General features: G+C 41.9%; 45 protein-coding genes, 2 tRNA genes and 2 pseudogenes (2 of these 49 cut by a window edge). 45 read left to right on the forward strand and 4 right to left on the reverse strand.

All coding sequences use genetic code 11. The features are described from left to right. From L0B17_RS06535 to secF, 16 genes and pseudogenes are all read left to right on the forward strand, one after another. On the forward strand, positions 1 to 279 hold the 3' portion of the coding sequence (locus L0B17_RS06535; RefSeq protein ID WP_235088529.1) for a BolA family protein. It extends 21 nt beyond the left edge of the window; the window shows 279 of its 300 coding nt (coding positions 22–300); its start codon lies beyond the left edge, outside the window; it ends in the stop codon at positions 277 to 279. A 149-nt stretch (positions 280 to 428) separates the two neighbouring features. Beyond that, complete coding sequence (locus L0B17_RS06540; RefSeq protein WP_235088530.1) at positions 429 to 569, forward strand: hypothetical protein; 141 nt, start codon at positions 429 to 431, stop codon at positions 567 to 569. After that, positions 553 to 1,062, forward strand: coding sequence for an S-ribosylhomocysteine lyase (luxS, locus tag L0B17_RS06545; RefSeq protein ID WP_235088532.1), 510 nt, complete (start codon positions 553 to 555; stop codon positions 1,060 to 1,062). The genes L0B17_RS06540 and luxS overlap by 17 nt, the downstream gene beginning before the upstream one ends. A gap of 164 nt (positions 1,063 to 1,226) precedes the next feature. Continuing rightward, entirely contained in the window at positions 1,227 to 3,299 is a 2,073-nt protein-coding gene (locus tag L0B17_RS06550) for a TonB-dependent receptor (RefSeq protein ID WP_235088534.1), read from the forward strand. A 663-nt stretch (positions 3,300 to 3,962) separates the two neighbouring features. Continuing rightward, on the forward strand, positions 3,963 to 5,297 hold the full coding sequence (locus tag L0B17_RS06555) for a Na(+)-translocating NADH-quinone reductase subunit A (RefSeq protein ID WP_235088536.1): 1,335 nt from the start codon (positions 3,963 to 3,965) through the stop codon (positions 5,295 to 5,297). Next, entirely contained in the window at positions 5,297 to 6,496 is a 1,200-nt protein-coding gene (locus L0B17_RS06560; protein WP_235088537.1) for an NADH:ubiquinone reductase (Na(+)-transporting) subunit B, read from the forward strand. Before L0B17_RS06555 ends, L0B17_RS06560 begins: the two co-directional genes overlap by 1 nt. After that, entirely contained in the window at positions 6,489 to 7,274 is a 786-nt protein-coding gene (locus tag L0B17_RS06565) for a Na(+)-translocating NADH-quinone reductase subunit C (protein ID WP_235088539.1), read from the forward strand. The genes L0B17_RS06560 and L0B17_RS06565 overlap by 8 nt, the downstream gene beginning before the upstream one ends. After that, complete coding sequence (locus tag L0B17_RS06570) at positions 7,274 to 7,906, forward strand: NADH:ubiquinone reductase (Na(+)-transporting) subunit D (protein WP_226413890.1); 633 nt, start codon at positions 7,274 to 7,276, stop codon at positions 7,904 to 7,906. The genes L0B17_RS06565 and L0B17_RS06570 overlap by 1 nt, the downstream gene beginning before the upstream one ends. Positions 7,907 to 7,911: 5 nt before the next feature. Beyond that, on the forward strand, positions 7,912 to 8,520 hold the full coding sequence (gene nqrE, locus L0B17_RS06575) for an NADH:ubiquinone reductase (Na(+)-transporting) subunit E (RefSeq protein WP_226413892.1): 609 nt from the start codon (positions 7,912 to 7,914) through the stop codon (positions 8,518 to 8,520). Positions 8,521 to 8,567: 47 nt separating this feature from the next. Next, a complete protein-coding gene (gene nqrF / locus L0B17_RS06580) occupies positions 8,568 to 9,815 on the forward strand; it encodes an NADH:ubiquinone reductase (Na(+)-transporting) subunit F (protein ID WP_235088546.1) in 1,248 nt (415 codons plus the stop codon). 96 nt (positions 9,816 to 9,911) lie between these two features. Continuing rightward, the gene (locus tag L0B17_RS06585) at positions 9,912 to 10,925 is read left to right on the forward strand and encodes an FAD:protein FMN transferase (protein WP_443019942.1); all 1,014 of its coding nucleotides are present in this window, start codon (positions 9,912 to 9,914) and stop codon (positions 10,923 to 10,925) included. 21 nt (positions 10,926 to 10,946) lie between these two features. Beyond that, complete coding sequence (gene nqrM, locus L0B17_RS06590; RefSeq protein ID WP_235088550.1) at positions 10,947 to 11,168, forward strand: (Na+)-NQR maturation NqrM; 222 nt, start codon at positions 10,947 to 10,949, stop codon at positions 11,166 to 11,168. A gap of 273 nt (positions 11,169 to 11,441) precedes the next feature. Then, positions 11,442 to 11,918 (forward strand): transcription elongation factor GreA, encoded by a 477-nt coding sequence (gene greA, locus L0B17_RS06595; RefSeq protein ID WP_235088551.1) that lies wholly within the window; start codon positions 11,442 to 11,444, stop codon positions 11,916 to 11,918. Positions 11,919 to 12,150: 232 nt separating this feature from the next. Then, complete coding sequence (locus L0B17_RS06600) at positions 12,151 to 12,738, forward strand: hypothetical protein (RefSeq protein ID WP_235088552.1); 588 nt, start codon at positions 12,151 to 12,153, stop codon at positions 12,736 to 12,738. Between the two features lie 144 nt (positions 12,739 to 12,882). Continuing rightward, a pseudogene (gene secD / locus L0B17_RS06605) lies at positions 12,883 to 14,693 on the forward strand (protein translocase subunit SecD). 4 nt (positions 14,694 to 14,697) lie between these two features. Further along, positions 14,698 to 15,621: a protein translocase subunit SecF gene (gene secF, locus L0B17_RS06610; protein ID WP_235088554.1), complete on the forward strand. Its 924-nt coding sequence runs from the start codon at positions 14,698 to 14,700 to the stop codon at positions 15,619 to 15,621. A 67-nt stretch (positions 15,622 to 15,688) separates the two neighbouring features. Here the strand turns inward: secF and yhbY are convergent, their stop codons facing one another. Then, positions 15,689 to 15,988 carry a ribosome assembly RNA-binding protein YhbY gene (gene yhbY / locus L0B17_RS06615; RefSeq protein WP_226413900.1) on the reverse strand — a complete coding sequence of 100 codons (300 nt, stop codon included), beginning with the start codon at positions 15,986 to 15,988 and terminating at the stop codon, positions 15,689 to 15,691. Positions 15,989 to 16,078: 90 nt separating this feature from the next. Between yhbY and rlmE the strand changes: the two genes are divergently transcribed. From rlmE to rpsO, 14 genes are all read left to right on the forward strand, one after another. Continuing rightward, complete coding sequence (gene rlmE / locus L0B17_RS06620) at positions 16,079 to 16,708, forward strand: 23S rRNA (uridine(2552)-2'-O)-methyltransferase RlmE (protein ID WP_235088555.1); 630 nt, start codon at positions 16,079 to 16,081, stop codon at positions 16,706 to 16,708. A 46-nt stretch (positions 16,709 to 16,754) separates the two neighbouring features. Beyond that, positions 16,755 to 18,722, forward strand: coding sequence for an ATP-dependent zinc metalloprotease FtsH (gene ftsH / locus L0B17_RS06625; protein ID WP_235088559.1), 1,968 nt, complete (start codon positions 16,755 to 16,757; stop codon positions 18,720 to 18,722). Positions 18,723 to 18,810: 88 nt separating this feature from the next. After that, positions 18,811 to 19,644 carry a dihydropteroate synthase gene (gene folP, locus L0B17_RS06630; RefSeq protein ID WP_235088561.1) on the forward strand — a complete coding sequence of 278 codons (834 nt, stop codon included), beginning with the start codon at positions 18,811 to 18,813 and terminating at the stop codon, positions 19,642 to 19,644. 61 nt (positions 19,645 to 19,705) lie between these two features. Then, positions 19,706 to 21,043, forward strand: coding sequence for a phosphoglucosamine mutase (gene glmM / locus L0B17_RS06635; protein WP_235088562.1), 1,338 nt, complete (start codon positions 19,706 to 19,708; stop codon positions 21,041 to 21,043). A gap of 147 nt (positions 21,044 to 21,190) precedes the next feature. Beyond that, complete coding sequence (gene tpiA, locus L0B17_RS06640) at positions 21,191 to 21,973, forward strand: triose-phosphate isomerase (protein ID WP_235088564.1); 783 nt, start codon at positions 21,191 to 21,193, stop codon at positions 21,971 to 21,973. Positions 21,974 to 21,977: 4 nt separating this feature from the next. Continuing rightward, on the forward strand, positions 21,978 to 22,313 hold the full coding sequence (gene secG / locus L0B17_RS06645; RefSeq protein ID WP_235088566.1) for a preprotein translocase subunit SecG: 336 nt from the start codon (positions 21,978 to 21,980) through the stop codon (positions 22,311 to 22,313). A gap of 12 nt (positions 22,314 to 22,325) precedes the next feature. Next, positions 22,326 to 22,412, forward strand: a tRNA-Leu gene (locus L0B17_RS06650). Positions 22,413 to 22,495: 83 nt separating this feature from the next. Then, positions 22,496 to 22,572 (forward strand) — tRNA-Met (locus L0B17_RS06655). Between the two features lie 159 nt (positions 22,573 to 22,731). After that, positions 22,732 to 23,187, forward strand: coding sequence for a ribosome maturation factor RimP (rimP, locus tag L0B17_RS06660; protein ID WP_235088567.1), 456 nt, complete (start codon positions 22,732 to 22,734; stop codon positions 23,185 to 23,187). A gap of 31 nt (positions 23,188 to 23,218) precedes the next feature. Next, entirely contained in the window at positions 23,219 to 24,718 is a 1,500-nt protein-coding gene (gene nusA, locus L0B17_RS06665; RefSeq protein WP_235088571.1) for a transcription termination factor NusA, read from the forward strand. Between the two features lie 25 nt (positions 24,719 to 24,743). Continuing rightward, positions 24,744 to 27,392, forward strand: coding sequence for a translation initiation factor IF-2 (gene infB, locus L0B17_RS06670; RefSeq protein ID WP_235088574.1), 2,649 nt, complete (start codon positions 24,744 to 24,746; stop codon positions 27,390 to 27,392). Between the two features lie 61 nt (positions 27,393 to 27,453). Next, positions 27,454 to 27,876, forward strand: coding sequence for a 30S ribosome-binding factor RbfA (gene rbfA / locus L0B17_RS06675; protein WP_235088582.1), 423 nt, complete (start codon positions 27,454 to 27,456; stop codon positions 27,874 to 27,876). Then, the gene (truB, locus tag L0B17_RS06680) at positions 27,876 to 28,838 is read left to right on the forward strand and encodes a tRNA pseudouridine(55) synthase TruB (protein ID WP_235088584.1); all 963 of its coding nucleotides are present in this window, start codon (positions 27,876 to 27,878) and stop codon (positions 28,836 to 28,838) included. The genes rbfA and truB overlap by 1 nt, the downstream gene beginning before the upstream one ends. Before the next feature lie 139 nt (positions 28,839 to 28,977). Further along, positions 28,978 to 29,247, forward strand: coding sequence for a 30S ribosomal protein S15 (rpsO, locus tag L0B17_RS06685; protein WP_235088586.1), 270 nt, complete (start codon positions 28,978 to 28,980; stop codon positions 29,245 to 29,247). An 83-nt stretch (positions 29,248 to 29,330) separates the two neighbouring features. Here the strand turns inward: rpsO and L0B17_RS06690 are convergent, their stop codons facing one another. Further along, positions 29,331 to 31,367: a putative bifunctional diguanylate cyclase/phosphodiesterase gene (locus L0B17_RS06690; RefSeq protein ID WP_235088590.1), complete on the reverse strand. Its 2,037-nt coding sequence runs from the start codon at positions 31,365 to 31,367 to the stop codon at positions 29,331 to 29,333. A 412-nt stretch (positions 31,368 to 31,779) separates the two neighbouring features. Between L0B17_RS06690 and pnp the strand changes: the two genes are divergently transcribed. The 10 genes from pnp (at position 31,780) to deoD (ending at position 44,778) form a co-directional block, all read left to right on the forward strand. After that, complete coding sequence (gene pnp, locus L0B17_RS06695; RefSeq protein WP_235088599.1) at positions 31,780 to 33,876, forward strand: polyribonucleotide nucleotidyltransferase; 2,097 nt, start codon at positions 31,780 to 31,782, stop codon at positions 33,874 to 33,876. Positions 33,877 to 34,036: 160 nt separating this feature from the next. Beyond that, positions 34,037 to 34,939, forward strand: coding sequence for a lipoprotein NlpI (nlpI, locus tag L0B17_RS06700; RefSeq protein WP_235088601.1), 903 nt, complete (start codon positions 34,037 to 34,039; stop codon positions 34,937 to 34,939). 77 nt (positions 34,940 to 35,016) lie between these two features. Next, entirely contained in the window at positions 35,017 to 36,600 is a 1,584-nt protein-coding gene (gene prfC, locus L0B17_RS06705) for a peptide chain release factor 3 (protein WP_235088602.1), read from the forward strand. A 92-nt stretch (positions 36,601 to 36,692) separates the two neighbouring features. Further along, a complete protein-coding gene (locus tag L0B17_RS06710) occupies positions 36,693 to 37,454 on the forward strand; it encodes a TatD family hydrolase (RefSeq protein ID WP_235089643.1) in 762 nt (253 codons plus the stop codon). A 183-nt stretch (positions 37,455 to 37,637) separates the two neighbouring features. Beyond that, positions 37,638 to 38,912, forward strand: coding sequence for a NupC/NupG family nucleoside CNT transporter (locus L0B17_RS06715; protein WP_235088603.1), 1,275 nt, complete (start codon positions 37,638 to 37,640; stop codon positions 38,910 to 38,912). 364 nt (positions 38,913 to 39,276) lie between these two features. After that, positions 39,277 to 40,107 (forward strand): nucleoside-specific channel-forming Tsx family protein, encoded by an 831-nt coding sequence (locus L0B17_RS06720; RefSeq protein WP_235088605.1) that lies wholly within the window; start codon positions 39,277 to 39,279, stop codon positions 40,105 to 40,107. Positions 40,108 to 40,511: 404 nt separating this feature from the next. Continuing rightward, positions 40,512 to 41,285 (forward strand): deoxyribose-phosphate aldolase, encoded by a 774-nt coding sequence (gene deoC / locus L0B17_RS06725; RefSeq protein ID WP_235088606.1) that lies wholly within the window; start codon positions 40,512 to 40,514, stop codon positions 41,283 to 41,285. Positions 41,286 to 41,404: 119 nt separating this feature from the next. Further along, on the forward strand, positions 41,405 to 42,736 hold the full coding sequence (gene deoA, locus L0B17_RS06730) for a thymidine phosphorylase (RefSeq protein WP_235088608.1): 1,332 nt from the start codon (positions 41,405 to 41,407) through the stop codon (positions 42,734 to 42,736). Positions 42,737 to 42,747: 11 nt separating this feature from the next. Next, positions 42,748 to 43,965: a phosphopentomutase gene (locus tag L0B17_RS06735; RefSeq protein WP_235088610.1), complete on the forward strand. Its 1,218-nt coding sequence runs from the start codon at positions 42,748 to 42,750 to the stop codon at positions 43,963 to 43,965. Between the two features lie 102 nt (positions 43,966 to 44,067). Next, positions 44,068 to 44,778, forward strand: a complete 711-nt coding sequence (gene deoD / locus L0B17_RS06740) for a purine-nucleoside phosphorylase (RefSeq protein ID WP_235088612.1) — start codon at positions 44,068 to 44,070, stop codon at positions 44,776 to 44,778. A 109-nt stretch (positions 44,779 to 44,887) separates the two neighbouring features. On the opposite strand, the gene yrfG is transcribed toward deoD, so the two are convergent. Beyond that, the gene (gene yrfG / locus L0B17_RS06745; protein ID WP_235088613.1) at positions 44,888 to 45,556 is read right to left on the reverse strand and encodes a GMP/IMP nucleotidase; all 669 of its coding nucleotides are present in this window, start codon (positions 45,554 to 45,556) and stop codon (positions 44,888 to 44,890) included. Positions 45,557 to 46,060: 504 nt separating this feature from the next. Between yrfG and L0B17_RS06750 the strand changes: the two genes are divergently transcribed. From L0B17_RS06750 to L0B17_RS06765, 3 genes and pseudogenes are all read left to right on the forward strand, one after another. Beyond that, positions 46,061 to 46,288, forward strand: a complete 228-nt coding sequence (locus L0B17_RS06750; RefSeq protein WP_235088614.1) for a hypothetical protein — start codon at positions 46,061 to 46,063, stop codon at positions 46,286 to 46,288. Positions 46,289 to 46,930: 642 nt separating this feature from the next. Further along, complete coding sequence (locus tag L0B17_RS06755; RefSeq protein WP_235088615.1) at positions 46,931 to 47,230, forward strand: hypothetical protein; 300 nt, start codon at positions 46,931 to 46,933, stop codon at positions 47,228 to 47,230. A 257-nt stretch (positions 47,231 to 47,487) separates the two neighbouring features. After that, a pseudogene (locus L0B17_RS06765) lies at positions 47,488 to 54,647 on the forward strand (Ig-like domain-containing protein). A gap of 373 nt (positions 54,648 to 55,020) precedes the next feature. On the opposite strand, the gene L0B17_RS06770 reads toward L0B17_RS06765, so the two are convergent. Beyond that, positions 55,021 to 55,674: a YtjB family periplasmic protein gene (locus tag L0B17_RS06770; RefSeq protein WP_235088618.1), complete on the reverse strand. Its 654-nt coding sequence runs from the start codon at positions 55,672 to 55,674 to the stop codon at positions 55,021 to 55,023. A 139-nt stretch (positions 55,675 to 55,813) separates the two neighbouring features. On the opposite strand from L0B17_RS06770, the gene serB reads away from it, so the two are divergent. Together serB and L0B17_RS06780 are read left to right on the forward strand one after the other, a co-directional pair. Beyond that, a complete protein-coding gene (gene serB / locus L0B17_RS06775; RefSeq protein ID WP_235088619.1) occupies positions 55,814 to 56,863 on the forward strand; it encodes a phosphoserine phosphatase SerB in 1,050 nt (349 codons plus the stop codon). A 144-nt stretch (positions 56,864 to 57,007) separates the two neighbouring features. After that, positions 57,008 to 57,671: the 5' portion of an alpha/beta fold hydrolase gene (locus tag L0B17_RS06780; protein ID WP_443019943.1), read on the forward strand. It continues 293 nt past the right edge of the window; 664 of the gene's 957 nt are visible here — the first part of the coding sequence; the start codon lies at positions 57,008 to 57,010; its stop codon lies off the right edge, out of view.

Below are 57,671 nucleotides of genomic sequence, written 5' to 3' on the forward strand. Positions count from 1 at the left end.
ACTGATAAACTGAATCAGTCGTTTACACCATCACATCTTGAAGTGATTAACGAAAGTAACCGCCATCATGTTCCACCTAATTCAGAAACTCATTTTAAAGTGGTCATCGTCAGCGACCTATTTGATGGGCAACGTCCATTGTCGCGTCATCGCAGCGTTAATGGTGTGTTAGCTGATGAGTTAGCGAACGGCGTACATGCATTATCAATTAATACTTATACTCAAGCAGAATGGCAAAGTCTTGTTGAGGTTCCCAGAACCCCAAATTGTAAAGGCTAACTAACCCAAGTAAACCTCACTATACCGTGAGGTTTTTTTATTGGATAAGTGTCCTCTTAACGCGATTTTTGAGCTGATTCTACCCTATATGAATGCATGTATTTGATGTTCGGTTTAAGTTGTCATAAAGCTTAGCGAATGATGTTTAAGTGAGTTTAATTCATGCTGGTGGAGAGTTGTGCATTGATGGTGGTATGATGCATTTATTATCATTAAACGTGTTGACCATTTTGAGTTTTCTCAAGTTAGCGCGCCCTTATTTTGGAGAGCACAATGCCGTTATTAGATAGTTTTACAGTAGATCACACTCGTATGAATGCTCCTGCGGTTCGAGTTGCTAAGCATATGAGTACCCCTAAGGGTGATACTATTACAGTCTTTGATTTACGTTTTTGTGCACCCAATAAAGATATTTTAAGCGAACGCGGGATTCATACTCTTGAACATTTGTTTGCCGGATTTATGCGTGATCATCTCAATGGTGATAATGTTGAAATTATCGATATCTCTCCAATGGGATGCCGTACCGGTTTTTATATGAGCCTTATTGGTCAGCCAACAGAAAAGAATGTTGCCGATGCCTGGCTTGGTGCAATGGAAGATGTGTTAAAAGTGACTGAGCAGAAAGATATTCCAGAGTTAAATGAATATCAGTGTGGTACTTATGAAATGCATTCATTAGAACAAGCACAAGATATTGCCAGAAATATTATAGCTGCAGGTGTTAGCGTAAATAAAAATGATGATTTAGCATTAAGTGGTGAGATTTTAGGCTCGCTCTAACCTCATTCATTATGAGTAAAAGCAGCTTAAGCTGCTTTTTTTGTATCTAAAATTAACTAATTTATAACAGCATGTGGTTGATGCTGTTTTTATGTGGATTAAACCGTTATTGTATATGGCATAACAGTGCATTTAATAAGACAAGACAGAATACGGAGATTAATATGTCTGATCGCTCTTTTAGCGTTTCAATGGTGGCCTCAGCAGTATTATTAATGCTTGGCAGTTTTCCAAGTGTAGCAAGTACAGTGACGGAGTCTATCGAAGATAAAAACTCCCGTATTGATTTACAACAAGATGAAGTGTCAGTATTTCATTATCGCCAATCGGTTAATGTATTGGCCAAAGCTGGTGTGACGGTCCATCCCAATGTTGAACATGCGCCGAATGCGCTTTCTATTCGTGGTGCAACCAATGGCGTGGCAATATTACAAGATAATATTTTTTATTTAGCGGCACCTTATTCAGGTCAAAACCTGGTATCTCAACCTAATTTGTTTTTTCAATCGGCAATCTCCACCAATAAGCACTCCAATGTCAATTCAGGTGGGCAAGGTGCTTTTGGTCAGCTTAATTATGTGACTGCCAAAATCAGTGAGCGTGAAACGGATGCAATTTTTAATATTGAAGCCGATCAAGATGGATCGCCAGCTGGTGGCTTAATTGTCAGTGGCACAACCAAGCAATATGGCATGTTATTGGGCGTTGATTATCAAAAAAATGACACGGAAGCAGGGCTTAATTCTAGTATTGATAATAAGCATCAAACAACAGACATCTTGTTTAAAATTAATGCAGATAGCCTAGTCGGCGCTAGAAACCCACAAAAAACAGAGTTCAGTTATCACTTTACTGATACTACACTTGATAATAGTGATATTGGGTTAACCTTGGCAGATTTTGCTGCATCGGCTCATAGTCGCTATGCCGTGACAACGCTGGATTTTGATCAAGGTAAACGCCAACGATATGCACTTGCTCATCAAGTTAATTTATCTGGCCAGTCGATTATGTCGACCGACTTTTACTACCAAAGTTTTGCTCAACGTGGCCATAACACGTTAACAATCAATGACGAAGTCATTAACCGCCAGTTGTTACAGGTATTATCTGATTTTGAAAGTAATCCAACTTCACAGGGCTTAGCAACAAGTGCGGCTGTTGCTAATAACGATTTTGATGGGTTTGGTATGCAAACAAAAGGCGTCAGCCTTTACGGCGCCCATGAAGTAACCTACCAAGCACGTTATCATAGCGATAAAGCTGAAATGAAAGTGGCTAAAATAGATTATTTGTTAAATGAAGATTTAGGCCTTAACACACTTGATGCGCAATATGGTGTTGGTGATTATACCGATGATGCCGATGCATTTACTACATCGGTCAATACTAAGCTGAACTATGATGCTTGGTCAGTAAATGTCGGCTTAGGCTATGAGAATGTTAGCGTGACCCGTGAGTTAGGTGACTATGCTGATTTATTAACAGCGGCTGATTTTTCTGATGATGGCTGGCTGCCTTCTCTTGAACTGGCTTATAAAAAGGATGCATGGTTATTAGCATTAAGTGCTAAACAAGCCTGGACGGCAGCGGGTGCAGGTAATGCTGAGCAACTCGCGCAAGAGGCATTACAGTATCAATTGGCATTACAATATCAGCAGGGGAGTTTGAATGTTGGCTTGACGACTTACATTCATGATTTTGATAATCAACATATGACTTGTAAATGGGGCGTTCACTGCATTCCTGTGCAAGAGGCTGTACAGGTCAATTTAAAAGATGTATCTGTATCAGGAACAGATCTAACGATTGATTACAAGCTGGATTTTAATCGTTTTTCCATTCCGATGGGATTAGATTATTCATATACCCAATCTGAGTTTGGCCAATCTAGTTGCGATATTATTGTAGGTTGCTATGCCGCTGGACAATCATTGCCTTGGGTTCCTGAGCAACAAATTAGTGCTAACATTGGTTTAGTTATCGGTCAGTTTAGTATTTTTGCAAATGGATTATATCAATCAGAAACAGGCAGTACATTTGTGCCAGGGAATTACGGCATTGATTCACAGCTGAAAATTGATCTCGCGGCACAGTATCAGATGACTCAGGCACATAAAGTTTATGTTCGCATTGAAAATGTTTTAGATGAAGCGCTTATTGCCAAAAATTACCAAATGGGAATGCTGTCCCAAGCTGAAATGACAACCTATATTGGTTATCAAGGTCAGTTTTAAGCTATCAAGATAAATTCTGGCTAATTTTAACGTCGTCAACTAGGTTGCTTATTTTGAGTCTAGTTGACAACTTTTTAGCTTGATAATGTGCTAGTTAATCTCAGCTCTGGATAATAAACAATTACCAAATAGCCCTGCTATTGGCGTGTTAATTCGCCTTGTTTTCAAAACAAATAATAAGTCTGCTATAAAATAACTAAATCTGTTGAATTTAGCTTATTGAGTCCATCTATTAACCTGGGTTGAGGTTAGCTCATAAATAAGCATTTCATGTTTAAAAATTGTGTACAGCCCAAAGCGAACTGAGTATAGGCTTTAATCACAAGTCCGCCATATTTGAAAATACCAATCAAAAATATTTCTTTTAAAATTAATGCTATAGTTTTGTTCGCATGGAAAAAAATATCCGTTTTAGACCTAATAAATAATCGCCAGCCGCTTTGCACCATATTAGCGGACTAAATTGGTGCATTGGTTTGAAAACACCTATAATTTTCGTGGCGATAGTCTCATATATGGGGTAAAATGCGCGCGACCAGCGTGATTATGATCGCATTTCCGTGTTAAACCTGCGCTAGCTCAGGAATGAAGTGTTTGTTAACACATTGTTTTTGTAGCGGAACGTGGCGCATTGTCTTTCCTTCAAACGTAGTGCTTGTGGATATGATTACAATTAAGAAAGGATTGGAACTACCTATAACAGGTAGACCAGAGCAAGTTATCCATAATGGCCCAGCCATTAGACACGTAGCTACTTTGGGTGAAGAGTATATTGGCTTACGTCCAACGATGAAGATTAAAGTGGGCGATAAAGTACAAAAAGGCCAGGTTCTTTTTGAAGATAAGAAGAATTTAGGCGTTAAATATACGGCTTTAGCCAGTGGTACTATTTCCGAAATTAACCGAGGTGCTAAACGTGTACTTCAGTCTGTTGTCATTGATGTTGAAGGTAACGATTGTGTTGCGTTCAATAAATATGATGCTGGCGCATTAGACACGTTAGACTCGCAAGTTGTTCGTGACAATCTGATTGAATCAGGTCTGTGGACGGCATTGCGTGTGCGCCCATTTAGCAAAGTGCCTGCAGTTGATGCTGCTACACAGGGCATATTTGTTACTGCTATTGATACACAGCCTCTTGCTGCCGATCCTGTGGTAGTCATTGCCGAACATAAAGATGATTTTGCTAATGGTTTAAAAGTGCTTGCACGTTTAACTGAAGGTAAAGTGTATTTATGTAAAGCGCCTGGTGCGGATATTCCCTCAGCAAATGCCCAAGTGGCTGAATTTGGCGGAAAACACCCTGCAGGGCTTGTCGGTACACATATTCATAATATTCTTCCAGCTTCAGCTACGCGCAGTGTGTGGCATGTGGGCTATCAGGATGTTATCGCCATTGGCCAATTATTCACTCAGGGTGTGTTAAATACTGAGCGCGTAATTGCTATTGCCGGCCCTAAAGCAAAACAACCTCGTTTAGTTCGTACTCAAGTTGGCGCAAGCATTACTGAGTTAACGGTAAATGAAGTTCATGAAGGCAAAGTTCGTGTTATTTCTGGCTCAGTATTAAATGGTCGCTCAGCAATGGGCCCCCATGCGTACTTAGGTCGTTACCACGCGCAAATTAGCTTGCTTGAAGAAGGTTATGAGAAAGAGTTATTCGGCTGGGCTATGCCTGGTTCTGATAAGTTCTCAATCACTCGTGCATTCTTAGGTCACTTAAGTCCTTCTCGCTTATTCCCAATGACAACTAGCACTGGTGGTTCTGACCGCGCTATGGTGCCGATTGGAAACTATGAACGAGTAATGCCACTTGATATTCTTCCTACCATGCTATTACGTGACTTAGTGTCAGGTGATTATGATGGCGCCGTGAGACTGGGTGCTCTTGAGCTAGATGAAGAAGATTTGGCGTTATGTACTTTCGTATGTCCAGGTAAATATGACTATGCTTCATATCTACGTGACTGCTTAGATACGATCGAGAGGGAAGGCTAATGAGCTTGAAAGATTTTATCGAGCGTATTGAACCGCAATTTGAAAAAGGCGGTAAATACGAGAAGTGGTATGCGCTTTATGAAGCTGCTGCTACGGTATTTTATACTCCAGGTAAAGTGAACAAGGGGATAACCCATGTTCGTGACAACATTGACCTAAAACGTATGATGATTACGGTTTGGGCGTGTACATTTCCAGCAATGTTTTTTGGTATGTACAACGTGGGTCTACAAGCGCAAGTGGCATTAGCTGCTGACTTTGGTACCCCAGATGTTTGGCAAGTTGGATTGTTTGAATTATTTGGTGCTCAGTTAACTGCTGACTCAGGTATCGCATCACTGATGTGGTATGGCGCGTGTTTCTTCTTACCTATCTACGCAGTGACTTTCGCTGTGGGTGGTTTCTGGGAAGTTTTATTCGCCTCAGTCCGCGGTCATGAAGTCAACGAAGGTTTCTTCGTCACTTCAGTACTATTCGCATTAACTTTACCCGCAACGATTCCTTTATGGATGGTGGCGTTAGGGATTACATTCGGTGTTGTGGTTGCTAAAGAAATCTTTGGTGGTACAGGCCGTAACTTCCTTAACCCTGCGTTAGCAGGTCGTGCATTCTTGTTCTTTGCTTACCCATTAAGTATGTCTGGTGACACTACTTGGGTTGTTGCCGATGGTTATTCTGGCGCAACTGCACTAAGCCAAGCTGCACAAGGCACATTTGATTATGCTAATAATGCAAACTGGATTGATGCTTTTATGGGCTTTATTCCTGGTTCAGTAGGTGAAGTCTCTACCTTTGCTATTTTGCTAGGTGGTTTAGTCATTATTTATACTCGCATCGCTTCGTGGAGAATCGTGGGTGGTGTGATGATAGGCATGGCAGCTATTGCAACATTATTAAACGTAATTGGTAGCGATACTAACCCTATGTTTGCAATGCCTTGGCATTGGCATTTAGTGTTAGGTGGTTTTGCTTTCGGTATGATGTTTATGGCGACTGATCCTGTATCAGCTTCATTTACAAATTCTGCAAAGTGGGCCTACGGTCTGTTAATCGGTGCGATGGTGGTGTTTATCCGTGTGATTAACCCTGCATTTCCTGAAGGTATGATGTTAGCTATTTTGTTTGCTAACTTATTTGCCCCATTATTTGACCACTTCGTCGTTCAAGCAAATATCAAACGGAGGATCGCACGTGGCTAGTAATAAAGATTCGTTCGGTAGAACGCTATTTGTTGTTGTCGGCTTATGTCTTATCTGCTCAGTGCTTGTTTCTACTGCTGCTGTGGTATTAAAACCTATTCAGCAAGAGAACAAGTTACTTGATAAACAAAAGTATATTCTTGAAGCGGCAAGTCTGATTAATACTAAAGAAGGCAAGGTCACTAAAGCAGATATTCTTAGCAAATATGATCAATATGTTGAAGCACGTTTAGTCGACCTAAAAACCGGTGAGTTTGTCGAGGGTGACGCTAATACTTATGATCAACGTAAAGCATCGCGGGATGTCAGTACCTCGTCAATTCCTGAGAATGACATTGCCTCAATCAAACGCGTTGCTGATAAAGCGGTAGTGTATTTGGTTCGTGATGATGATGGTAAATTAACCAGCGTAATTTTACCTGTCCACGGTTACGGCTTATGGTCGACCATGTATGCATTTTTAGCATTAGAAGCGGACTTAAACACAGTGCAAGGCTTAGTTTACTATGATCAAGCTGAAACACCGGGTCTAGGTGGTGAAGTTGAAAATCCAAAGTGGAAAGCATTGTGGAACGGCAAGCAGTTATTTGATGAGCAAGGTAACTTTGCTATCAGCGTAACTAAAAACCCTGCAGTGGCGAGCACTGTTTACGGTGTTGATGCACTTTCTGGTGCAACATTGACCAGTAACGGCGTAGAACATTCATTGCAGTTTTGGTTAGGTAAAGAAGGCTTTGCAAGCTTTATCGCTAAAGCACGCAACGGAGGGTTAAGCTAATGGCTGACGTTAAAGAACTTAAACAGGTTCTGACTGGACCGATTATCAATAACAACCCAATTGCATTGCAAATATTGGGTGTTTGTAGTGCCCTGGCTGTTACCACTAAGCTTGAGACTGCATTGGTAATGACGATTGCTTTAACTGCGGTAACAGCGTTTTCTAACCTGTTTATCTCGCTTATTCGTAATCATATTCCAAGCAGTGTGCGTATTATTGTACAGATGACCATTATTGCCTCACTGGTAATCGTGGTTGACCAAGTACTACAAGCTTATGCTTATGCTATTTCTAAACAGTTATCAGTATTCGTAGGTTTGATTATTACTAACTGTATTGTAATGGGACGAGCTGAAGCTTATGCAATGAAAACGCCTCCAATGATGAGCTTTATGGATGGTATCGGTAACGGTTTAGGTTACGGTGTTATTTTATTGTCTGTAGGTTTTTTCCGTGAATTATTTGGTAATGGTTCATTATTCGGCGTAGAAATCCTCAGCAAAATCTCTGACGGTGGCTGGTACCAACCTAACGGTTTGTTACTGCTTCCACCAAGTGCGTTCTTCTTGATCGGTGGTTTTATCTGGCTGATCCGTACGTATAAGCCAGAGCAAGTTGAAGCAAAAGGGTAAACGCAATGGAACATTATATTAGTTTATTAATTCGCTCCGTTTTCATTGAAAATATGGCGCTAGCCTTCTTCTTAGGTATGTGTACTTTCTTAGCTGTGTCTAAAAAAGTGACTACTGCGATGGGCCTAGGTGTTGCAGTTATCGTGGTATTGGCTATCTCGGTTCCTGCTAACCAAATTATTTATCAAGGTTTACTTGCGCCAGGTGCTTTAGCTTGGGCAGGTATTCCGGAAGCTGATTTAAGCTTCTTGAAGTTCATTACCTTCATCGGTGTGATTGCAGCGCTTGTACAAATTTTGGAAATGGCATTAGATAAATACTTTCCACCTTTATACAATGCATTGGGTATTTTCTTACCATTGATTACTGTTAACTGTGCAATTTTCGGTGCAGTATCATTTATGGTAGAGCGTGACTATAACCTAGGCGAAAGCGTAGTGTTTGGTATCGGCTCTGGTATCGGTTGGGCGTTAGCAATTGTATTGTTAGCGGGTATCCGTGAGAAAATGAAGTATTCTGATGTGCCAAATGGCTTACGTGGCTTAGGTATTACCTTTGTTACCGCTGGTCTTATGGCTTTGGGTTTCATGTCGTTCTCTGGTGTTTCTTTGTAAGAAGTGCTGAGACGAAGTATTAATTTGAACCTTTAAGGAATAAGTGAATGGGTATTCTTGAATCTACTCCAATAGATGTTTATCTAGGTGTGAGTATGTTTACCGTTATCGTACTGGTTTTGGTATTAGTGATTTTATTCGCTAAGTCTAAGCTAGTTGCTAGCGGTGATATCACCATTAGTATCAATGGTGATGCAGACAAAGCAATTAAAACAGGTGCCGGTGGTAAGTTACTGGGTGCCTTAGCCAACAATGGTATTTTCGTATCAAGTGCATGTGGTGGCGGTGGCTCATGTGGTCAATGCCGTGTGATGATTAAATCTGGTGGTGGTGATATTTTACCAACAGAACTAGATCACATCAGTAAAGGCGAAGCCCGCCAAGGTTGTCGTTTGTCATGTCAGGTCAACGTAAAAAGTGACATGGACATTGAATTAGACGAAGAAATTTTCGGCATCAAAAAGTGGGAATGTGCGGTTATCTCTAACGATAACAAAGCCACTTTCATTAAAGAGCTTAAGCTGCAAATTCCTGATGGCGAAACAGTGCCATTCCGTGCCGGCGGTTATATTCAAATTGAAGCACCAGCTCATCATGTCAAATATGCTGAGTTTGAAGTACCTGAACAGTATCGTGGCGACTGGGAACATTTTGGTTTCTTCAAGCTAGAGTCAAAAGTCGACGAAGAAACCATTCGTGCATACTCAATGGCTAACTATCCAGAAGAGTTTGGTATTATTATGTTGAACGTGCGTATTGCTACGCCACCACCACGTAATTTGACCTTACCTTGTGGTAAAATGTCTTCGTACATTTGGAGTCTGAAAGCGGGTGATAAAGTCACTATTTCTGGTCCTTTTGGTGAGTTCTTCGCTAAAGATACAGATGCAGAGATGGTCTTTATTGGTGGTGGAGCAGGTATGGCGCCAATGCGCTCTCATATCTTCGACCAACTTAAACGCTTAAACTCTAAACGTAAGATCAGTTTTTGGTACGGTGCACGCTCTAAGCGTGAAATGTTCTATGTAGAAGATTTCGACGGCCTTGCTGCTGAAAACGATAACTTTAAATGGCATGTAGCTTTGTCTGATCCTCAAGCTGAAGATAACTGGACGGGTTACACAGGTTTTATTCATAACGTATTGTATGAAAACTATCTACGTGACCATGATGCGCCAGAAGATTGTGAGTTCTACATGTGTGGACCTCCAATGATGAACGCAGCAGTTATTGGTATGTTAAAAGATTTAGGCGTTGAAGATGAGAACATCTTATTAGATGACTTCGGCGGTTAATATCAATTAAATTAAGGTGCTAAATATAGCACCTTAATTTTTTATAGATTGCAGTATGCATTAGCTACTGCAATTTTTTGTTTTATGGGATAGTTCATTATGGCTACATCAATTAAATTATTCTTGCTTATCCTTATTGCTTGCACAGTTACTGCCTGTACTCAGCCTGAGACAACCATTAAATTGGAAGGGCGAACAATGGGTACCACTTATCATATTACTTTGGTTACTAACGAGCATTTACCACCAGCCCAAATGTTACAAACAGAAATTGATATGGCTCTTGAAATGGTCAATAACCAAATGTCTACCTACCGACCAAATTCTGAACTATCTCGCTTTAATCAGTTACAAATTAGACAAGGTGTTGATGTCTCGACCGATACTCTTTTAGTGGTAAAAGAAGGGATCCGTCTTTATGAGATAACCGATGGGGCTTTAGATATAACGTTAGGGCCGTTGGTTAACTTGTGGGGTTTTGGGCCTGATAAACGCCCAACGACTATTCCGACAGCCAAAGCAATAAGTGATGCCAAAGCAAAAACCGGCATAAATGAGTTAACAATTGAAGGTAACAAGTTGGTTAAACATAATGCCGATTTATATGTTGATCTATCTTCAATAGCCAAAGGCTTTGGTGTTGATAAAGTGGCATCTTTATTAGATAAGTATCAAATAGAAGGCTATTTAGTTGAGATTGGTGGTGAAATTAGCACCAAAGGCACTAAGTTTGATGGCTCGCCTTGGCGGATCGCAATAGAAAAACCAGCTGAAGACGGCCAGGAAGTGCAGCAAGTTATAGAACTTGGTACAATAGCGCTAGCGACATCGGGTGACTATCGTATTTATTATGAAGAAAACGGCGAGCGTTTTACCCATTTAATTGATCCTCGTACTGGTTATCCTATTAAGCACAAATTAGCTTCAGCAACCGTACTACATAAAAGCTCAATGACAGCAGATGGTTATGCTACTGCAATGATGGTATTGGGGACAGAGGCATCATTAGCACTTGCCAAAGAGCAAAATTTAGCAATAATGCTGATTGAAAAGCAGGAACAAGGTTATCAAGTTTTTTATAGTGAGGCCTTTAAGCCTTATCTTGATTGATCCATTAAACTGGAGTCCGAAATGAGCACATTTATTGCTGCGTTTGTGGTGTTATTAGTTTTTTTCTTATTAATGTCTATTGGCTATATTATTAAGAAAAAAGCAGTGGAAGGAAGCTGTGGAGGCCTAGGTGTACTGGGTATCGAAAAAGCCTGTGACTGCGATGACCCCTGCGATAAACGTAAACGTCGAATGGCAGAAGAAGAGCGCCGTGACAAGTTAGCGCAAAATAGAATTATCTAACTTATTTTATTAGAGTTAATACAGTTTATCATATAACAGCACACAACAAAGTGGGCTGTTTTTATATGATAACATTGAAATTTACTGTCTTTGGCAGCATTTTTACTTATCTTACTAGCAAGTCAGTAAAAGCTTAGGTAAGCTGTTGCTCATTATCTATTTATATCCCTGTCGTTTTACTTGTAGGTTTTAAAGTAAATCATTTCAAACGATTATTATTGTGTTGATATTTTATCGACACGGGATGCTTTTGTTTTATGGAGATCATTTAACATGAATAAAGTTCCAATGACTGTTGTTGGTGCTGATCAATTACGCAAAGAATTAGACATCTTAAAGTTTGATCGTCGCCCTAAAATTACAGAAGCAATCGCTTCGGCGCGTGAGCTTGGTGATTTAAAAGAAAATGCAGAATATCATGCAGCGCGTGAAGACCAAGGAATATGCGAAGCTCGTATTCGTGATATTGAAGGTAAACTGTCTAATGTGCAGATTATTGATGTCACTAAAATAGAGAATACTGGCCGAGTTATCTTTGGTACTACTGTTAGTATTCTCAATATCAATACTGATGCTGAAGTTACCTACCGAATTGTTGGTGATGATGAAGCTGATATCAAACAGAATTTAATTTCTGTTAACTCACCTATCGCCCGTGGACTTATTGGCAAGAACGAAGGTGATGAAGTCGGTATAGCAACTCCTGGTGGCATCACTGATTATGAAATATTATCGGTTAAATATATCTAACTGTTAATAATATTTGAGATTACTGCGTAAGCCTATGAAGCACTTAATTTAAATTATTAAGTGCTTTTTGTTATATGCAGAATAATTAATTTGCTGAATATGACAAGTACAGTTAGTATCTGAATAATATAAGTGCAACATATTTAGCACAGCATTGCTTGTAAATTATATTAGTGATTTATGATCCACGGCAATAATGAGCAGCAACACAAATTAATGGGTTAAGGTCGATATGACGTTTTCTTGGGCAAAAGTATTATTGATCTTGATTGCAGTGGGGCTGAGCACTAGCTTCCTTGCCATTAATCATGTCGTTATTTCAGCTCAATTAAATTCGTCTGTAACACCTATCTGCACGAGTACCCCTGCTAATATTAATGTCATTGATAATTGTGATCTTACTTACCATCAATTAAATCAGTCTGAGGGAAATTATCCAGGGGCTATCGACTTAGCGATAAGTAGCGATAATGCGTCCAATAATATACTAATAATTAATGATACTTCATTACTCGATGCAATCGGTATCGTCAGTGTTAACACTAAATCGACTCCACTCCCTAGCTCTAATGACATTCATTATGTTCCTACCTATTCTGCTCGCTATATTAACTTGGCCCAACATCATTTAGATGAAATTAAACCAAGCTATCTTTTAGCATACGAATTTACGTCCCCTCCAATACCAAGCCTGGTAATTGGTTACCAAGTTGATTTTAGTCCTCAACTCGACTGGACTTTATCAACAGTATCATCTCCTTCAAGACTTTCCGGTTGGAAAGAGTCAAATTTACTCTTCGTTCATACTCATATTTGTTAAACACATAACACTGCATTAAAAATTGTCATTAGCTGTTGCTAATGAATTTTTCCGTGAGCGGTAGCATGGCAATAAGTGCCGTTAGGGCTCCGGTGTGTTGTTAGCGTGGATTTATTTATCCGCGATGTTGTGAGATAAACTGTTATGAAATTTAAACCCAAAAAGAATTTATTAAACCATTACTCCCAATGGAAATATTGGCTGCTTATAACTACCTTAGTTATATTGTTTTTAAGTGCGCTTCCGTCTTGGTATGGTGAAGATGCGGCAGTACAACTGTCAATAAAATCATCAAACACCATACTTTCTGAAGATGTTTATCAGGTATTAAATCAAGCAGGTATTAGTAGTAAACGCATTGAGCAAAAGCAACAGGACATATTGGTCGTGTTGCAAGATCCCGAGCAACAAACGCTTGCTAAAAACACCTTAGCTACTGAATTTGAACAACAGGCTCAAGTGACACTGTCCTTGTCGCCTGCGGCGCCAAGTTGGCTATTAAATATGGGATTTGAACCGATCAAATTAGGCCTCGATTTACGTGGTGGTGTGCAGTTTTTATTGGATGTTGACTTAGACTTAATATTTAACCAACAAAGTATTATGGTCAGTGACTCGCTAAAGCAATTTGTCAGAAAACAACATTTAGTGGGTGTCAATATTCGCCCTGGTGACAATGCTGAAGTGACGGTCAACATTAGCTCTGCTGAAGGCCGAGGGCAAATAAGACAATTTCTCGCAGAGCAATATCCATTATGGCAAGTTACAGGGCAGCAGAACACATTACATGTGGCTTTAGCAGATAATGAGAAAGTGAAGATCACTCATTTAACTGTTCAACAGAACTTACAAATTATGCGCAGCCGGATTGAAGAGTTGGGCATCACTGAGGCTCTGGTACAGCGTCAAGGTGAAAACCGTATCCGTATTGAGCTGCCTGGTGTACAGGATCCCGCTAGCGCTAAAAATGTCATTGGTGCCACTGCCAGTTTAGCTTTTTATCCTGTGATGGGTATCGGTTCAGTTAACTCTATCATGTTAAAGGATGAAGCTGACAATCCTATTTTTGTAGCGAGGAAGCCTGTATTAGGTGGCGATCATATTATTGATGCACGCGCCGCTACAGGGGATTTTGGTATGGCGAAAGTGAACATCAGCCTTGACTCGGCTGGAGGGAAACTGATGTCTGACTTTTCTCGCGATAATATTGGTAAACCCATGGCTACTTCTTATAGTGAGTACAGTCGTAATACTCAGGGTAAATCACAGCAGACGACTAAAATAATCAGTGTGGCAACGATTCAAAGCCAGTTAGGTAATAATTTCGAAATAACCGGTGTGGGTAACCATCAAGAAGCACAGCAATTGGCGTTGTTATTACGGGCTGGTTCTATGACTGCCCGGTGACAATTATAGAGGAGCGTACAATCGGCCCAAGTTTAGGCGCTGAAAATATTGTCAATGGTTTTGCTGCATTAGCATTAGGAATGGCATTAACATTGTTGTTTATGGCCTGTTGGTACCGGCGTTTAGGCTGGGTCGCTAATATTGCGCTAATTGCCAATATGGTGATGTTATTTGGTTTATTAGCATTAATTCCAGGTGCAGTATTAACGTTACCAGGTATCGCTGGGTTAGTGCTTACTGTCGGTATGGCCGTAGATACTAACGTGCTTATTTTTGAGCGTATAAAAGATAAGCTAGCAGAAGGTCGAAGTTTTGCTAGTGCTATCGATGTAGGCTTTAATAGTGCTTTCTCAACAATATTTGATGCCAACTTCACCACTATGATCACCGCCGTAGTACTATTTTCTATCGGAAATGGTCCCATTCAAGGTTTTGCGTTAACGCTAGGGTTAGGCTTACTAACCAGCATGTTTACCGGCATTTTTGCATCTCGTGCCATCATCAATTTAGTATACGGCCGCGATACTCGTCGTGCGATAAAGGTGTAATACAATGAACTCATCTCACATGAATAACACGATAGATAAACTTACGTTTTTGACCACGTGGCGCCATGCATCAAGCATACTTTCTATTGTGTTGATGTTGCTATCGCTCAGTGTGATAGGCGTCAAAGGATTTAATTGGGGCTTAGATTTTACCGGTGGAGTTGTCACTGAAATTCAATTAGATAAACGCATTACCGCCAGTGAAATCCAACCATTAATGGTCGCAGCTTACCATCAGGACGTGAGTGTTATTTCTGCCAGTGAGCCAGGGCGATGGGTACTGCGTTATGCCAATATCCCAGATGAAAATCAACGTCCCGAATTACTCACAGTATTGGCACCACTGCAAAGTGAAATTTCTATATTAAACAGCAGTATTGTTGGTCCTCAAGTTGGCCAGGAGTTAGTTGAACAAGGTGGTTTAGCTTTACTAGTGGCGATGTTATCTATTATGGGATACCTAAGTTATCGTTTTGAATGGCGTTTAGCATCCGGTGCCTTATTAGCTTTAGTGCATGATGTCATATTTGTATTAGCATTTTTTGCTTTAAGCCAAATGGAATTCAATTTAACCGTATTAGCGGCAATATTGGCCATTTTGGGTTATTCACTTAACGATTCTATTATTATTGCAGACAGGATACGTGAGCAATTAGTGATTAAGCCTCAGTGGAAAATAGCTGATATTAACAATTTGGCGATTAAATCGACATTTTCGCGTACTATGGTGACATCTGGAACAACATTATTAACAGTTGTGGCACTGTGGATTATGGGCGGGGCACCGCTAGAAGGTTTTTCAATTGCGATGTTTATCGGGATTCTAACGGGGACATGGTCATCAATTTCTATTGGGGCGACATTTCCTGAGTTACTGGGTTTAAAGGCTGAGCATTACTTAGTTGTACCGCTACCCGATACGCCATAATAGTTGTGTTTTTTTAGCAATATAAAGCCGCTGAATTCAGCGGCTTTATATTAACTAAAATAGCAGACTATTTTGCTTTTGGAATGGCAATCTTCATTTCTGCTGATTGACGGAAGATAACTAAAATATGACCGATAGTTTGCACTTTCGTAGACTGAGTTTCACGTACAATGGCGTCAACGATGGCATTTTTAAGTTCTCTATCAGAAGAGGCAACTTTTACTTTGATCAATTCATGATAACTAAGAGCGCTATCAATTTCAGCCAGAACACCTTCAGTCAAACCATTGGCACCAAGCATCACAACTGGCTTTAAATTGTGCGCTAAGCCTTTTAGATGCTGTTTTTGTTTGGTTGTTAAATTCATTTATACCAACTTTTACTGAGTTACTGTTGAAAAGCGGCTATTCTACCCTTATATAGTCTTTATGTAACTCTCAATCGTTGCGGAATGTTAATGTCAGCTAAAAAACGTACAGCTAGCTCAAATCGCTGGATGCTAGAACACTTTGATGATCATTATGTTAAATTGGCTCAAAAACGAGGAATGCGTTCACGTGCAGCCTTTAAACTAGAAGAAATTCAGCAAAAAGATCACTTGATTAAGTCAGGTATGACTGTAGTAGACTTAGGTGCGGCGCCTGGAGGTTGGTCTCAGGTTGCGGTTAAGTTAGCTGGAGAAAAGGGTAAAGTTATCGCCTGTGACATTTTACCCATGGATCCCATTGTCGGAGTTGATTTCTTGCAAGGGGATTTTAGAGAAGAAAAAGTACTCGAAGCTTTGCTTGACCGTGTAGGTGAAGCTAAAGTGGATGTGGTATTATCAGATATGGCACCCAATATGAGCGGTGCTGATGTCGTTGATCAACCACGAGCTATGTATTTAGTTGAGTTGGCATTAGACATGTGTAGGCAAGTATTGGCTCCAAACGGCTGCTTTGCCGTCAAAGTCTTTCAGGGGGAGGGGTTTGACGACTATATGAAGTCGGTTAAACAAGTTTTCAAAGTAGTAAAAACCCGTAAACCAGACTCATCTAGGGCGCGCTCTAGAGAAGTCTATTTAGTGGCGACTGGTTACAAGTTGTAGTAGTCTAATATCCATTATCGCAAGACTGTAATAGAGGTCTAATAATTTGAGTGACATGGCAAAAAATTTAATACTCTGGGTCGTCATCGCTGTTGTGTTGATGTCAGTATTTCAGGGTTATTCCCCTACTTCTTCGAATTCGCAGAAGATGGACTATTCCGCTTTTCTTGATAATGTCCGTGATGGGCAGATTAAGACCGTTGAGATTAAAAGCGATCAGCGAACTATTGAGGGAACAAGATCTTCAGGAGATAAGTTCACTACGATTATGCCAATGTATGACCAAGATTTAATTAATGATCTTGATCGCAGAGGTATCTCGATGAAAGGTCAAGAAGCAGAAGAGTCTGGCTTCTTAACCCAAATATTTATTTCATGGTTCCCAATGCTATTGCTTATCGGTGTGTGGATTTTCTTCATGCGTCAAATGCAAGGTGGTGGCGGTAAGGGCGCAATGTCGTTTGGTAAAAGTAAAGCCAAACTGATGAGCGAAGACCAAATTAAAACTACTTTTGCCGATGTTGCTGGTTGTGATGAAGCAAAAGAAGAAGTTAAAGAACTGGTTGATTATTTACGTGACCCAACTAAGTTTCAAAAGCTAGGTGGCCGTATTCCAACTGGCGTGTTAATGGTTGGTCAACCTGGTACAGGTAAAACCTTATTAGCTAAGGCTATTGCCGGTGAATCTAAAGTGCCATTCTTTACTATATCAGGATCTGATTTTGTAGAGATGTTTGTTGGTGTTGGTGCATCTCGTGTGCGTGACATGTTTGAGCAGGCTAAAAAGTCTTCACCTTGTATCATTTTTATCGATGAAATCGATGCTGTAGGTCGCCAGCGCGGCGCAGGTGTAGGTGGTGGTCATGATGAACGTGAGCAAACCTTAAACCAAATGCTGGTTGAGATGGATGGTTTTGAAGGGAATGAAGGCGTTATCGTTATTGCGGCAACTAACCGCCCTGACGTATTAGACTCTGCATTACTTCGTCCAGGTCGTTTTGACAGACAAGTTGTGGTTGGGCTACCTGACGTTCGTGGCCGTGAACAAATTTTAAAAGTACACATGCGCAAAGTGCCATTGTCTGAAGATGTTAAAGCCAGCGTAATTGCCCGTGGTACACCTGGTTTTTCAGGGGCTGATTTAGCTAACCTAGTCAACGAAGCTGCTTTATTTGCTGCACGCGGTAATCGCCGCATGGTTAGCATGGAAGAGTTTGAACGTGCTAAAGACAAGATCATGATGGGAGCCGAGCGCCGTTCTATGGTGATGTCAGAATCTGAAAAAGAAATGACAGCATATCATGAAGCGGGCCACGCTATTGTCGGTTGTTTAGTGCCTGAGCATGATCCTGTGCACAAAGTGACTATTATCCCTCGTGGACGTGCATTAGGGGTGACCTTCTTCTTACCATTAGCGGACGCAGTGAGCCAAAGCCGCCTCAAACTAGAGTCACAGATTTCTGTGGCTTATGGTGGTCGATTAGCTGAAGAGTTAATTTACGGTAGTGATAAAGTGTCTACTGGTGCATCGCAAGACATTAAGTATGCAACTTCTATTGCGCGCAATATGGTGACTCAGTGGGGATTTTCAGACAAATTAGGCCCATTACTTTATGCTGAAGAAGACAACGAAGTGTTCTTAGGGAGAAGCATGGGCAAGTCAAAAGCTATGTCGGCTGATACCGCTTCGCTGATTGATTCTGAAATTAAAGCATTTATTGATAAAAACTATCAACGAGCGCAAACCATGCTGACGGAAAACATGGATATTTTACATGCCATGAAAGATGCGTTGATGAAGTATGAAACCATTGATTCATTGCAAATTGATGACTTGATGAATCGTCGTGAAGTACGTCAACCAGCCGATTGGCAAGTTGATGACTCTTCTGATGATAAAGGTGATGGTAAGCCTGAAGCAAAAACAGAAGAGGAGGTTGAAAATGCAACAACCGAGTCAGAAGATAATGCTAAAAAAGATGATTTAAAGCCTGATGAGTCGCCCGTGAAGTAATTCTGCGGTGTAAATCAAAAAAAGCCCCGTAAGGGGCTTTTTTGTTTTAGCTTATGGGTAATTGATCAATAATTATAGGTAACCGATAATGTTTAAATTATCACATGGTAGTAAGCAGTTAGATTTAGCCCAACCTGTTGTTATGGGGATTGTTAACGTAACACCTGATTCCTTCTCCGATGGCGGAGAGTTCAGTTTATTCGAGCGAGCCTGTAAACATGTTGATTATATAATTGACCAAGGCGCTAGCATTATTGATGTTGGTGGTGAATCCACTCGTCCAGGTGCGGCTGAAATCACAGTTGAGCAAGAACTTGCCAGAGTATTACCTTTAATCAAATATATTGCAGCTAAGCATGATGTTTGGATCTCAATTGACACCAGCAAACCAGAGGTTATGCAGCAAGCTGTAGCTGCGGGTGCTAGTTTAATTAATGATGTGAGAGCGCTGCAGCTCCCAGGTGCAATTGAGATGGCCGCAGCTTTAAATGTGCCAGTTTGCTTGATGCATATGCAAGGTCAGCCTCAAACAATGCAAAATTCTCCAGAGTATCAAGATGTTATTGTTGAGGTGAGTGCTTTTTTTGAACAGCGAATTTTCGCCTGTGAGGCAGCAGGCATAGCAAGAAGCCAGATAATATTAGATCCAGGCTTTGGCTTTGGTAAAACTTTAGCGCATAATTACCGCCTATTAGCCACATTGTCACAGCTACGCCAATTTAACTTACCCATATTAATTGGTTTGTCTCGAAAAAGTATGATTGGTGATTTATTAGCAAGGTCAACGTCAGAGCGTTTAGCTGGCAGTCTTGCTGGTGCGTTAATTGCTGCGCAGCAAGGGGCTCAAATTATACGTGTACATGACGTTCCCGAAACCGTCGATGTATTGAAAGTCATGTCGGCTACTATGGCGAGTATTTAACTTTGCCGCTGATGATAAATTAATTACAACAAACTGAGTGAATTCACTTAAGTGGGGATATGTGAAACAAAGACAATTTTTTGGAACTGATGGTATTCGTGGCAAGGTCGGTTCAGGCAAAATGACACCTGAGTTAGCATTAAAATTGGGGTGGGCCGCAGGTCGAGTATTATCACGTAGTGGTACTAAAAAAGTGATTATTGGTAAAGATACCCGTATTTCAGGTTACTTATTTGAATCAGCATTAGAAGCGGGCTTATCTGCCGCAGGTTTAAATGTGTTATTACTTGGCCCTATGCCAACGCCTGCCGTGGCTTATTTAACCCGCACATTTAGAGCTGAGGCTGGCGTTGTTATCAGCGCATCACACAATCCTTATTATGATAATGGTATTAAGTTTTTTTCAACTGATGGCAGTAAGCTAGATGATGCGATTGAACTTGAAATTGAAGCAGAGCTTGAAAAACCATTAGTATGTGTTGAATCACATTTGCTAGGTAAAGCACGCCGTATCGATGATGCAGCAGGTCGCTACATTGAATATTGCAAAGGTAATTTCCCTGCAGAGCACACTTTAACAGGGCTGAAAATTGTTGTAGATTGTGCCCATGGTGCCACTTACCACATAGCACCAAGTGTGTTTAGAGAGCTAGGTGCTGAAGTCATTGCTATTGGTGATAAACCTGATGGGTTAAATATCAATGACAAAGTTGGCGCAACTGCAATGGCCAAGATTTGCGAAACAGTATTAGCAGAAAATGCAGATTTAGGTATTGCGTTAGATGGTGATGGCGATCGAATTATGATGGTTAATCGTCATGGCGAGGTGATTGATGGCGACCAAATTTTATACATATTAGCAGTCGATGCACAAAAGCGTGGCATATTAAAAGGTGGCGTAGTCGGCACTTTAATGTCAAATCTAGGGCTTGATTTGGCGTTGCAAGATTTGAATATTCCATTTGTTCGCTCTAATGTTGGCGACCGTTATGTTATGGAACTGCTGAAAAAGCATGAATGGCGTATTGGCGGTGAGAATTCAGGTCATATTCTTAACTTAGACCATGGTACTACTGGCGATGGTATTATAGCGGGTATTTTAGTGTTAGCTGCGATGCGTAGGCAGAATGCTTCACTTGAGTCGCTAACCGAAGCGATGAAGATGCTACCGCAAGTATTAGTTAATGTCAGGTTTGAAGGCAGTGATAACCCGCTTGATTCTGATGCGGTTAAATCGGCACAAGCTTATGTTGAGCAACAACTTGGCGCTAGAGGCCGAGTATTACTAAGAAAGTCGGGTACAGAACCGCTTATTCGCGTGATGGTTGAAGGCGATGAGCATGATCAAGTGCTGGCGTTTGCAAATAAAATTGCCGAAGCGGTAAAAATGTCCTGCTAGTCAGAAATAAATCATAAATATTTAATTATGCTGTTGCTGGGGTGAAAAGTAACCACTTCGACAGCTTATTGTAAATATTCATCTATTACCTATTGTAACTTGATAAGTGGTTCGCTATTATTCACGCCGCTTTCAAAGGAGACAGTGATGGCACTCAGACGTCCTATGGTAGCTGGCAACTGGAAAATGAATGGCAATTCGGCATTAGCTGAAGAGTTATTTAAGAAGTTTGCAGCAAAGCTCCAAAATGATTCCGCTGAAGTGGTTTTATGCCCGCCTTCAATTTATCTTGAAAGTGTTAGGCAACTGCTTGAGTCAAACAAGCAAACCCTAGATGGGGCCCTTGTTAGAATGGGCGCGCAAAATCTTAGTCAACATGACTTTGGCGCGTATACCGGTGAAATTTCCGGGCAGATGCTAAAAGATTCAGGATGTCGATATGTTATTATCGGTCACTCCGAACGTCGCCGTATGTACGGCGAAACGAGTAATATAGTGGCAGAGAAATTTGCCGCAGCTCAAAAACATGGTTTGACCCCTATATTATGTGTAGGTGAGTCAGGTCCAGCACGAGAAGCAAGACGAACTTTTGAAGTTATTGCCGAAGAGTTGGATATTGTCATTGAGAAAAATGGCACTATGGCTTTTGACAATGCAATTATCGCCTACGAACCCTTATGGGCAGTAGGGACAGGTAAAAGCGCAACACCAGAGCAGGCACAAGAAGTTCATGCGTTTATTCGCAGTCGCCTCTCTGAAGTGTCTCCATTTATTGGAGAAAATATCAGAATTTTATACGGTGGAAGTGTCACACCAAGTAATGCGGCAGATATTTTTGCCCAACCTGATGTTGATGGTGGATTGATTGGCGGAGCTAGCTTAAATTCGTCCGAATTCCTAAGTTTATGTTCCATAGCAATGAGCGCATAATAATATGTACGAAGTACTTATAGTTGTTTACATGGTGGTAGCAATTGGCCTAGTAGGTTTAATTCTTATTCAGCAAGGTAAAGGCGCCGATATGGGCGCATCATTCGGAGCCGGAGCGTCTGGTACGTTATTTGGTTCTAGCGGTTCAGGTAACTTTCTGACTCGTAGCACAGCAGTTTTAGCTATCGCATTTTTCGCTTTAAGCTTAGTGATTGGTAATCTTAGTGCCAATCACAATAAAGCTGAAGATACGTGGAGCGATATAGGTCCAGCAACTGAGCAAATCATTGATGAAGCACCAGTAGTTGAACAACAATCAGAAGATAAAATCCCTGATTAAAGTACCAAATTAGCCGAGGTGGTGGAATTGGTAGACGCGCAGCCTTGAGGTGGCTGTGTCCTAACGGACGTGCGGGTTCAAGTCCCGCTCTCGGCACCAGTTAAAAATTGTTCAGTTAGCTTAGTATTTCTGAATAGTTATTGCAAGATTAGACGTAAGTCAATATACTTGCATGCAGTTGACGCGGGATGGAGCAGTTTGGTAGCTCGTCGGGCTCATAACCCGAAGGTCGTCGGTTCAAATCCGGCTCCCGCAACCAGCTCCCTGTTATTGGATATTTCGATAACAGATACAGGTTCTATAGCAAAATAGCCTCGTATTTACGGGGTTTTTTGTTATATGGACTTTTGATTTTCCGTGATTTTAAGGCGGATTAGACAGGGGCTTTAGCCCTTTTTTTGTTTTTTGGGGGTCATTTTTGGCAACATTAGAATCAAGACTGGTAGATATGTTAACTGTACCAGTTGAAGCTCTTGGTTTTAAGCTTTGGGGTATTGAATATGTCCAGGCTGGTAAACACTCAATAGTACGCATATTTATTGATCATGAAAATGGCATCCATATTGAAAACTGCGCAGAAGTGAGTCGACAAGTGGGTGCAGTACTTGATGTTGAAGACCCTATTTCTACAGAGTTTACCCTTGAAGTATCTTCTCCAGGTGTAGATAGACCTTTATTTACTGCTCAGCAATATGCAGCCTATATAGGTGAAGATGCAAAAGTACAATTGACTATGCCGGTTGCGGGTAGTCGAAATTTAAAAGGTGCCATTACTAAAGTTGACGGGCAAATGCTCACAATCACAGTAGATGGAAAAGACTTGGTTGTTGCTTTGGATAATATCCGCAAAGGCAACATCATCGCAAAATTTTAATAGTTTCAGGTGAAGAACGAGGCTAGACCAAATGAATAAAGAGATCCTGCTAGTAGCAGAAGCGGTTTCAAATGAGAAAGCGATTCCGCGTGAGAAAATTTTTGAAGCGTTAGAAACTGCCCTTGCAACAGCAACCAAGAAAAAATACGAAGGTGATATTGAAGTTCGCGTTGCTATCGATCGCAAAACCGGACACTACGACACTTTCCGTCGCTGGATGGTTATCGATGATCAAGGTGAGCCGTTAGAAAACCCGTATAGCGAAATTACGCTTGAAGCTGCACGTTATGAGAATCCAGATCTTCAACCTGGCGATTATGTTGAGGATGAAATCGATTCAGTAGTATTTGATCGTATTACAACTCAAACTGCAAAACAGGTTATCGTGCAAAAAGTACGTGAAGCTGAGCGCGCTCAAGTTGTTGAACAGTTTATTGAGCGAGAAGGTGAGATTGTTACGGGTGTTGTCAAGAAAAGCACTCGTGAAAACGTGGTTGTTGATTTAGGTAATAACGCTGATGGCGTGATATTTAAAGAAGACTTAATCAGCCGTGAATCTTTCCGCCCTGGGGATCGCGTTCGTGCATTACTTTATGCGGTTCGCCCAGAAGCGCGTGGCGCACAGTTATTTTTAACGCGTAGTAAGCCAGAAATGCTCATTGAGCTTTTCCGTGTAGAAGTGCCTGAGATTTATGATGAATTGATTGAAGTTATGGGCGCTGCCCGTGAGCCTGGCGCTCGCGCTAAGATCGCCGTAAAATCAAACGACAAACGTATAGATCCAATTGGTGCTTGTGTCGGTATGCGTGGCGCACGTGTTCAAGCTGTATCAAATGAATTATGTGGTGAGCGTGTCGATATCGTGTTGTGGGATGATAATCCAGCGCAATATGTTATCAATGCAATGGCACCTGCAGATGTTGCTTCAATTATTGTTGACGAAGATAACCATTCAATGGATATCGCCGTTGAAGCAGACAGTCTGGCGCAAGCAATTGGTCGTAATGGCCAAAACGTACGTTTAGCCACTCAACTTACCGGTTGGGAATTAAACGTAATGACAGTAGAAGACATGAATAAGAAACACCAAGCGGAAAGCGCGAAAGTGGTTGAATTATTTATGGCTACTTTAGAAGTAGACGAAGATTTTGCAACAGTTTTAGCGGAAGAGGGTTTCACTTCATTAGAAGAGATCGCTTACGTACCAGAAGCAGAATTACTTAATATTAACGGATTTGACGAAGATATCGTTACAGCCTTGCGTGAACGTGCCAAAGCTGCGATTTCTACGCGTGCACTAGCTTCAGAAGAAGCATTAGATGGTGCACATCCAAGTGAAGACTTATTAGCGCTCGACGGTTTAGAAAGACATCTTGCTTTTGTTTTAGCAAGTAAAGGTGTTGTAACATTAGAAGACCTTGCTGAGCAAGGTATCGATGATTTAATCGAGATAGAAGAATTGACAGAAGAAAAAGCAGGTGAGCTCATCATGGCAGCCCGCAATATCTGTTGGTTTGGCGAAGAAGCATAAGTCGATCAACAGGGGGATTTATTTGATGGCAGATACAAGTTTAGAAAAGTTAGCTCAAGAAGTGGGCAAAACGGTTGATCGTTTAGTTGAACAATTTAACGAAGCCGGCATTAAAAAGACAAAAGCTGATACAGTTTCTGAAAATGAGAAACAACAATTATTAGATTTTTTGAAGAAGCAACATGGTGGCGAATCTGCACCAACCAAAATGACATTACAGCGTAAAACCGTTTCTACGTTAAGCGTGTCTGGTTCTGGTGGTCAGTCAAAAGACGTTAAAGTTGAAGTGCGTAAAAAGCGTACTTTCGTTAAACGTGATGACGCTGATGTCGCTAAGCAAGCAGCTGAAGAGCAAGTTAAAGCGGAAGAAGCAAAGCTTAAAGCGGCAGCAGATGAAAAAGCTAAAGTTGAAGCAAAGGCTAAAGCTGATGCAGATGCTAAAGATAAAGCTGCTAAAGACGCTGAAGCAAAAGCCAAAGCTAAAGCACCAGCAGCAAAAGTTGAGCCTAAAGTTGAAAAACCTTTAGACCCAGTCGCTCAAGCTGCAAAAGAGGAAGCTGAACGTATTAAAGCGACTCAAGAAAAAGTGTTAACCCAAAAGCAGATTGAAGAAGCTGATAAAGCCGCTGAAAAGGCGCGTAAACTTGCTGAAGAAAACTCTAAGCGCTGGGCTGACGAAGAACGTCTACGTCTTGAAGCCGAGAAAAATGGTGATCACCATGTGACGACCTCTAAAGTAGCTCGAGCTGCTGAAGATAGTTCTGACATGGATGATGAAAAACGTGGTCGTCGTGCACGCAACAAAAACACCAGTAAGAAACGTGGTGGTAAAGATGCGCGTGACGGTCGTGAAAGACATATGCGTCGTAATACCGCGCCACAGTCTATGGCTCATGGCTTTAACAAGCCTGTTGCAGCAGTGACTCGTGATGTGCGTATCGGTGAAACGGTAACCGTTTCTGAATTAGCTCATTTGATGGCAGTTAAAGCAACTGAAATCATTAAGCAAATGATGAAAATGGGCACCATGGTTACTATTAACCAAGTGCTTGACCAAGAAACTGCGCAGTTAGTCGCAGAAGAAATGGGTCATAAAGTGGTTTTACTTCGCGAAAATGAATTAGAGCATCAAGTGCTTCAAGACCGTGATGATAACGTTAAGTTAGAAACACGTGCGCCAGTTGTAACTATCATGGGTCACGTTGACCACGGTAAAACTTCGCTACTTGATTATATCCGTCGTGCAAAAGTAGCTGCTGGCGAAGCCGGTGGTATTACGCAGCACATTGGTGCTTACCATGTTGAAACTGAGAACGGTATGATTACCTTCTTAGATACTCCTGGTCACGCTGCGTTTACCTCTATGCGTGCTCGTGGTGCTAAAGCGACTGATATCGTTATTCTAGTTGTTGCTGCTGATGATGGTGTAATGCCACAGACAATAGAAGCGATTCAACATGCTAAAGCTGGTAACGTGCCATTAATCGTTGCGATTAACAAGATGGATAAGCCTGATGCTGATCCTGAGCGTGTTAAAAGTGAACTATCTCAACATGGCGTAATGTCAGATGATTGGGGTGGAGACAATATGTTTGTCAACCTTTCAGCTAAGACAGGTGAAGGTGTTGATGATCTATTAGAAGGTATTTTACTTCAGTCTGAAGTATTAGAACTTAAAGCCGTTCGTGACACTATGGCTGCAGGTGTGGTAATTGAGTCTAAGCTTGATAAAGGCCGTGGACCTGTGGCAACAATATTGGTGCAAGAAGGTACTTTACGTCAAGGCGATATCGTTCTTTGTGGTTTAGAGTACGGTAAAATCCGTGCGATGAAAGACGAAAATGGTAATGCGATCACTGAAGCTGGTCCTTCAATTCCAGTTGAGATTTTAGGTCTTTCTGGTGTTCCATCAGCGGGTGATGAAGCTACTGTTGTACGTGATGAACGTAAAGCACGTGAAGTCGCACTTTATCGTCAAGGCAAGTTCCGTGATGTTAAGCTTGCTCGTCAGCAGAAGTCTAAACTTGAAAACATGTTTGCTAACATGGAAGAAGGTGAAGTTCAGGAATTGAATATTGTCCTAAAAGCGGATGTTCAAGGTTCACTTGAAGCAATTTGTGATTCATTGACAGGCTTATCTACTGCTGAAGTTAAAGTTAACATCATCGCTCGTGGCGTTGGTGCTCTTACTGAGACAGACGCAACTTTAGCCGCAGCATCTAATGCTATCATGGTTGGTTTTAACGTTCGTGCAGACGCACAGGCGCGTAAGACTATTGAAGCTGAAAGTGTTGATTTACGTTATTACAGCATCATCTATAATCTAATTGATGAAGTAAGAGCGGCAATGACAGGCATGTTAGCGCCTGAGTTTAAGCAAGTGATCATTGGTCTTGCTGAAGTTCGTGATGTATTTAAGTCACCTAAATTAGGCGCTATTGCTGGTTGTATGGTCACTGAAGGTATTGTTAAGCGTAGCGCGCCAATTCGTGTACTACGTGAAAACGTAGTGATCTACGAAGGTGAGCTAGAGTCTCTACGTCGCTTTAAAGACGATGCCGTTGAAGTTCGTAATGGAATGGAATGTGGTATCGGGGTTAAGAATTACAACGATGTTCGCGTAGGCGACCAAATCGAAGTATTCGAAATCGTCGAAGTAGCTAGAACGCTATAACATGTGAAAGGGCGGCATTAGCCGCCCTTTTTGATTTAATGGCTCAAGTGGGTTTATAGTCATGGCAAAAGAATTTAGTCGTACTCGTCGCATTGGTCAGCAGCTTCAGCAAGAGCTGGCTATGGTGCTTCAACGTGATATGAAAGATCCTCGTATCGGTTTCGTCACGGTCAATGATGTAGAGGTTTCACGTGATTTAAGTTACGCCAGAGTGTTTGTGACTTTTTTCGAAGAAGACATTAAGTTAGTTGAAGAGAAAATAGCAGCGTTAACCGCAGCAGCACCCTATATTCGTACTCTCATCGCAGGGCGGATGAAACTTAGAGTGATGCCTGAGCTGCGTTTTATGTATGACAGTTCATTGGTCGAAGGTATGCGCATGTCTAATCTAGTTAGTCAGGTCATCACTAAAGACAAACAAAAACAACAAGACAGGGGTCGTGTTGATGAGATTGACCAAGACGATACCCAGGAGAAAGATTAATGGCTCGTCGTCAAAAAGGTCGTTTTATTGATGGCATCGTTTTACTTGATAAAGGCACGGGTATTAGTTCTAACCACGCGCTTCAGCGGGTAAAACGTTTTTTTAATGCCAACAAAGCTGGACATACTGGTGCGCTAGATCCCTTGGCTACCGGTATGTTACCTGTGTGTTTAGGCGAAGCAACTAAGTTTTCTCAACATCTTCTTGATGCTGATAAACGCTATACAGTGATTGCTAAGCTTGGGCAACGCACAGATACCAGTGACTCAGATGGCGAAGTGGTTCAAGAGCGAGACATTAACTTTACTCAGGATCAACTACAACACGCATTAACGTACTTTCGTGGTGACACCATGCAAGTGCCATCAATGTACTCTGCATTAAAGCATCAAGGTAAGCCTCTTTATAAATATGCTCGAGAGGGCATTGAAGTCCCACGTGAAGCAAGACCTATTACGGTTTTTGAGCTGAACTTTTTGAGTTTAGAGGGCGACCAACTGACACTGGATATCCATTGTTCTAAAGGTACTTATATTCGTACCATAATTGATGATCTTGGTGAAATGTTGGGTTGTGGTGCACATGTTATCATGCTGCGTCGTACGCAAGTTGCTAATTATCCTTATGAAAAAATGGTAACGTTAGAGCAGTTAGAGGCAATGATTGACGCTGCAACTGAGCAAGAGATATCGCCTTATGACAAACTCGATGCATTATTATTGCCGATGGATACAGCCGTAGCCAATTTTGCAGAAATTAATTTACCGCAAGATATGCTGTACTACGTGATGCAGGGACAAGCGATACAAGCATCAGGATTAAAACCCGATGAGTTAGTGCGAATCACCATTGGTGATGAGCGTAAATTTGTAGGTGTGGGTTCAATGAATGATGATGGTTTACTGGCTCCCAAGCGCTTAATTGTTATTCGCGAAGCTGAATCAGATACCGTAACAGATTGATGTTAAGTTTATCTGTGCTAAAACCGAGCAAATTAATTATTTATATTGCCCTAGCAATAAATTCTCGATAGAATGTTGCGCTTCCTTTAGCTGAGTTAGTGATCGGCTAAAGATTATTTATTATATTTTGGAGATACACATGTCACTAAGTGCTGAAACTAAAGCAAAAATTCTAGCAGACTTCGGTCGTTGCGAAAACGATTCAGGTTCTACTGAAGTACAAGTTGCTTTATTAACTGCTCAAATTAACCACCTTCAAGGTCACTTTAAAACGCACATTCACGATCACCACTCACGTCGTGGTTTGTTACGTATGGTTAGCGCTCGTCGTAAGCTTTCTGCTTACTTAAAGCGTACTGACGTAGCACGTTATACTGCTATGATCCAAAAGTTAGGTTTACGTCGTTAATTCGACTTTAACTTGCTTCGGTAAGTTAAACGTAAAAAAGGAGGCTTAGCCTCCTTTTTTATTACCTAAAATCTGGCGATTGCTTAAAGTTGCAATATTTTAGCGCTTTCAGTGGCAATATATTTTTGTTCAAACTCTTCTAATGGTAGCGGCTTACTGAAGAAAAAACCTTGTCCAATAGGGCAATTGTTCTCTCTTAACCAGTCAAGTTGCTCTGCAGATTCAATACCTTCAGCAACAATTGATAAATTTAATTGGCGACCTAACATCAAAATAGTTGATGCTATTGCGCTGTCCGCTGGAAGATCACTAACAAAAGCGCGATCTATTTTCATGGTTGTTATGGGTAAATGACGTAAATAAGATAATGAAGAGTATCCAGTACCAAAATCATCAACCGCAATCCCAAAGCCTGCGGATTTGAGTTGCTCAAGTTTTGCTATTGCTTGCTCTATATCATTCATCAATGATGTTTCGGTTATTTCTAATTCAAGTAAGTCTGGACGGATTTGATAACGTAAAGCGAGTTGTTTAATATCAGGCACCAAACTTGAGTCGGCAAATTGCTGTGAGGCAACGTTAACAGCAATAGGCACTGCGTAATTATACTTTTTTTGCCAGTCTCTCAGTATTTTACAGCTTTGTTCAATGACCCATCGGCCTATAGGAATAATAATGCCTGTCTCTTCAGCGACAGGGATGAATGACATTGGGCTGATGAGGCGGCCATCTTTTTGCCAACGGATTAATGCTTCGCAACCAATAACCTTATTAGTATTAATATCAAATTTTGGCTGAAAATGAAGTAAGAACTCATTGTTTTTAAGTGCATCATGTAAAGACGCTTCAGTACGCAGCCTTACCGCTGCACGTTCAGTCATTTGTTCTTTAAAGAATGACCATTGATTCGACCCAGCAGCTTTAGCGCTGTACATGGCTATATCAGCATGGCGGATAAGATCTTCAGCACTGTCACCATCATCAGGGTAAATGGAAATACCAATAGAAGCCGCGGGGTGAATCGTATGTTCATTTAACTGCAGAGGCGCATTGAGCTGTATTAGCAGTTTATCGACAAAGTCAGCGGCTTGATCAGGGCTTTGGATATCGTCAGCTAATACCACGAACTCATCACCACCTAAACGAGCCACGCTGCCCTTATCGCCAACAACGCGTTCTAGAATACGTGCGATTCGTGCTAAGAATTGATCACCTAAGGCATGGCCTAGCGAATCATTAACATTTTTAAAGCGGTCTAAATCGATAAACAGCAAAGCAAAGTTACGTTTGTGGACACGTGAGCGCTGAATAGTGACATTAAGAGTTTCCAATAATAAGGTTCGATTAGGTAATCCTGTGAGTGGATCTCGTGTAGCCATTTTTCGCAGTTTATTTTGAGTTTGGCTAAATTGCAGTAAAATTTGATTAAATTTACTGGCGACTAATCCTAGTTCATCGTCTTTATGGGCTTGAGATATCGGTAATAGGTTTTCATCGGGTGAGTCAGGGTCTATCTTATCAATGGCCTCACTTATTCGTGCAATAGGCTGAGTTAAGAATCGATGGAAAACGGTACTAAGAACTAAAGTCAGTAATAATGCACGAGCTAATGTCGCAATAAAACTGAGCTGAAGTCGATTAAACAGGTTCGTAGTTAACTTTTGAGTATCATAAAAAATGGTTAAACTACCAATTAACTGTTGTTTTTTACTGCCTTCAAAATAGAAAGGGCGGTACAGAGGGCGTGATATTTCTTTTAAATCGCCAAATAAACGGTTGCTTAATAAGATGTAATTTTCTGAAAAGTCTTCGCCTTCATTCACCACACTGACAAATAATGAGCCATCATCAAGTTCAAGTACCGCAGAGCCGACGTTATCGACTTTAATAATGCCTTCTAGTGTTTGTTGAGCTAATTTATCATCTAATGCCCAAATAGCATTCGTTGTCGTTTGTTCAACAGAGTTAAGCAATTCTTGCTGTGAGCTAGACAACTGCTGCTTAGTCGTAACAACAACTAGGGCAATTTCAACCACAAAAATAGCTATTGCAAAAAACAACGCCGTAAATACGACAAGATTAGTTTGTTTCCAAGTCAGTGATTTAAATCTTGGGGTCATTATTAATTCCGTGTCTTGTAAGACCAGTATTGTTATTCGTCTTTATTATGAGTTTTTGTCTTTTATTTTAAGATTTCTATGACAAAAAGTTCGTTTTATATGATTGGTAACAACTTGATTCATTAAATAGAATCTATCCATTACGCTAAAAGTAACTGTAGTAAAATTAGGGCTTCTTGTCACTCATATTTATAAGATTAGCGTCTAACACAGATGATTAAGTTCCCCTAGGCAGAAATAATGAAATAATTGACCAATTTTAAAGTGCTTTATTTAACAATAAATAGCGAGGCTTTTTAGAATGAAGGTTAATTTTTTGCACCAAGATAACAAGTGTCTATTTAACTATTGAATCTATTTGAAGTATACTCGTACGCGTAATTTAAAGGTCATTAATTAAGGAATGGGTCACGTGAATCCAATTGTAAAGAGTTTTGAGTATGGTCAACATACAGTCACCTTAGAAACGGGTGTTATTGCACGTCAAGCTGATGCTGCTGTTTTAGCAAGCATGGGCGATACCACAGTGTTAGTTACAGTAGTCGGTAAAAAAGTAGCAGATTTAAGTCGCGATTTTTTCCCTCTTACGGTTAACTACCAAGAAAAAACCTATGCTGCGGGTAAAATCCCTGGTGGTTTCTTCAAGCGTGAAGGTCGTCCGTCAGAAGATGAAACTCTGATCGCCCGTCTTATCGACCGTCCAATTCGTCCTTTATTTCCTAACGGTTTTAAAAACGAAGTTCAAGTCATCATTACTGTGGTTTCTGTTGACCCACAGATTGAGCCAGACATTGTATCAATGATTGGTACCTCTGCAGCATTAGCTATCTCTGGTATTCCATTCAGTGGTCCTTTGGGTGCTGCTCGCGTTGGTTATATCGACGGCGAATATGTGCTTAACCCAAGTGTTGATCAACTTGCTATCAGCGACCTTAATTTGGTTGTTGCCGGTACGCAAAGCGCTGTACTAATGGTTGAGTCAGAAGCGAAATCGCTTGCTGAAGAAATCATGTTAGGTGCTGTGACTTATGGTCACGATCAACAACAAGTGGTTGTAAATGCGATTAGCGAATTTAAAGCTGAAGCAGGTAAGCCAACATGGGATTGGACTGCACCAGTTCAAGATCAAGATTTAGTTGCAAAAATCAAAGAGCTTGCAGAAGCAGGTTTGACAGAAGCTTATCAAATTGAAGTTAAGCAAGATCGTTATGCACAAGTTGGCGTTGTTAAATCAGCGGCTAAAGCTGCATTAACAGCACAAAATGGCGATGTTGATTTACGTGAAGTCGATAATTTGCTGGCTAGCCTTGAAAAGAAAGTCGTTCGCGGCCGTATTATCAGTGGTAAGCCACGCATCGATGGTCGTGAACCTGACATGATCCGTGCATTAAGCGTACTGGCTGGTGTTCTTCCACGTACCCATGGTAGCTCACTGTTCACCCGTGGTGAAACTCAGGCATTAGTGACATGTACTTTAGGTACTGAACGTGATGCACAAAAAATTGATAGCATCATGGGCGAACGTACTAATCGCTTTATGCTGCATTACAACTTCCCTCCGTACTGTGTTGGTGAAACGGGTATGGTGGGTTCACCTAAGCGCCGCGAAATCGGTCATGGTAAATTAGCATGGCGCGGTATGAAGGCTGTTATGCCTTCTGCTGAAGAATTTCCGTACAGCATTCGTGTCGTATCTGAAATCACAGAGTCTAACGGTTCAAGCTCTATGGCTTCAGTATGTGGTACGTCATTAGCATTAATGGATGCTGGTGTACCAATTAAAGCATCTGTTGCTGGTATTGCTATGGGGCTAGTTAAAGAAGGCGACGATTTTGTTGTACTTTCTGACATTTTAGGTGATGAAGATCACTTAGGTGACATGGACTTTAAAGTCGCTGGTACTCGTGATGGTATTACTGCATTGCAGATGGATATCAAAATTGAAGGTATCACTAAAGAGATCATGGATATCGCTCTGCAACAAGCATATGGCGCCCGTGTTCATATTCTTAACGTAATGGATCAAGCAATTGGTTCTCATCGTGATGATATCTCTGATCATGCTCCACGTATCACCACTATCAAGATTAATCCTGAAAAGATCCGTGATGTGATTGGTAAAGGTGGTGCAACTATTCGTGCACTTACCGAAGAAACCGGTACCACTATCGAGTTAGATGACAACGGTACAGTGAAGATTGCTTCTAATAATGGCGAGGCAACGAAAGAAGCCATTCGTCGTATTGAAGAGATTACAGCTGAAGTTGAAGTTGGCCGTATATATAGCGGTAAAGTTATCCGTATCGTTGATTTCGGTGCATTTGTTAACATTCTTCCTGGTAAAGATGGCTTAGTTCATATTTCACAAATCAGTGATGAGCGTGTAGCCAATGTATCTGACCACTTAGAAATGAACCAAGAAGTTGCTGTTAAAGTAATGGAAGTGGATCGTCAAGGTCGCGTACGTTTATCAATTAAAGAAGCACAAACTAAAGAAGCTGCTGAATAAGCGACTATTTTAGGCATTAAAATTGAGTGTTATATGAAGGAGACCAATTGGTCTCCTTTTTTTTAATTTTTTTTACAATTAAATCAAATAGCAAATAGCACTAACCCTGCTAGGTTGCTATCATGCTGATTATTAATGAACCTGATTAAAGGTAAAGTGGATGGAATTTAAATTACGCACCACGTTTGTTGCCATGGTGGCGGGTGTTAGCTTGTTGCTTACCGGTTGTGCCGCTACTTCGGGTTCAAATGGAGATGCTGCGGCAGGACAAATTATTGTCGCCCCAGTGATGCCAGATTATAAATTAGAAGTAACTCTGGCCAAGTTGAATGAAATTTTGGCTAGCATGGAACTGACCAACGATCAGCGTGCACGTTTTCATTATGATCGTGGAGTTATTTATGACAGTGTTGGATTGCGTTTACTTGGGCGAATAGATTTCCATCAAGCACTAAAACTGCAACCCAATTTGGCTGATGCTTATAACTTCTTAGGGATTTACTATACCCAAGAAGGTGAGTTTGAAAGTGCATATGAAGCTTTTGATGGCGTATTAGAACTTGCTCCTGATTACGATTATGCATTTCTCAATCGCGGTATTGCATTATTCTATGGTGAGCGCTACGAGCTTGCTGTGAAAGATATGCAAACTTTTTATCAGCGTGATCCCAATGACGGTTATCGCGCGTTGTGGTTATACCTTATGTCATCACAAATTGATGCCAAGGTAGCGTTAGTGACTTTAGGGACTCAACGTGCTCAGCTTGAAGATGGAACATGGTCAAGTGTATTAGTTGACTATTACTTAGGAAAATTAACTAAGAAAAAATTGTTTTCAGCCGCTAAAGTGGGTTTGAATCACCCTAAAGAATATGCAGAGCGTTTATGCGAAGCATACTTTTATTTAGGTAAACGAGCAGAAGAGTTAGGGTTATATCAAGAAGCGGCTAATTATTACCGGTTAACTCTAGCAACTAATATTTATGATTTTGTTGAACATAGATATGCGCGTATTGAGCTTGCCAAGATAAAACACATCCTAGAACAAACTCCACAGTCCTAAAAGGTGCTTTGCCTAGCCAAGCTTACAGATAGGCGCTATAATTTGCGCCTTTTTTAGTATCAAGTGCAAAGGTTACCATGTCAGGCATAAATGTTGAGGTCGATAAACGTCGAACCTTCGCCATCATTTCCCACCTGGATGCGGGTAAGACAACAATTACTGAAAAAGTATTGTTATTCGGTCAAGCAATTCAAGTCGCTGGCACGGTGAAAGGCCGAGGCTCTAAGCAACATGCTAAATCGGACTGGATGGAGATGGAGCAAGATCGTGGTATTTCGATTACTACCTCTGTAATGCAGTTCCCTTATAAAGAATGCCTAGTCAATTTACTTGATACTCCAGGTCATGAAGATTTCTCCGAAGATACTTATCGTACCTTAACCGCGGTTGACTCTTGTCTTATGGTTATTGATGCGGCTAAAGGTGTGGAAGATCGTACACGTAAGTTAATGGAAGTGACCCGTTTGCGCGATACTCCCATTATTACTTTCATGAATAAATGCGACCGTGATATTCGCGATCCTATGGAAGTCATGGATGAAGTTGAACAAGAACTAAAAATTGCCTGCGCGCCTATTACCTGGCCAATTGGTTGTGGTAAATCATTTAAAGGTGTTTATCACATTCATCGTCAAGAGGCGATTTTATATAAATCAGGTCTTGGACACATGATCCAAGAAGTGCGCATTGTAAAAGGGATTGATAACCCTGAGCTTGATACCGCTATTGGCAGTGAATTAGCAGCTCAATTACGTGATGAGCTTGAGTTAGTTGTTGGAGCATCACACGAGTTCGATTTAGACGCGTTTTTAAAGGGCAAGTTATCGCCTGTATACTTTGGTACCGCATTAGGTAACTTTGGCGTTGATCATATGCTTGATGGCTTGCTTGAGTGGGCGCCTAAGCCACAGCCGCGCAATACTGAAGTGCGTGAAGTGACTGCAAAAGATGAAAATTTCAGCGGTTTTATCTTTAAAATTCAGGCTAACATGGACCCAAAACACCGCGACCGAGTTGCTTTTATGCGTGTAGTGTCTGGTAAATATGAAAAGGGCATGAAAATGCACCATGTTCGTATTGGCAAAGATGTGCGTATTTCTGATGCGTTAACCTTTGTTGCTGGCGATCGCGAGCAAGTTGAAGAAGCCTATCCTGGTGATATTATCGGCTTGCACAATCACGGCACTATTCAAATTGGTGATACCTTTACCCAAGGTGAAAAATTTAAATTTACCGGTATTCCAAACTTTGCACCGGAAATGTTCCGCCGTATTCGTTTACAAGATCCGTTAAAACAAAAGCAACTATTAAAAGGTTTAGTTCAGTTGGCTGAAGAAGGTGCAGTGCAAGTCTTTAGGCCAATAGATTCCAATGATTTAATTGTTGGCGCTGTTGGCGTACTGCAGTTTGAAGTGGTTGTAGGACGCTTAAAGAGTGAATATAACGTGGAAGCTATTTACGAAGGTATTAGTGTATCTACAGCGCGTTGGGTTTATTGTAAGGACGAGCGGAAACTGGAAGAGTTCCGACGCAAGTGTAGCCCAAATCTTGCATTAGATGGTGGCGATAACTTAACGTATATTGCGCCGACAAGGGTTAACCTTAATTTATCAATGGAGCGCTACCCTGAGGTAGAATTTGCTAAAACACGCGAAAACTAATCTTTTTTAAGCTAGGCTTAGTGATGTTAAGAAGGCAGTCATTACTGCCTTTTTTATTGCTTGTTTTTAGAGTTGAGTTTATGTCCATAAATCTGTTCGATACCCATGCACACCTTGATTTTGACGAATTTGATCACGACCGTGATGAATTATTCAATGAAATGGAAGCCAAAAATATACGCCAAATACTCCTTCCTGGTGTAAGTCCTGATCTTTGGGGAAAACAATTGGCCATTGCTCAGCAATATCAATGTTACTTCGCATTAGGGATCCATCCTTGGTATCTTCCTATTGATATTGATGCCGCGCTTGTACAGCTAGAACAGCACATTATTACGAATCAAACTAATCCATTATTTGTCGCCATCGGCGAGTGCGGCTTAGATAAACTTCGTCCAGATTTTGAACGGCAACAAACCTTATTTGAACAACAGCTACATTTAGCAAAAAAGTATCAATTACCCGTGATACTGCATGCGGTTAAATGCCATGCTTTGTTAATTGAGTTGTTAACAAAAACTGCGCTGGTACAAGGCGGTGTCATTCACGGTTTTTATGGCAGTGTCGAAGTCGCAAAACAATATCAAAAATTAGGCTTTAAATTAGGTATTGGTGGTTTGATATTAAACCCAGCGGCGCAAAAACTGCATAAAGTGGTAGCAGAATTACCATTAGAATTGTTTGTTGTTGAGACCGATTCACCGAGTATGACTCCCATAAATCAGCTTGAAAAACGCAATACACCACTCATTTTACCGCTGATTATTGAAAAAATAGCTTTTTTACGTGAAATTTCAACTGTTCCTATATTAGAACAGCTTAATAAAAATGCTTTGCAACTATTTGAGCTTTAGTTATTTTTTTTAAAACGAAGGCTGTTTTATGCAATTGTCTAGCGTAAATATCTGAAACTAAACTTGAAAAGTTTGATCAAAACGACGCTTTTCCTCAGTTGCTCGGTTATAATCTGTCTTGGAAATAAGGTGAGTTAACAACATTAATAATAAATGTTAACAATTAAAAAAGGGTGATGTTTAATGGATATAGTTATGAGTTTAGTAGGGGTGGTCACCCTACTTGCGATAGGTTTTTTACTATCGACAAATAAAAAAGCTATTAACGTACGTACCGTAGGTGGCGCTTTATTAATTCAAGCGTTTTTTGCCGGTTTCGTATTATATGTGCCAATAGGTCAACAGGTATTAGGTGGTGTTTCAATTGCCGTTGCTGATGTCATTGGTTATTCGCAGGCTGGTATCAACTTCCTATTTGGTGGCTTAGGTACTGACGCTATGTTTGGGAATGGCGTAGGCTTCGTATTTGCCATTCGCGTATTACCCGTTATTATCTTTTTCTCTTCTTTAATCGCTGTTCTTTACTATCTAGGCATTATGCAGATGGTTATTAAGCTCATCGGTGGTGGATTACAAAAAGCACTTGGTACAAGCCGCACAGAGTCTATGTCTGCTACAGCAAACATCTTCGTGGGTCAAACTGAAGCGCCTTTAGTTGTACGTCCTTTCATTCCAACAATGACTAACTCAGAGTTATTCGCAATCATGGTAGGTGGCTTAGCTTCTATCGCAGGTGCGGTACTTGCTGGTTATGCTGGTATGGGCGTTAAAATTGAGTACTTAGTTGCTGCATCATTTATGGCGGCTCCTGGTGGCTTAATGATGGCTAAACTAATGCACCCAGAAACGGAAGAAACCAATAATGACATGACAGACTTACCAGAAGATACTGATAAGCCTGCAAACGTTATTGATGCCGCTGCATCTGGTGCTGCTTCAGGTATGCATTTAGCACTTAACGTTGGTGCAATGCTATTAGCCTTTGTTGGTTTAATTGCAATGATTAACGGTATGCTTGGTGGTATCGGTGGCTGGTTCGGTTTTGAAGGTTTATCACTAGAACTTATTCTTGGTTACATCTTCATGCCTTTAGCATTCCTTATAGGTGTACCTTGGTCTGAGGCTATGGTAGCGGGTTCGTTCATTGGTCAAAAAATCGTGGTTAACGAGTTTGTGGCTTACTTGAACTTTGCCCCATACCTTAAAGATATTGCTGATGGTGGCATCTTGGTTGAAGCGACAGGTCAAGTAATGACAGACCGTACTAAAGCGATTATTTCTTTCGCATTGTGTGGTTTTGCTAACTTATCGTCAATTGCGATTCTGTTAGGCGGTTTAGGTGCTATGGCTCCTACTCGTCGTCATGACTTAGCTAAGTTAGGCGTGCGTGCGGTTATTGCTGCATCATTAGCTAACTTAATGAGTGCAACACTTGCTGGTTTATTCCTAGCACTTTAGTAAGGGGCTTGCCTTTTACTAGCAGGGCTTTACTTACGTTGGTGAGTAAAGCCCTGTATTTAAGATTACGTAATCATAATGATTGGCGTTAATCCACCGGTTTCCAGATAGCGAAGTGGTAGTGAGTGGTAGATAGGCCTAGTTTTATGATTAACAGAGCCAAATCATTCATTTTCGAATGCGACACAAAAGTAACTGTTAATGAAATGCTGCGAGTAAGTCGCGACATTGTTCACAAAAAAGAATTTAGTATTCGTTTTTATGCCGGTTTAATATTGTGATTTACAACAATAGCGGTAGAATACGAAAGCTTAAAACAAAAGCTGTCCTCGAAGGCAGCAAATTATGGTAAATGGGGTTCATGATGAAAAACTTTAAAACTTTAGCGTTAGCGGCTACAACTATCGCAGCAATGGCTGCACCTGCTTTAGCTGCTGACCGTGGCGAAGATATTCGCTCTGGCGATTACAGCTGGATGCAGTTCAATGCTATGTATGCCTTTGATGAATTACCAAGCAACGGCGAAAGTGGTCACGATTACCTAGAAATGGAATTCGGCGGCCGTGCTGGTGTTGTTGATCTATATGGCTATGTTGACGTGTTTAACTTGTTCACTCAAGATTCAGGCGACAAAGCATACGGCGCAAACAAAATGTTTATGAAGTTTGCTCCTCGTTTTTCGCTAGATGCTATAACCGGTATGGATCTTTCAGTTGGTCCTATCCAAGAAGTTTATTTCTCAACTTTATTTAACTGGGGCGGCGGTCCTGTTGGTCAAGATGTAAACGCTTCTTTCTGGGGTGTTGGTGCTGACGTTATGGTTCCATGGTTAGGTAAAACTGGCATGAACTTATACGCACACTATGACATGAATGGTAAAGATTGGAATGGTTATCAGTTCTCTGCTAACTGGTTCAAGCCTTTCAAATTCTTTGATAACAAAAGCTTCATAGCATTCCAAGGTTATGTTGATTATCAATTCGGTGCTGATGACGAGTATGGTAACGAATTCGTTCCAATGAGCGCTAACGGTGGTGCAGCTTACTTTGGTATTCACTGGCACTCAGACAACTATGCTTTAGGCTATGGTCTGAAAGGTTACAAAGATGTATACCTTCTTGAAGATGGCGCAGGTATTGTTGGTCTAGATACAACTGGTTGGGCTCACTACCTAACAGCTACTTACAAGTTCTAATATTTTGTAAGTTAATGGAGCCACAGCTTTGTGGCTCCTTTATTACTGTTTTAAAGATAGACAGTTAATATTTAATTAAATGCATTATTATTTAAAATGCCGTTAATTAAGCATTAAGCACAACGCGCTAAAATGGATTTTTCGCGGAAAATGATAAAATAAGTCATTAATTTATTTTGCCTTTTCCGGTCTTCAAGGATTCAAGTCGTGGTACTCGTTATCAGATTGAATACTTAGGTTAGTAAATCATATAGTTTACTGGCAACACGTGAAGACTCGGCCATAGCTGTAATCATATAAGCTGTAATCTTTTAGCTATATTCTAGTTAGCTATGCTCATATGCCTCTTTACTTTGTTGCCCTGACAAAAATTATCTACTGATTTTTCTTTATGGAGAACAAACATGACTGATTTAAAAAAAGCTGCGCAACTTGGTATCTCATTAATGGATTTAACCACATTAAATGACGATGATACTGATCAAAAAGTTATCGACTTATGTCATAAAGCTAAAACTGCTGCAGGCAATACCGCTGCAATTTGTATTTATCCTCGCTTTATTCCTATTGCGCGTAAAACTTTAAATGAACTTGATTGCGAAGACATCAAAATAGCGACAGTGACCAACTTTCCACATGGTAACGATGATATTGCGATTGCAGTATTAGAAACCCGTGCAGCGGTTGCTTATGGTGCTGATGAAGTGGATGTTGTATTTCCATATCGTGCATTAATGGAAGGAAACGAAACTGTTGGTTTCGAACTCGTTAAAGCCTGTAAAGAAGAGTGTGGTGAAGATGTTATTCTTAAAGTCATTATTGAATCTGGTGAACTTAAAGATCCGGCATTAATTCGTAAAGCATCAGAGCTTTCAATTGATGCAGGTGCTGATTTTATTAAAACTTCTACCGGTAAAGTGCCCGTTAATGCCACGCTAGAAGCGGCTGAAATTATGTTAACCGTGATCAGCGAAAAGAACACTAAAATTGGTTTTAAGCCAGCTGGTGGCGTAAAAGATGCGGCTAAAACTGCAGAGTTTTTAGCGATCGCGGTACGTATTTTAGGTGAAGACTGGATCAGCCCAAGTACTTTCCGTTTTGGTGCATCAAGCTTATTAACGAGCTTATTACATACCTTAGAGCTTGCTGACGCGCCAGCACCCACTCAAGATTATTAATTAAATTCTATGCTGTCGTTAAGGTTTATTATCTTTAGTGTTAATAAACCTTATCGCTACCGATGTTTTTGGCGATCCAAATCTAGCAGCCTGTGGATTGCCTAGATGGAGGCTATATTATGTTCCTCGCACAAGAAATTATCCGTAAAAAACGTAATGGTGAAGCGCTTTCCACCGCAGAAATTCAATTCTTTGTTAACGGCATAACAACTAATACAGTGTCTGAAGGCCAGATTGCGGCCTTTGGCATGGCGGTTTACTTCAAAGATATGAATATGGACGAGCGTATTGCGTTAACAATAGCAATGCGTGATTCCGGCACAGTATTAAATTGGAACTCATTAAGTCTAAATGGTCCTATTATTGACAAGCACAGCACTGGCGGCGTAGGTGATGTGATAAGTTTAATGCTTGGCCCTATGGCTGCCGCTTGTGGCGGATATGTGCCAATGATTTCTGGCCGTGGTTTAGGGCATACCGGTGGTACGTTAGACAAGTTTGATGCCATTCCTGGTTATCAAACTGAGCCTTCTAGTGAACTATTTCGTAAAGTGGTTAAAGATGCTGGCGTGGCAATTATCGGCCAGACGGGCGATTTAGTACCCGCCGATAAACGTTTTTATTCCATCCGTGACAATACCGCTACGGTAGAGTCTATTTCACTGATCACCGCATCAATTTTATCTAAAAAGTTAGCCGCTGGGCTGGATGCACTGGCTATGGATGTCAAAGTGGGTAGTGGCGCATTTATGCCAACTTACGCAGCATCTGAAGAGCTCGCTCGCAGTATTACTGCTGTTGCAAATGGCGCAGGCACTAAAACCACAGCATTACTGACAGATATGAATCAAGTATTAGCTTCGTGTGCAGGTAATGCGGTTGAAGTACGTGAAGCGATACAGTTTTTAACTGGTCAATATCGTAATCCACGTTTGTATGCAGTGACTATGGGCTTATGTGCGGAAATGCTGATTTTGGGCGGTATTGCACAAAATGAGGTTGAGGCGCGTACTAAACTCAATGCTGTATTAGATAATGGTAAAGCAGCAGAAGCCTTTGCTAAAATGATTTCAGGTTTAGGTGGCCCGACTGACTTTATTGAGTCGTATGATAAGTATTTACCTCACGCGAAAATTATTCGTCCAGTGTATGCCAATACTGCTGGTTTTGCTTACAAAATGGATACTAGAGAGCTTGGCTTAGCGGTTGTGACTTTAGGCGGCGGCCGTCGTAAACCAGGTGATGCGCTTGATTACAGTGTCGGATTAACTCAAGTTTGTGCATTAGGTCAAGCCGTTGATAAAGATGTTCCGTTAGCGATGATCCATGCTCAATCTGAAGATGCATTTGCAGAAGCTGCGGCGGCAATTCAACAGGCCATCGTGATTGGCGATAGTGCGCCAGAAAAGATGCCTGAAATTTATCGCTATATTCGTGCTTCAGATTTATAAAGGAAAACACAATGAAACGTACTTTTATTTTAATGTTAGATTCATTTGGTCTTGGTGCAGCAACCGATGCCGATAAATTTGGTGATGTTGGCTCTGATACTTTTGGTCATATTGCGCAAGCTTGTGCAGAAGGTAAAGCAGATATAGGCCGCAAAGGTCCGCTAGTTTTACCTAACTTGGCTAAATTAGGCCTAGGTCATGCTGGCTTTGAAAGTACGGGTAAGTTTGCTGATGGCTTTAGCGCTGATGTTGACGTGATTGGTGCTTATGGTCATGCAGATGAGTTAAGTTCTGGTAAGGACACGCCAAGTGGCCACTGGGAAATGGCGGGGGTACCGGTATTATATGAGTGGGGATACTTCAGCGATTTAACCAATTCATTCCCAAAAGAGTTAACTGATAAAATTCTAAAACGTGCCGGTTTAGAAGGTTTTTTAGGTAATTGTCATGCTTCGGGCACCACCATTCTTGAAGAGTTAGGTGAAGAACACATGAAAACGGGTATGCCGATTTTTTACACTTCAGCTGACTCTGTTTTTCAAATAGCTTGCCATGAAGAAAGCTTTGGCTTAGAAAATCTATACAATCTTTGTAAAATTACCCGTGAAGAGTTAGAGCCGTATAACATTGGTCGTGTTATTGCGCGCCCATTTGTAGGCTCAGGCCCTGCTGATTTTGCCCGTACCGGTAACCGTCATGATTACGCTGTACTCCCTCCTGCGCCAACGGTACTAGACAAGCTTAAAGATGCCGGTGGTGAAGTGGTTAGTATTGGTAAAATTGCTGATATTTATGCCCACAGTGGTATTACTCAGCAATTTAAAGCGACAGGTCTTGAAGAGCTATTTGATGAAACCTTAACGCAAATCAAACGTGCTGGCGATAACACCATAGTATTTACAAACTTTGTTGATTTTGACTCTCATTATGGTCACCGTCGTGACACCGCTGGTTATGCCAAAGCATTAGAATATTTTGATAGCCGTTTACCTGAATTATTTGCGGTTTTACAGCCAGATGATTTAGTGGTGTTTACTGCAGATCATGGTTGCGATCCTACTTGGGTAGGTACTGAACACACTCGTGAACGGGTACCAGTATTAGCTTATGGTGCAGGTTTAGCTGCAGGCTCATTAGGCCGTCGTCAGTCTTTTGCTGATATTGGCCAGTCAATTGCGAGCTATTTTAAGCTAGAGCCTATGGATTATGGTCAATCTTTTATAGATTAATCACATTTTCGAACGACGGTTCTATATAAAACTTAATAGCTTTGCTAAACTATCAAGATGATTAAGCAATACCAAATAAAATAGAAACATAGGGGTTATAACATGGCTACACCACATATCAATGCTGTTGAAGGTGCATTTGCTGAGACAGTGCTTTTTCCAGGCGATCCATTACGTGCGAAGTACATTGCTGAGACATTTTTAGAAAATGCTGAGCAGGTAACCGATGTACGTAACATGCTTGGTTTTACGGGTACTTATAAAGGTAAACGTATTTCTGTAATGGGTTCAGGAATGGGTATCCCATCTTGTTCTATCTACGCCCATGAACTGATTAAAGAATACGGTGTTAAAAACTTAATTCGTGTTGGCACATGTGGTGCTATTAGCACGGATGTAAAAGTACGTGACGTGATTATTGGTATGGGTGCATGTACTGATTCACAAGCTAACCGTTTACGTTTTAAAAACCAAGATTTTGCAGCAATTGCTGACTACAGCTTACTAAGTGCTGTGGTTGATTCTGCAAAAGCGCACGGCACTAAAATTCAAGTGGGTAACATTTTCTCTGCTGATTTGTTTTATACCCCAGATCCTGAAATGTTTGATGTTATGGAAAGAATGGGCGTATTAGGTGTCGAAATGGAAGCTGCCGGTTTGTATGGTGTTGCCCATGAATTAGGTGCCAAAGCATTATGTGTTGTAACCGTATCAGACCACATCCGTACTGGTGAGAAAACCACTTCTGATGAACGTCAAACAACTTTCAATGACATGATAGTGATGACTTTGGATGCTGCATTGACGCTTTAGTCTTGATCGCAAACCAATAAAAATGGGCGCATTAACGCCTAATGCCGTTCACTTATTAAGGTGAGCGGCATTTTTTTAGTAAGTGGTATCATCTAATACTAGTTTTCTATCACTTACTTGTGATTAACTCTTCTAATAAATAATGGTAGTCATCAATTGCCGGAAAATCATTAAATTGGTTATGTTGTTTTTGGCTATCAGGATTTTTTATCCCTAGTTGAAAGCCTATACCAGCTTGTTTCGATGCAGCTAATATAGCTTCACTGTCATCAATAAATAAACATCTTGCGGGATTTAACTGATATTTTTCAATCGCCGTTAGCCAAAACTGCGGATGCTCTTTAGGATAACCTGTTTCATGGCTCGACAACATAGCATCTAAGCCATTGGCCAATTCAGTATGCTCAAGCTTTAACGCTAAGCTTTTAGGGTGGGCATTGGTAAATAAGATGCGTTGTTTCTTCATCACACCTAAAGCTTTTAGAAACGGCATGCTGTCCTGGCGCATTTGAATACGTGCCACCATCGAGTAATGTAAGGTCAGAATATCTAGATCAAGTTGCTGCTGCCAATAATCTAAACAATACCAATCCAATGTCCCTACCACGTCATGGTAGGCCGCTTCGACCAACTCCTTTGCCGCATCAAGACTAATTTGTCTTTGGTCACTGAGTTGTTGTGGCACTAAAGTCAGCCAAAAGTGATTGTCAAAGTGTAAATCTAACAGCGTGCCATCCATATCTAATAGCACTGTGTCTATGGTGTTCCAGTCAAACATTAATTACTCCTTTGTTGCTGCTAAATGCCACACATTAATCGCGATTATTTTTTACCTAATATTTTCAATTGTTTACTTCTAATTCTGCACCGAATTCAGGGTAAATCTATGTGGGGTAGATGGTAAAACTATAGGTGCTTATAAGGGTTAAGAAGTGCAGATGAGAAACGCTTATTTAGGAGTAAATTTTATCATAGCAATAACTGGTATTTTTCCAAATTGATTCTAAGCTTCAGTATAGGTGAATTTAGGATACCTTTTTATATTAGGCTATTAATTCTAAAGCATAAATATAGTCATGGGACATTAAAAAGCAAGTAAACGCCATGTGATGTTACCGACAACAACATGCAGTTGCTTAATGTAAACCCGCTTACTCAAAGCAATATGCGTTTTAGGATAAAATAGTTGTTAATGGATTGTAGACTATTGATGTAAGCTAGTCGTTAAACTCGTGTAGCTAATATTTAACGATTAAAAAAAGCCCTATCAGCAAGGATCATCATGAACTATATTGCCTTACTTTCCGTTGTTGCAGTGCTGTGTGTTACTAATTTGTTCTGCAACATAACAGCATACGCCGCAACTTCAAAAGATGGCAATTTTTATGATAATCCTGAGGCAATCTTTAATAATCAAAACACCTGTACTCTCGATGGCGTGAAATACACGATCACTGGAGTAGGAGCCTATTATCATATAATAAGCAATAATTCTGGATTTGTATTCTGAAGCAGGAATGATAGCGACTATTTCTTGTTGGATTTCAATGACTAATTTATGTTGGGCGTTAATGTGGTCCGCGCTTACATCTTTGATACTGCTGAAATAACAAACAAAAAACCGCGAAATTTATAACGTAAAAATGAATAGAAAATGATATCTTCTTTTAAGTTAAAAAGTTACTGGCACAAATTTGTATTCAAAATACGACAAGAATGTTCCTTACATAAATTTCCAGCCTTGGCTGAGTGAATAAATTATTTTGGGGTTTGTTATGCTGCAACATATTTATAAAATAAATCATGTTATTAAAAATATTATTGTCGGATTCTCGCATGCATATTGGAAAATATTCCTTGCAGGCAGTGTGTTGGCGATAACATCCCTCAGTGCTAGTGCATAAAACCGTTCTTTTGACTTTACAACGGGTGATACCGTAACGCTGACAAATGCAGGCTCTGCGCTATCGAATCGAACAAAATTTACGCTGGAGTTTTGGGCAAAATTTACTAATGTCAGTGGGACCATCAATTTAGTGGATTTCACTGGCGGTGCCGATGCAGGTGGCCTCATATTGAACTCAGGTAAATTAACTGTCGATCTTGAGTGTGACTTTGGCGACATGACCACCAACCTAATCAGGGAAAACAGATGAACACACAAAAATATTATACGGTGTTAAAATTTCTGCTCATGCCACTCATGTTACTTTTATCATGGCAGGCGAATGCCGCAGGTTTTCGTTTTGACATTTCCAGAGATTCGAATTTTAATACAGTGACCCCCACACAGATTTCTAATGGTGAAGTGATACCTGTGTGTTTTTATTCTCGACCCCTTGCATCTGAAGGCAGCTTCCCTGAAAACCCTGATTATACAGTTTGTGTAACGCTATCAACTGGGACTCAGATAGCTGGTGTCAGTTCCGGTTTTCTTGATCCTGGTCAATAGCTAGCAATATTAGCTATACCTTGACTTTTAATGTTCCTATGACATTTACCCAGTTTCAAGTTGGTGAGTTTACCAACCGAAGTGATAGTGCTAACTATGTTTTTACACCAAATACAGGCACAGCAATTACCCTAGCCGATGACTCTGGCTCTATCGTCGGGGCAATTGCCACCTTAAACCCAACTGATTGGGTTGGTATTACCTCATTAACCGTTTCTTATGCAGGGGCTCAGGATTGGCGACTTGGTTTAGATAATATGGGCTTTACGGCCGATCCTGTGGTTAAAATTACTTCAGCTACTTACGATGCATCTAGTGGGAATTTGGTGGTTACCGGCAGTGGGTTTGAAGTCAATGCAGGTCCGGCCAATGACGTAGTTGCCAATAAATTTACCTTAACGGGGGAAGGTGGCGGCACCTACACGCTGACGGACACTGCCAATGTTGAAATTTCATCTGCAACCACCTTCACGTTAGCTTTAAGTGCGACAGACAAAGCTGCAATTAATAGCCAAATTACAAACAAAAATGGTGCAGCGTCTACGGGCGGCACTACCTATAACCTTGCCGGGGCGGCTGGTTTTATCGTAAATGCACCCGCAGACTCTGATTTAACTGCAAATACCATTACGGCCTCGAATGTTGCCGTGCCGACCATTAGTAGCGCAACTTATAATGCAACTACGGCAGTCTTTAGCGTGACCGGGAATGGTTTTTTGCAATTTTCTGGCGCAACCAACGATATTGTTGCCAATAAATTTACCTTCACCGGCGAGGGTGATGCTACTTATACCCTCACCGATACTGCCAATGTCGATATCACATCAGGCACTGGTTTTAGTCTGACGTTAAGTGCGACCGATAAAAGCGGGGTGAATACCCTGCTGAATAAAAACGGCACCAGTGCGGTTGATACAACGACTTACAACGTGGCGGCTGCCGAAGATTGGGCGGCTGGTGCGGATCCGGCCGAAGTTGTTGCGGACTTAACGCTCAACGGTATTACCGTCAGTAATGTATTGACTGTGGCAGGAGCGCCAACCATTGGTACTACAGCAGCTGGTAACACCCAAGCCAGTGTAGCTTTTAGTGCGCCAGGCTCGAATGGTGGTTCGGCCATTACCGGGTATACCGCGACGTCGTCCCCTGGTAACTTAACTGGCACTGATACCAGTTCACCCATTGTTGTGACTGGATTAACTAATGGTGTGGTATATACCTTTACGGTGACTGCCACCAACAGTGTTGGCACCAGTTCGTCATCAGCCGCTTCCAATGCTATTACACCCAAAGCGGGGCAGGCTATTACGTTTGGTAATCCTGGTGCGCAAAATTTTGGTACCACTCCAACCTTAAGTGCCACCTCAACCTCATCGTTAGTACCTACTTTTACGTCATCGACCACAGGTGTGTGTACCATCACCTCAGGTGGAGCTTTAACTTTTGTTGCCGAAGGAACTTGTACCATTGATGCCGATCAAGCCGGCAATAGTAGTTATTTAGCCGCCCCTACTGTGACTCAATCTTTTAGCGTGAATGCAGTTGTGCCGGTGCCCCGACAATTGGCACGGCAACGGCGGGAGACACTCAGGTAAGCGTGAGTTTTAGTGCGCCAGCTTCTACTGGCGGAGCGGCCATTACAGGGTATACCGTGACGTCGAGCCCTGGTGGCTTAACCGGCAGCAATGCTGGCTCACCCATTACAGTGACGGGGTTAACCAATGGTGTGGCTTATACCTTTACCGTGACCGCCACCAACAGTGCTGGCACCAGCTCGTCGTCAGCCGCTTCCAATGCAATTACACCTAAGGCGTCACAAACCATTACCTTTGCTAACCCAGGGACGCAAAACTTTGGCACCACGCAGACCCTTTCGGCAACGGCTGATTCCGCGCTGATAGTGGCATTTACCTCATCCACTACGGGTGTGTGTACTGTCACAACGGGCGGCGCGCTGACATTTGTCAGCACGGGTACTTGTAGCATTAATGCCGATCAGGCGGGTAATGGCAGTTATTTGCCAGCGTCTCAGGTGAGTCGGAGCTTCTCTGTCAATGCCGTGGTTGCAGATGCACCAAGCATTGGCACGGCAACGGCGGGAGATACTCAGGCGAGTGTGAGTTTTAGTGCGCCAGCCAGCAATGGCGGTTCGGCGATAACTGGCTATACAGTCACGGCAAGCCCCGGTGGGTTAACGGGTACGGGGGCAGGTTCACCCATCACAGTGACTGGGCTGACAAATGGCGTTGCTTATAGCTTTAGCGTGACTGCCACTAACTCGGTAGGTACGGGGGCGGCTTCTAGCGCTTCAAATTCAATTACACCTAAAGCAGCCCAGATCATTACTTTTGCCAATCCTGGCGCACAAAGCTTTGGCACCAGTCCGACCTTAAGTGCGACATCAGATTCAGGCTTAACGCCAAGCTTTACCTCATCCACCACGGCTGTGTGTACTATCACATCGGGCGGCGCCTTAACGTTTGTCAGCACAGGTACTTGTACCATTAATGCCGATCAGGCAGGCAATGGCAGTTATTTGCCTGCGCCTCAGGTGAGTAGGAGCTTCTCTGTTAATGTTGTGGTTGCAGATGCACCAAGCATTGGTACGGCAACCGCGGGAGACACTCAGGCAAGCGTGAGCTTTAGTGCGCCAGCCAGCAATGGCGGCGCGGCGATTACCGGTTATACAGTGACATCAAGTCCTGGTGGTTTGACTGCCAGCGGTGCAGGCTCACCCATAGTGGTAACAGGCTTAACAAACGGCACTGCCTACACGTTCAGTGTTACGGCGATATCTGCCGCGGGCACAAGTGGTGCATCGAGTGCTTCCAATAGTGTGACACCTATTGCACCGCAAACTATTACCTTTACTAACCCTGGTACGCAAAGCTTTGGTGCCTCGCCGACCTTAACGGCAACAGCAAGCTCTGGCCTAGTGCCAAGCTTTATCTCATCCACCACAGCTGTGTGTACTATCACAACGGGCGGCGCCTTAACCTTTGTGACAACGGGTAGCTGTACCATTAACGCTAACCAAGCGGGTAATGCGGCATTCTCACCAGCAGCGCAAGTGAGTCAGACGTTTGCTGTTAATGCGGTCGCAGCTGATGCGCCTATGATAGGCACGGCTACGGCAGGTGACACGCAGGCGACGGTAAGCTTCAGCGCGCCAGTAAGCAATGGCGGCGCGGCGATTACTGGTTATACCGTGACCTCAAGTCCTGGTGGTTTGACTGTCAGCGGTGCAGGCTCACCCATAGTGGTGACTGGCCTAACAAACGGCACTGCCTACACGTTCAGTGTTACGGCGATATCTGCCGCGGGCACAAGTGGTGCATCGAGTGCTTCCAATAGTGTGACACCTATTGCACCGCAAACTATTACCTTTACTAACCCTGGTGCGCAAAGCTTTGGTGCCTCGCCGACCTTAACGGCAACAGCAAGCTCTGGCCTAGTGCCAAGCTTTACCGCTGCCACCACGGCAGTGTGTACAGTGACTACGGGCGGCGCACTGACCTTTGCCAGCACAGGTACTTGTACCATTAACGTAGACCAAGCAGGTAACGCGGCATTCTCACCAGCTACGCAAGTGAGTCAGACGTTTGCTGTTAATGCGGTCGCAGCTGATGCGCCTATGATAGGCCTGGCAACGGCGGGTGATACAGAGGCTACAATCAGCTTCGCGGCTTCTGCCAATAATGGCGGATCGGCGATTACTGGTTATACCGTGACCTCAAGTCCTGGTGGTTTGACTGTCAGCGGTGCAGGCTCACCCATAGTGGTGACTGGCCTAACTAACGGCACCGCGTACACCTTTACTGTAACGGCCACAAGTGCAGCAGGTACAAGCTCTGCATCGGCCGCTTCTAACAGCGTGACACCTAATGGCGCGCCAGTTATCACTTCAACTCCACTGCTGAGCGTAGATGAAGGGGTGAACTACAGTTACACACTCACAGCAACGGACAGTGTTGGCGATGTACTCACCTTCAGTGCACCAACGTTACCCGTTTGGTTAAGTTTTAATACTGCAACCGGCACGTTAACGGGTGTCGCAAGTCGAGATAATGTTGGTGATCACGCCATCAGCTTAACTGTCACCGACGCTGCAGGTCTGTTTGAGACGCAATCCTTTACCTTAGTGGTGAATGAGGTCAACAGCGCACCAGTAGCTAACAGTGCCAGTGTCACCTTAGATGAAGACAGTTCCAAGGGAATTACCTTCAGCGGCACGGATGCTGAAAATGATACGCTCACTTTTGAAGTGGTTACTCAGCCGACATCGGGCACATTAGAGAAAAATGGCAGCGTGTGGTTATACACCCCCAATGCCGACTTTAATGGTAATGACAGTGTGCGCTTTATTGCCAAAGATGCGGCGTTAAGTTCAGAGCCTGCTGTGGTGAGTATTACAGTGACTGCGGTAAATGATGAGCCTGTAGCTGTTGATGACAGTTACAGCCTCAGCCTTGCTGCTAATGACAGCTATACCTTAGCGGTATTGGACAACGACACCGACGTCGATGGAGACATCTTAGTTATCGATGGCGCTGCAGCAGACGTGGGTAGCGTGCAAATTGTCAATTCACAACTTCAGTATCAAGCACCAACGGGCTTTGTTGGCCCAGTAACCTTGCGCTACACCCTCTCTGATGGTCAAAAAGGTCGCAGTAATGCCAAGGTGTCCTTGATGATTAGTGGCGACAGTTCAGCGGATGCACCTGTGATTAGTGTGCCAGCCGACATCACAGCTAACGCGACGGGCTTATTCACTAAGCTTAAGCTTGGCGTAGCAACAGCGGTTGATAAGGATGGCAATAAGCTTGCGGTGTCCTTGGTGAACACTAAGCAGTTGTTTGCACCGGGCGAGCACTTAGCTTACTGGCAAGCCACCGACAGCCTAGGTCGCAGCGCGATTAAGTCACAAAAAGTGACCGTGAAGCCATTAATCTCCATTAGCCGTGACCAAGTGGTGGCTGAAGGCAATCAAGCGAAAGTGACTGTGTTCTTAAACGGCCCTTCACCTCAGTACCCAGTGCGTGTGCCTTACACTGTCTCTGGTAGCAGCGATGGTAATGACCACGACTTAGTTGATGGCGTTGTTGACATTACCTCAGGCTTAAGTGCGAGCGTTAACATCGAGGTATTTGATGATGGTGAAACTGAGGCAGATGAAACATTAATTATCACCTTAGACCCAAGTGTGAACCTCAGTGCCCAGCGCGTGAGTCAACTGCTTATCAGTGAGGCCAATATTGCGCCTCAGGCGAGCATTAAGGTGACTCAATCTAATGAGCTGCGCACCCAAGTGAGCAAGGCTGAAGGTAAGGTCTACATCAAGGCCAAAAGCCAAGATGTGAATGTACAAGATAGCCTGACTGAAGTCTGGTCAACCGGTGACTTAGTGTTAAACACAGATGCACAGGGCATGTACTTTGACCCAAGCTTAGTGGATGCAGGCAGCTACCCTATCAGCCTAACGGTGACAGACGATGGTACGCCTAACTTATCAACTCAGGTGCAGTTAACCTTGTTAGTTAAAGCAAGCTTACCCACACTGACGGGGAGCGATTCTGATGGCGATTTAATCCCAGATAACCAAGAAGGTTTTGTCGACACCGATGGTGATGGTATTGCCGATTACCTGGATGCCATTAGTGAGTGTAACGTGCTGCAACAGCAGGGTAATGAGCAGTCACGCTTCCTTGCAGAGAGTCAATCAGGCGTGTGTTTACGCTTAGGTACCACAGCGCAACGTAATGGTAGTGAGGGTATAAAGGTGCCCACCTCCATATTAACTTTAGATACCATGGCGGCCAACATTGGTGGTATTTATGACTTTGAAGCCATTAACTTATCTAAAGTGGGTGACAGCTATCGCTTTAGCTTGCCACAAGCCTTGCCTGTACCGGCTAACGCAGTGTACCGCAAGTTCGATAAGGCAAACGGTTGGAAAGCCTTTGTTCTTGATGACAAAAACAGCATTGCATCGAGTGTTGGCGAGCTAGGTTTATGTCCACCACCAGGCAGCACGTTATGGCAGTCTGGTTTAAACGAGGGCCATTGGTGTGTGCAGTTAACTATTCAAGACGGCGGTCCTAATGATGACGATGGCATAGCCAACGGCAGTATTGTTGACCCAGGCGGAGTGGCGGTTGTGTTAAGCGGTAATACACTCCCTCTGGCTGTTATCGATACGGCTACAGTGTCTGTGAACCAGAGTATCGATATCGATGTACTGGCGAACGACAGTGATGCTGATGGTGATGAACTAACGGTAAGCCAAGTCAGTAGTCAGTTTGGCGATACGACGATACTGGGTAGTCAGCACATAAGCTATACCCCTGCGGTTGATTTTATCGGCACCGATGTGTTGGTGTACAGTATCAGTGATGGCAAAGGTGGTACCGCCAGCAGTGAACTTACGGTAACAGTGGTGGCCAATCGTGCTCCAGTTGCTGTGGATGATATTGCTAACACGGATGATAGAACCAGCATATTGTTAAATGTATTGGCTAACGACACAGATATAGACGGTGATAATTTAACTTTAGTCAGTGGCACAGCCTTACAAGGAGCGGTATCGGTTGAGTCTAACCAACTGCGTTACACGCCAAAGCCTGGCTTTGATGGAGTGGATAGTGTGAGTTATGTGATTAATGATGGCGCCGGTGGCGAAGCCACAGGGCAAGTCTTAGTGACAATTAAAGCCTATCAAGATGTTGTTATTGATAACCAATCCGGTGGTGGTAGCTTATCTTTATATGGATTAGTCCTGCTTGTGTTTGGTGGTTTACTCCGTCGAGCGAAATGGTTAACGGTAAGCAGCGTGTTATTGGCCAGCGTGATAACACAAGCCAATGCAGCAGAAGCCAATACATGGTATGTCGATGGATTTGTAGGTCAGGCCTATGCTGATAGCAAGATACACCATTGGCAATCTCCAAACGATGTAGCCGTCATAGATGTTGATGATAGTGATACTGCATTTGGTGTGAGTGCGGGTTATCAATGGAACACGTATCTTGCTGTTGAGTTAGGTTATTCAGACTTTGGCAACGGCAGTGCGCAACTTAAAGGAAGCACCTTAACCCCTGAGACATATCATCAAGAGTTGAAATCGGTTACCCCGATATTAGCTGACGGTATAACCTTAGGGATGCGTATCACGCTAATGGAACGTGAAGATTGGCGTATTGAAGTGCCGGTGGGGCTATTTCGATGGGATGCCGATATTGTCAGTGACATGAATAATAGTCGCCTAACAACAGGCATGAGCGGTACCGATTGGTATGCAGGGATGCAATTTAGTTATCAAATGACAAAATCTTGGTCTTTAGGTATCGGGTATCAATATATAGATTTGGACCCGAATGATATTATAACGGGTCAGTTTAGTTTGCGTTATCGTTTTTAATCGATAAATGAAGTGAAAAAGGAGCTAATGAGCTCCTTTTTTTATTGAGTATAAAGACCAATAATCGCGATATGGAGCCGCTCTAATGCTTAAGGCTTGAAAACTTGTTTTAAGCAGATGGTAAATTCCGGTTGTAGATTATGTTTAGGGTAACTTCTCTTTCGCTTGCCCTTTGTAGTGGCACAGTTATTTTGGCCACCTAAATAGAGGTGTACAAGTGCTTCTGATTGTTCGATAAAAATCCGATAATCAAGACTATCGGATTTTTCAGACGAGAAAGATCGGTCACCGGTCGGTTAAATATTTTAGTGTTAATGCTTAATTGATTGGCATTACGCACTAAGTACCCATTCTTATTTCTTATTTATACCATTTAATTACTATTATCTTCCGGTTCATCTTTAGCAGCGAGATGTTTTCTAAATTGTTTAATACGTGTTTTTCGACGATCGAAATCAGCACGTTTAAATGACAAGGCCCGTGACAATAAGAAACCAATAAAGCTGGCCACGAGCAACATCCATTTCAATAGCTCCATGTTTTCTTGGTGTAAGTACTTTATCTCATCAAAAAATTTACTTAAATCTAACCTCACTTCCACATAGCCAAGGTTATTATCTTGCTGCATCACATTTTCAATCAATGGTGGATAGTCAGCTAATAATTGACGTAACGCTTCTGAATCAGGAGCTAAATCATCGGTAGTGACTGATTGGGCAAAAGCTAACCTGGCTCCTTGAGAGTTATAAATATTAACCGACATCACTTTGGGATCTGATGCTAAAGTCGCTGTCAGCCATCGTAGTTGTTCATCATTTTGCAAAAACATAGCTGGGGCAGCACCGTTTGCAGCTTGTTGCGCAAGGGTTCTTGCCATAAGTTGAGTTTGTGAACTCAACAGTTTTTGACCGTTTTTCAAGCTGCTTTGCCAAAGGTTGATTAGGCCTAATACTAAGCCTATGGCAATGATAACCTGAATGATCCTGCTAATTTTTTGTCTTTTCTTGAGACCGTTAACAAAAATCACTTTAATCCTTAGTCATTTTTCTATTTAATGAAACGCTTAGTAGGCGCCTGATTGCCATCTTTTTCATGGCTTGGGGTGTGGAAATTATATTAATCTAAAAACTCATCAGTAGATAGTTGTAATCAAAGAGGTCTGATCCATGCACAGTCGTAGTTTAGCATCCGCCAATGCCATTAATAAGAGTACCGAAAGTCGCAGTGATGTCAGTATTCTATCCTGGTTGTTAACATCGTCTACTACTGAGTATTGGCACGGTGATCTACTATGCCAACGCTATGATGAAGCTCAATATCATAATGAAATAGCCCCTTTGACGAATGAACGTGTTCGCGTGATATTTGAATCATCTGCACAACCACATATTGATGTATGGCTCGCTAAGTTGGCATTTCCCGCTTATTTTACCGTACTTAAACGGGAAAATGATCTCATCGGCATAGAAATTTCAGCCTGTCAGTCTTTTGCTGACATAAAATCTGCATTTGATATTAGTGTGACTCAGCATAATTTAGCCGCTGAATTACTATTGATAACTGCGCCATTGCCTTTGCTTAAACAGCGTGGTTTGCTAGTGATGGACATGGACTCAACTGCAATTCAAATAGAATGTATTGATGAATTAGCTGTGCTGGCAGGAGTAGGTGAGGAAGTGGCCGCGGCAACCGCCAGTGCGATGCGAGGTGAATTAGATTTTGAACAAAGCTTGCGCTTACGAGTTAGCAAACTTGCTAATGCAGATGCAGCTATCATTGATACACTATGCAAAAATTTACCATTGATGCCTGGCTTAACTGCATCTTTAGCTGAGTTGCAGATTAATCAATGGAAAGTTGTTGTTGCCTCCGGTGGATTTATGCCATTCGTGAATCATTTAATGCATTTATTAAAGTTAGATGCAGCCTTTGCTAATGAACTGGTTATTGAAGATGGCAAATTAACAGGTTATGTCTCGGGCGATGTGGTAGATGCTCAATATAAAGCGACCGTTGTTGGTCAGTGTGCTCAAAAGTGGCAAATCGAAACGGGGCAGATAGTGGCGATAGGTGATGGTGCTAATGATATCCCTATGATCCAAGCCGCAGACTTAGGGATTGCGTTTCATGGTAAGCCTAAGCTAATCAATGCAGCCAATTTAGCGGTAAATAAATTAGATTTACGCGCGTTGGTTTTTTGTTTACAAGCCGAGTAAGAATTAGATAAATATAGCGTTAACATCAATTAGCACTTATTGGTTTTATGCATTGCGGGTTTAATATTACCGCTGGTAAAGCCGATAAAAGCAGGCGTACTATTTAGGATGTTTGCTCTATTTTAGTTGATATTAATGGCAGTTATGGTTAAGTATAGTATTACTCTCTACATACCAATAGCTGCCATTTTGATATCACCTACTCAACAGTCTTTGTTTATTCCCTATCGACAGGGACAATTACATCTGCGCTATATTCCTGCTCAAACTTCGCGTAAGCATGTTACACCTATTTTAATGCTACATGGCGCCATGTCTAATGGTAGAGTCTTTTATAGTGACTCAGGGCGTGGTTTAGGCTGTTTTATGGCGCAGCATGGGTTTGATGTTTATGTGCTAGATACTGCTGGAAGGGGGAAAAGTACTCCACTGATTGATAAGCAATATGAATTGGGTCAAGGTGAAGTAATAAGGGAACAATTACCTTTAGTGCAATCGTTTATTTTAGCACGTCATCCAATGGCATCGAAAGTACACTGGTGTGCACATTCTTGGGGAGGGGTATTAATGGCAAGTAGCTTGGCTCGGTTTGCTGATCTACAAACGAGTGTTGCCTCACTGTTAACCTTTGGCAGTAAACGTACTATCAAAATTAAGTCATTACGAAAATGGCTTATGGTGGATCTGTTCTGGAATCGATTCGCTCCTTTTTGTGTATCTAAGCAAGGTTTTTTTGATGCTAACCGATATCGATTTGGTATGGACAATGAGAGCCATCAATCGCTACTTCAGAGCATAGATTGGGTAA

Source organism: Shewanella sp. OMA3-2, from assembly GCF_021513195.1.
Lineage (GTDB): Bacteria > Pseudomonadota > Gammaproteobacteria > Enterobacterales > Shewanellaceae > Shewanella.

Excerpts from the sequence above, each read along its gene's own strand:
- luxS (WP_235088532.1), top strand. The coding sequence starts at position 553 with ATGCCGTTATTAGATAGTTTTACAGTAGATCACACTCGTATGAATGCT.
- L0B17_RS06550 (WP_235088534.1), top strand. The coding sequence starts at position 1,227 with ATGTCTGATCGCTCTTTTAGCGTTTCAATGGTGGCCTCAGCAGTATTA.
- L0B17_RS06555 (WP_235088536.1), top strand. The coding sequence starts at position 3,963 with ATGATTACAATTAAGAAAGGATTGGAACTACCTATAACAGGTAGACCA.
- L0B17_RS06560 (WP_235088537.1), top strand. The coding sequence starts at position 5,297 with ATGAGCTTGAAAGATTTTATCGAGCGTATTGAACCGCAATTTGAAAAA.
- L0B17_RS06570 (WP_226413890.1), top strand. The coding sequence starts at position 7,274 with ATGGCTGACGTTAAAGAACTTAAACAGGTTCTGACTGGACCGATTATC.
- nqrE (WP_226413892.1), top strand. The coding sequence starts at position 7,912 with ATGGAACATTATATTAGTTTATTAATTCGCTCCGTTTTCATTGAAAAT.
- nqrF (WP_235088546.1), top strand. The coding sequence starts at position 8,568 with ATGGGTATTCTTGAATCTACTCCAATAGATGTTTATCTAGGTGTGAGT.
- nqrM (WP_235088550.1), top strand. The coding sequence starts at position 10,947 with ATGAGCACATTTATTGCTGCGTTTGTGGTGTTATTAGTTTTTTTCTTA.
- greA (WP_235088551.1), top strand. The coding sequence starts at position 11,442 with ATGAATAAAGTTCCAATGACTGTTGTTGGTGCTGATCAATTACGCAAA.
- L0B17_RS06600 (WP_235088552.1), top strand. The coding sequence starts at position 12,151 with ATGACGTTTTCTTGGGCAAAAGTATTATTGATCTTGATTGCAGTGGGG.
- secF (WP_235088554.1), top strand. The coding sequence starts at position 14,698 with ATGAACTCATCTCACATGAATAACACGATAGATAAACTTACGTTTTTG.
- yhbY (WP_226413900.1), bottom strand. The coding sequence starts at position 15,988 with ATGAATTTAACAACCAAACAAAAACAGCATCTAAAAGGCTTAGCGCAC.
- rlmE (WP_235088555.1), top strand. The coding sequence starts at position 16,079 with ATGTCAGCTAAAAAACGTACAGCTAGCTCAAATCGCTGGATGCTAGAA.
- folP (WP_235088561.1), top strand. The coding sequence starts at position 18,811 with ATGTTTAAATTATCACATGGTAGTAAGCAGTTAGATTTAGCCCAACCT.
- tpiA (WP_235088564.1), top strand. The coding sequence starts at position 21,191 with ATGGCACTCAGACGTCCTATGGTAGCTGGCAACTGGAAAATGAATGGC.
- secG (WP_235088566.1), top strand. The coding sequence starts at position 21,978 with ATGTACGAAGTACTTATAGTTGTTTACATGGTGGTAGCAATTGGCCTA.
- nusA (WP_235088571.1), top strand. The coding sequence starts at position 23,219 with ATGAATAAAGAGATCCTGCTAGTAGCAGAAGCGGTTTCAAATGAGAAA.
- infB (WP_235088574.1), top strand. The coding sequence starts at position 24,744 with ATGGCAGATACAAGTTTAGAAAAGTTAGCTCAAGAAGTGGGCAAAACG.
- rbfA (WP_235088582.1), top strand. The coding sequence starts at position 27,454 with ATGGCAAAAGAATTTAGTCGTACTCGTCGCATTGGTCAGCAGCTTCAG.
- truB (WP_235088584.1), top strand. The coding sequence starts at position 27,876 with ATGGCTCGTCGTCAAAAAGGTCGTTTTATTGATGGCATCGTTTTACTT.
- rpsO (WP_235088586.1), top strand. The coding sequence starts at position 28,978 with ATGTCACTAAGTGCTGAAACTAAAGCAAAAATTCTAGCAGACTTCGGT.
- L0B17_RS06690 (WP_235088590.1), bottom strand. The coding sequence starts at position 31,367 with ATGACCCCAAGATTTAAATCACTGACTTGGAAACAAACTAATCTTGTC.
- nlpI (WP_235088601.1), top strand. The coding sequence starts at position 34,037 with ATGGAATTTAAATTACGCACCACGTTTGTTGCCATGGTGGCGGGTGTT.
- prfC (WP_235088602.1), top strand. The coding sequence starts at position 35,017 with ATGTCAGGCATAAATGTTGAGGTCGATAAACGTCGAACCTTCGCCATC.
- L0B17_RS06715 (WP_235088603.1), top strand. The coding sequence starts at position 37,638 with ATGGATATAGTTATGAGTTTAGTAGGGGTGGTCACCCTACTTGCGATA.
- L0B17_RS06720 (WP_235088605.1), top strand. The coding sequence starts at position 39,277 with ATGAAAAACTTTAAAACTTTAGCGTTAGCGGCTACAACTATCGCAGCA.
- deoC (WP_235088606.1), top strand. The coding sequence starts at position 40,512 with ATGACTGATTTAAAAAAAGCTGCGCAACTTGGTATCTCATTAATGGAT.
- deoA (WP_235088608.1), top strand. The coding sequence starts at position 41,405 with ATGTTCCTCGCACAAGAAATTATCCGTAAAAAACGTAATGGTGAAGCG.
- L0B17_RS06735 (WP_235088610.1), top strand. The coding sequence starts at position 42,748 with ATGAAACGTACTTTTATTTTAATGTTAGATTCATTTGGTCTTGGTGCA.
- deoD (WP_235088612.1), top strand. The coding sequence starts at position 44,068 with ATGGCTACACCACATATCAATGCTGTTGAAGGTGCATTTGCTGAGACA.
- yrfG (WP_235088613.1), bottom strand. The coding sequence starts at position 45,556 with ATGTTTGACTGGAACACCATAGACACAGTGCTATTAGATATGGATGGC.
- L0B17_RS06750 (WP_235088614.1), top strand. The coding sequence starts at position 46,061 with ATGAACTATATTGCCTTACTTTCCGTTGTTGCAGTGCTGTGTGTTACT.
- L0B17_RS06755 (WP_235088615.1), top strand. The coding sequence starts at position 46,931 with ATGAACACACAAAAATATTATACGGTGTTAAAATTTCTGCTCATGCCA.
- serB (WP_235088619.1), top strand. The coding sequence starts at position 55,814 with ATGCACAGTCGTAGTTTAGCATCCGCCAATGCCATTAATAAGAGTACC.